The following is a 57,487-nucleotide window of genomic DNA, read 5'->3' as shown; positions in this document are numbered from 1 at the left end:
CCTTCACCTTGACAGCCGCCCTGTCAGCCAGAGGCAACCGGCATGTCTTCCAGCGCGCCCCATTCGGTCCAGGAACCGTCGTACAGTGCCACGTCCGACACACCGATACACTCCAGTGCCAAACTGATGATTGCAGCCGTGACCCCTGAACCACAGGTGGTGATCACGGCACGCTCCGACGAGACTCCCCGACTGGTCAGTATTGTCCGCAACTGTTCGTTCGGCTTCAGAAAACCGTTATCCAGCAGATCGGTGAAAGGCATGCTCACGCTGCCAGGCACATGCCCGCTACGCAAGCCCGGCCTGACCTCTTTCTCTTCTCCGAGAAAACGCGCCTCGGAACGCGCATCGAGCACCAGCGACTCGCCAGTCTGCGACGCCTTGAGCACATCCGTTGACGATGCGACAGCAAAGGCCGCCTGTCCGATCGAGAAGTGGGCAGGCTCAGGTTCCGGTACGCCAGACTCCAGCGGAAAACCCGCCTGAAGCCAGGCCGGCAAGCCACCATCGAGCACGAAAACCTGCCTGGCGCCAAAATGACGCAGCATCCACCAGAGCCTGGCCGCCGAGAACAGACCGAGTGAATCGTAGACGACGATGCAGTGAGACTCCGAGATGCCAAGCTGACTCATGACGCGGCTGAACTGCTCGGCACCGGGCATCATGTGGGGCAGCTGCGACGGACTCGAGTGCTGATCCAGATCGAAAAAGACCGCACCTGGCACATGCTGCCGTTCATGTTCCGCACGGGAATCACGCCCGCTGGCCGGCATGTGCCAGGATGTGTCGATGATTCGGACAGTTTCGTCGTGCAGATGATCATGCAGCCATCCGGCCGTGACCAGGGGTCTGTCATTCATGTGTTGTATTCTCCATCGGTTGGCAGGAATGCCACTGAACGAACGCGACGACAGAGTGATGCTGACGCGCCCTCTGCTCAGCCTGACAGAGCGACCGCGCAACGGCCTTGCCCAATCGATTCACGTCGCAAAAAAGTTACATCGCCGATACATACGAACAGATATAGTTTGCTAGTGTCTTACAGCAGAATCGGTTTTCCTGACATTCTATCCGAACATTCTCGCCCAACGAGCAACCATCGAGGAAGAAGCAGAAACATGATGAACAAGAAACTGGCACTGGCAACTGCCTGCACCTGCTGCGTACTGATTGCCTCCAGCACCTTCAGCCTTGCGGAAGATGGCCCCTACGACAATGCCATCAAGGCGCGTCAGGGCATGTTCCAGCTCTACAGCTTCAATGTCGGCATTTTGAGCGACATGGCCAAGGAAAAGATCCCCTACGACGCCGACATCGCAAGCGAAGCCGCCAACAACCTCAGCGCTGCTGCCAATCTGGGACAAAGCCAGTTCTGGCCCGCGGGGTCGGATAACGAAACCGACGGCAACATGGCCACTCGGGCCAAGCCGGAAATCTGGGAGACCTACCCTGCCATTACCGAAAAGGCCGCTGCCCTGTCGGACGCCGTGGCAGCTCTGGTGCCGGTTGCCGGTAGTGGCCTCGGTGAACTGCAAGGCGCCATCGGCGATGTGGGTGCCTCCTGCAAGGGCTGCCACGACGACTTTCGAGCCAAATCGAAGTAATTGCCGATCACAATGTTGCCAAGGCCATAAAACCGAAATCCGACGCAGACTCGCTCATGGATACCGATTATCGCAAGGTCAGGGTATGGGATATCTGGATCAGACTCTTCCACTGGAGTCTGGTCGTCAGCGTCGGATTTCTGTTGATCAGTGGCGAGACGGGCTGGCAGTTCTTCGACTGGCACCGAACGGCAGGTGAGCTGGTACTGATGCTGATCGTCTTTCGCATTCTGTGGGGTATTCTCGGCAGCAGCAATGCCCGGATTCAGGCGTTGTTTCAAAGCCCTGTCGCCGGTCTGCAGCACCTCGGCAAGCTGTTGCGCCGAGAGTCACACAGCGAGCGTGGCCATAACGCCGCCGGTAGCTGGGCGGTGCTTGCCATGCTGCTCATCCTGACGGTCCAGGCCGTTACCGGGTTCTTCATTGCCGATGAAGACGAATTCCTCGAAGGTGCCTTGTACGGTACGCTCTCGAACTCCTCGACCGCCCTGGCCTATCGGATTCATCATCTGAATGCGCAGCTGATCCAGATCGTCATTGCCGTGCATGTATTCATGGTATTTGCCTACCTGCTCTACGCGCGTACGAACCTGATCGGACCAATGATTACCGGCTGGATGCGCTGGCCTGACAGGCAAACGCTGCCTGATACACATTTTCAGAAATTCTGGCCGGGCTTGCTGCTGTTGGCAGCGTCCGCCGGTGTGATCGGCTACATCGCTGGCTGGTTCTGAGCGGCGCTTCGGCACATGACCGGCACCCGGCTTTCCGGGTGATGCCGGCAGGTTCCTGCACTCACGGTAGCGAGCTTCCCTGCACGCCGCTTCACGGCATTGGAATGGCCTGATCCGTAGTCGGTTGAGCGTAACCTCGCTGAAATCCGGGACGTTCTGCCAGTTCCAGATACCAGCGCCTGACGTGTGAGTAGTCATTCAGGTCGATGCGCTGGAATTCGAACCGTGAAGCCCACGGCCAGATGGCCATGTCCGCGATGCTGAGCTCATCACCCGCGACATAGCGGTTGGTTTCCAGTTGCCGGTCGAGCACACCATAGAGACGTTGAGCCTCCGTGAAATAGCGATTCTCCGCATACTCTGACACGCCGGCATTGAAACGCAGGAAGTGATGGGCCTGTCCCAGCATCGGTCCGAAGCCACCCATTTGCCACATCAACCATTCCAGCGTTCGCCAGTATTGCGCAGAGCCTTCCGGTCCCAGAAACCGCCCGGATTTCCTGGCCAGATACATCAGGATCGCTCCGGATTCGAACACACTGGTTTCGCCATCCCGAATGGCCGGAATCTTGTTGTTCGGACTGATCGCGAGAAACTCGGCAGCAAATTGATCATCCTTGCCGATGTTGATCGGATGAACCGCGTAGTCCAGTCCCATCTCTTCCAGTGCGATGGAGATCTTGCGCCCGTTGGGTGTACCCCATGTGTAGAGTTCGATCATGGCTTCCTGTGAATGTAGGGAGTGACGGCCTTCGGATAGCGGAGCGTACCAGGCCGAGAATCACATGCGGTCAACATGCTACCGGACCGTAGCTTAGCATTTCATCGAATCCGACAGTAACGGCATTATCATGCCGTCATTCTCGTCGATTAAATCGTAAGCATGTTAAATACTACAGTGATTCGTCCTGTTTCTGGACGAATCGTGGGCTGATTGCCCAGCAAGTATGGCGTTCGGCAAGAAAAATCACCTATGATCTTGCTGTGCTGATCCTGAATGTCGATTCAAGATACTGCATGTAGAGATAGTGAAACCAGGCGCTGACCTTGCGGCCAGTGCTCGAAGACTCTCTGCCTCGCTGTACTCTCCGGGTACCGTCACTCTGGCGAACCTACCATTCAGGGTTGAAAATTCGCATGCCAACTGCAAGTCCGTATTCCTGTTTTTCGGTCTATCACTCCGTGCTGGAGCCATGGACGCGACTCGCAGCGGGTGCTCCGGACGTCATCAATCTGCGCATGACGGCCATGCCCTGGCTGTGGCTTCTGGATCCTGCCAAGGCCATGGCCGAGTCGCAGCGCATGGTGACCGAGAAACACGATGCCTGGAATGAAACCATGCTCGCCATCTGTCACGCCCCCATGCACATCTGGTTCGAAACTCTGGGTGCGAGCTGGAGCCGTGCGCCTCATGTGGCCTTCAATGAAGCAGTGATCAACAGCAGTCGACGCGTGGCCCGGCCATCAAACAGCCGCGTACGGGCCAACCGCAGCCGCCTGTCCGGCTGAGGCAGTCGAGCGAGGGGCAACCACCCGGTTCGAATCAGCCCCGTGCAATCTGTGCTCTTGCTTCTGCAAGCTGCAGTTGGTGATGAGCAAGGCGCTCACCCAATTCACGAACGATTGCTATAGTTAGCCTTGATCATTCCATTCTCGAGGATATAGCAGCATGCCCATGGAGACACCTGCAGGTCACTTCTACCTCGGTTCCAGCGAGGCAGATGACCAGCCTCTGTTTCTCGAAGCCTCCGACCTGACTACCCATGGTGTCATCGTGGGCATGACAGGCTCGGGCAAGACTGGCCTGGGGATCGTATTGCTCGAGGAGGCCCTGCAAGGCGGTACTCCTGCGCTGATCATCGATCCCAAGGGAGATATGGGGAATCTGATGCTGGGATTCCCGAATCTGCTACCCACGGACTTCATACCCTGGATCAGCGCATCAGAGGCCGGGGACGATGTTGCCACCGCCGCCGTTGAAAAGGCCGAACTGTGGAAATCGGGGCTGCAAAAGGCGGGTCTGGAGCCTGAACGCATTCGCGCCCTGCATGACAAGGCCGAGTTCTCCATCTATACACCGGGCTCCACGGCCGGTATTCCGCTGAACGTCATCGGCTCGCTCAATGCGCCGGATGAAGGCACGGACACGGAAACCCTGCAGGACGAGATCGATGGTTTCGTGTCCTCACTGCTGGGCCTGGTCGGTATCAGCAGCGACCCCTTGAGCAGTCGCGAGCATATCCTGCTTGCCAACATCATCCACTGGAACTGGTCGCGGCAACAGGACCTGGATCTGGGCATGCTGATCGGGCTCGTGCAGCAGCCCCCCATGCGCAAGCTCGGGGTGATCGATCTGGACACATTCTTTCCCCCGGGAGATCGCGTCAAGCTTGCCATGAGACTCAATGGACTCGCGGCCTCCCCTGCCTTTGCCAGTTGGAGCGAAGGCCCGGAACTGGACATCCAACGCCTGTTGTATACCGATTCCGGAAAGCCTCGAGCGGCCATCGTCTGTCTGTCGCACCTGTCCGAGGAAGAACGCCAGTTCGTGGTGACGCTGTTGTTGTCGAAAATGGTGACCTGGATGCGCGCGCAACCCGGCACCAGCGATCTGCGTGCCCTGATCTACATGGATGAAGTATTCGGTTATGTGCCCCCTGTCGGCGCCCCGCCGTCCAAGAAGCCGATTCTGACCATACTCAAACAGGCTCGCGCCTTTGGGGTTGGCCTTGTGTTATCCACGCAGAACCCGGTGGATATCGACTACAAGGCCATATCCAATGCCGGCACCTGGATGATCGGCCGTCTGCAAACCGATCGAGACAAGCAGAGACTGCTGGATGGCATGACTGCATCCGATGGCACGGTGGATACACGGGTGATCGGAGACATCATCTCGCAACTCGACAAACGCGAATTCGTCCTGCATTCAACCCGGATCAGCCGCCCTCGGACATTCAGTACGCGCTGGGCCATGTCCTACCTTGCCGGCCCTCTGACCCGAGCACAGATCAGCCAGCTGACCAGTGATACGCAGCGCAAGGCCATGATGAATCAGGCCGAACCCGGGAACAATGACAGCGAGACAGCCCCGGACGTTGCAGTACTGGCCGACAACGAAAGCGCCATTGCACCACGCATTGCAGACACGGTCCAGGTACGTTACCTCGACCCCTCAGTCCCCTATGCCGACACCATCGGTGCCAGCGCCACCGGCAAACGCCTGCAGGCGGGCATCGCCGTCAGAGTACAGATGCTGTTCGACGACACGCGTTCGAAATTGCGGCATGAAACGCAATGGGAAGCGGTCTTTACCCCTCTGGAAGGCAGGATCAATTGTGACGAGGCGCTCCTCGTGGATTATGACGATCGGGACCTGCGACGCGACGCTCCGGAGCAGGCCATCTATGTGTTGCCGGATGCGAAGATCCAGAACAAGACCTACTTTCGCTCGGTGCAAAGTGCCATCAAGGATCATCTGTACCGCAATGAGGAAATCGAACTGTTCCACAACGCCGAACTGCGCGAATTTTCGCGTGTCGGTGAGAGTCGCGAAGCTTTCGAGAGTCGTTGTCGCAGCATCGCCGACGACAGGACGGACGAGGATGCCAATCGACTGCGGGAAGTCCTGGCGCGCAAGATCGACCGAGTCAACGACGCCATCCAGAAATCGGAAGACAAACTGCGGGAGCTGCAGTTCGATGCAGCCAGTCGCAAACAGGATCAGCGCAGCACCCAGATTCTCGATATTGCAGGTGGTCTGCTCGGCGGCCTGCTTGGTGGGCGCCGCAGCACCCGCTCCATCATTACCGGCGGGCTGCGACGCAGTCAGAGCAAGGGCCGCATGGTGGCCAAGGCCGAGGAGCGCCTGAAGACTGCGGAAAACCGCTACAACGAATTGCTGGAAGATCGCGATGAACTCGAAGAGACCCTGCATGAGGATCTTTACGAAATTCAGAGCGAATGGGCCGACAAGGCGGCATTGATCGATGCATTTCCCGTCGGCCTGGAAAAGGCAGACATCAGTATCGAGGATGTCGTTCTGGTGTGGATTCCGAGAGACTGAGCATCGCAGTCTCGACCAGCGCGTTCACGACTGCCGGGACTGGCCACTCATCCCGCTTCGTGGCAGTCGACAACGCAACCGGTCTTGATCAGCGCCGCTATGGCGGCGTCATCCATACCAGACTCGCGCAGTATCTGCACACTGTGCTGTCCCGGCATGGGAGGCTGCAAATACAAGCCCGGACGTTGCCGTTCGTCACCGAATTCCAGTGGCAAGGCAGGTAACAGAACCTGCTCGGCCACAGACTCGCGAGCACTGGCCAGCGCAACGTCTAGCAGTCCACCCGGTGCCAACAGCTGTTCGTTGCTGATCAGCTCTTCGGGCTTGCCCACCGGTGCCCAGGAAACCTCTGCAGCCTGACACCCGGCTACCAGTTCCTTGTGGGAGTAGGCTGCGAGGTGATCGACCAGAATTGGCAGCAACCACTCCCTGGCGCGGGTACGCTGCGGATTGGTGGCCAAACGCTCATCGCGGCTCAACTCCTCCAGACAGAACCGGTCGCAGAAACGCCGCCACTGCGCATCGCTGGTTACCCCGATGAAAAGCGGTTCTCCCTCTCGCGCATGAAAGACATCGTACACACCCCATGCGCCCTTGCGCGCGGTCATCGGTGGCACCTCATCACCTGTGGCAGCACCACCGGCGATATGTGATGCCATCATGAAAGCGGCCGATTCGAACAATGAACTGCCGACTCGCTGCCCTCGACCCGTTCTCTCCCGCTCACGCAGTGCCGCCAGTACGCCTGTGACTCCGAATACGGCACCGAGGATATCCACGATGGAAGCACCGGCACGCAAGGGTTGCCCGGGCGGACCTGTCATGTAGGCAAGGCCACTCTGGAACTGGACAACTTCATCAAGCGCCGGTCGCTGCTGCCAGGGCCCCTGCAGAAACCCTTTCAGGGACAGATGGACAAGGGTCGGGTTGAGAGCAGCAAGTTGCTCCCAACCACAACCGAGCCGCTCCATGGTGCCTGGGCCATAATTGTCCAGAACGATATCCGCCTTGCCAACCAGAGCATGAACGGCTGCCTGACCTTCCGGATTTTTCAGATCCACCGCCAGGCTGCGCTTGTTGCGGTTGAAGGTGGCAAAGAATCCGGAGGCAAAGCCGGGCAGCTGCCGCGTGCGATCGCCGTCCGGTACCGGTTCTATCTTGATGACATCCGCCCCGAGGTCTGCAAACAGCAAACCGGCACAGGGCCCCATGATCGTGTGGCTGAATTCCAGGACACGCAAACCTGCCAGTGGTGCCGTGCTCTGTCCGGTATCGGAATTCATCGTGGCATTCCCCCGCTATTGTATTGTTGCATGCGTGCATGATTCATGCGCTGGTGCCTCGAATTGCAGCGTTGCGGAAGCGCGCCAGGCTACCTCCACGCAAGACAGCGCCGGGCAAGCCATGGCCGATGAGTTCTTCGGCCAGGTGACCCGCGTCAATCAGGGCTTCCAGATCCACCCCGGTTTCGACACCGCACTCATGGGCCAGCAATACCAGTTCCTCGCTTGCAATATTGCCCGGCGGCATGCCCTGCCGCGCTGACGCACTCGCCGAGGCCCCGGACACCGCAAAGGGGCAGCCCCCCAGACCTCCCACGGTACTGTCGAAACGGTTCACGCCACAACACAGACCGGCGTAGGCATTGGCGATTCCCAGGCCACGGGTGTCATGCAGGTGCAGCCGAATGGCGGGATCCGGCCAACGGGATCGCACCTCACAGACCACTCGCTGTATCTGCAAAGGGTTGGCCCAGCCCATGGTGTCTGCCAGGGCAATTTCACTGATGTGTTCGCCACAGTCAACGGCAATCTGCATCCCGTCATCGACAGCCTTCAGAGCGTCATCGACTGTCAGGTCACCGGCAAAGTTGCAACCGAAAGCTGCCATGACGCTGATCTTGCTCACACGAATACCGGCGCGGCGATGAGCCGCACACTGCTGGTGCATGGCGGCCCTGTTTTCGGCCAGACTGCGTCGCAGATTGCTCTGACAGAAGGGCTCGGAAGCCACGGTGTGGATGGTGCCGATCAAGGACAACGTGTCGCGGTGCGCTATCGCCCTGTCGATTCCCTGTGCGTTGAACCATAGCGCGGTATAGCGAACGCCTGCCTCCGGGGACAAGGCCCTGACAACCTCATCGGCATCAGCCCAACCGGGCACGCGCCGCGGTGAAACAAACGAGCACACCTGAATCGTCGAGACGCCGGTCTTCGCCAGAGCCTGTATGAACCGCACCTTGTTGCCCGTACTGATCGGTCGTGGCTCTATCTGGAAACCTTCTCGTGGACCTTCCTCGGTTATCCGGATACTGGCAGGCAAATCGCTCATGACAATCCATGGCCCCTTGGTTGTGTGATCGGACAGGTTTCATTCCAGGCGGAATCAGGCAGTATAATGCCCATCGACGGACCCTGCTGCCGCGCAGGATGGGCGACTACTGCTAGAATTTCGAGAGAATGGATACCGGCTGCAGCCAACACCTGTTGAAAGACAGTATAGAGAGACTCTTTCCGACCCGGCAAGCCGGGCATCGCTCAAGACGGCTGCCATTGCAGTCGTATTCGGACAATTCACGCAAGAGAGGCAGATGGTAGACCCGGTCGACTTCACACTCAGCGTATTCGGAAAAGCCTGTTGTGAACCCGGAAATCTGAACAGCAATCTGACGCCCTCCTTCGTCGGCATCATCCTCTGGGGCGGCCTGTGCCTGCATGAAGCGTTGTCGCAACGCAAAGGCAATCTGCTGCGAAGGCAATTTCTGTTGCCGGGCAGTTTTTTCGTCTGCCTGCTGGTCGAAGTGCTGTTGTTCTCGACCAACGCCTATCTGATGGACAATACCGAGCCGACCTCCCGCTTCCAGGTCTACTGGCCGCTGCTCGAATTCATGCTGCTGACGATGTCGCGCCTGCTATTGGCAGCCGCGTTTCTCGATGTATTGTTCGATGTCTCACGTCCCTCTCGACGTTTTCTGTGGCAAGCGGGCACCGCACTGTTGCTGGTCTTCCTGATCATTGCCCTGAACTGGATCGCGCGACACGCCCCCGAGCCACAATTGCAGTTTGCAGATACCGCCGGGAGTGTGTGGCTCAAGGCCAGTGCCGTGATTCTGATCAGTGTGGCCACCTTGAGTATCAGTGCTTCCAACAATCGCAATCGCTGGCCGGTGCTCACCGGTTTCATCCTGCTATGGATCGATAGCGTCCTGACTCTCTTCGCTCCCGACGTCCTGGCATTCGACAGGAACCAGGGTTCTCCGGTTCACGGAAATCTGTCCAATCTGAGTATCATCGTCCTGGGCTATGCCTGCATGAAGCTCAGACATGCCAGTGAAAGAAAGCTGGAAAAAGGCATACAGACTTCAGAGCGACTCGAAGCACTGGGCCAGCTCTCCTCCGGCATCGCTCATGACTTCAACAATCATCTGCAAGTCATCCTCGGCTATGTCGAACTGGCAGGTACCCAGTCATCCGATCCGCATGCGCTGAGGCAATCCCTGAAACGCGTCGAGGAAGCGGCTGAAGCCGCCGGCGACCTGGTCAACCAGCTGCTGACCTTCAGCCGTGGACAGAAAACCGAGTACACGGTCCTGGATCTGAATGAAGTCATCATGTCGCTAAGCCCCATGCTGTCCAGATTGCTCGGCCCCGACACCACGCTCAGGCACGATCTGGATCTGAAGATTGCCCCCATCCGGGCTGACAAGAGGATGGTCGAGCAGGTCCTGTTCAACCTGGTCATCAACGCCCGTGATGCCATGGCCGATGGCGGCATCATCACCATCAGCAGCCATGCCCTGATCCGACAGGGAAAATCCAGACGTGGCGAAGCAGGCGACAGCTGCACTCGCATGACAGTGGCGGATACCGGTTGTGGCATGGACAAGGCCACCCTGCGCCGTGCCTTCGAACCCTTCTATACCACCAAACCGGTTGGCGAAGGTACCGGACTGGGACTGACAACGGTCTACGGCATCGTGAAGAAACATGCCGCACATATCCATATCGACAGCAGTCCCGGTGAGTGTACTCATGTACACATCGATTTTCCGGTGACGACTGAACTACTGGTGGCAGAGCCCTCGCAGTCCTTCCCCGTCATGAAAGGCAATGGAGAAACCATCCTGTTGACCGAGGACGAAGTGGCCTTGAGAGATCTTGCGCGCACCTTTTTGACAGCCTCCGGCTATCATGTCCTGATTGCCAATGACGGTCAGCACGCCATCAATATCGCGAGCACCTATCACGGAAAGATCGATCTATGCCTGTTCGACGTGATCATGCCACGGCTGAATGGTTATGAAACCTACGACCGCATCAGTGCGCTCGATAACGACATTCCCGCGCTGTTCGTTACCGGCAGTACCAGCCGTGCAGAGAAGTTGCGACAGCAATACCCACATTTGCAAAAGCCTTACACCGGCGACACACTGCTCAAGTCCGTACGAGCCACACTGAATCAGACTGCCACGGTTTGAGAGGAGTCAACCGATAAACGAGCCAACCGACAAGCGGCCCCTCATTGCCATGCTTGGTGATCAGCATGCCGGCTTTCAGCAGCCCATCGTCGCCTGCCTCAACCGTCACCTGGCGAAGGCGGGCTTCGATCTCATCTATGTCTGTGGGGGATCCCTCAAGCCTGCTGCCGACTGGGACGAGAACGAGAAAATCACACGCAACGCCATCTACCCCCTGGTTCGCAACTTCCCGGTGGCTGGCTTCGTGATTCTGACGGCCTCCATAGGCGAGCATGCCAATGCCAGGGCGTTGGCACACTTCGTTCGTCAATTCTCACATCGGCCGGTCGTCTGCTATGGCTCTTCCGTTCCTCGAATTGCCAGCGTGCAGATCGACTACTACACCATGATGGGCCGCCTGATGGAATACATGACGGCCGATCCGCGGCGCAAGCGTTTCGTCTTTCTGCGCGGTGCGCCGGAAAACCCGCGTTCCCTCACACAGGAACGTGCTTTTCGTGATGCGCTGACCCATCGTCAGTTACCGGTTGTGGAAGAGCTGTTTGTGAATGGCAACTTCCAGGCGACTGACGCCTACAAGGCCATGAAGAGACTGCTGCAACACACTTGCGAATTCGACGCGGTAATCGCAGCCAGCGATGACATGGCTCAGGCGGCCATACACGCTCTCGCCAGCCATGGGTTGCGGGTGCCGGAAGATGTCATCGTGTCGGGTTTCCACAACACGCTGGCAGCGAGTTCCTCGCTGACTCCCATCACCACGGTTCATTGTACGGAAGACAGCATGTCCGCTCTGGTCACAGCCAGTCTGCGTTCCCAGATCGTGTCCGGCGAATACATCAGCGACAACAGCAGGGTACTGCACCCGCCGGCCAGACTCATCATACGCGCCTCTACCGAATCACCCGAGGATTCCGAGCCGGTGATTGCCGCATCCCATGCCTTTGACGCAGTGAAATTTCGCGCCGCCCTGCTGCACAGCATGAGCAGCCTCAGACATCCTGCCGAGCTTCTCGCAGAGGACATCATTGACGACATCGTCTCGATGCTGGTCAACGGAACCCCCTTTACCGGCTCGCGACTGGCCCTCGCCTTGAAGGCGATGCAGCTGCAGCCCTCCGACACCTACTGGTGGCGCCACATGCACAGACAGATCACCGCCAATCTGGAGAGGCATGGCAGCGAAGGACAATCATCGGACGCACTATCCAGAGCTGCCGTGATCCTCGGCAAGATCCACGAAACCATCTGGAATGTGGAGTGTTCAGCATCGGTCAGGAAGGAACGCCACAAGGACATCTCGCAACGGTTCAAGGCCAGCCTGACCCGCGTTTCCTGCCAGCGTGGACTGGTTGCCGCACTGGACGAACTCAGTGAACATTGCAACTCCGAAGGCGCCTTTCTGTGCCTCTACGAAAACGTCGGTGAGCAGCCCGACGAATTCGCCAGAGTGATCTTCCAGCGCAAGCGTGGAACCCGCAGCGAAACGCAGAGCGACAGATTTCGCAGCGCCGATCTGCTACCCGGGGATTTCCTGCATTCCGGGTTCACCGGACCACTGTTGCTGGAACCACTGTGCATCGGCAACACCCACCTCGGCTTTCTCGTACTCGATCTGTCCGGTGACGAGTTCTGCGACCAGGCCCTTGTCACCGAATTGTCGGACTATCTGTGCTGCGCAATCTGGCGTTTGCAGCACGAGGGGCGGTCAACTCCGTCGCCGCTACCCGACATGCCATGATCATCGGCTGGAGCCGATGCGCCCGACGCATCAGCGCTTGAGCGACTTCAGTATCGCGAACTTGTCATTCGAGGCAACGACCCGACAATTGCCGAACAGCTGCCTGAGCGTTCTCGAATACCCCAGGTGCCGGTTGGCAACCACGCGCAGTTCCCCACCCTGGCGCAGACAACGCTTGCTGCCTTCGAACATGGATCTGGCCAATTGATCGCCAAGTACATGCTGCTGATGGAACGGTGGATTGCAGAGCACCAGATCCACCGATCCGGAAGCGCGTTTCTCCAGACCATCGGCAACCTGAAAATCGGCCTGCACTGCTCGACCGGCAAAGTATCGTTCGTGGTTGTCGCGGGCCGATGCAACCGCCGAATAGGATTCATCGATGAACTGCACCCGAGCATCGGGCATGATCTGCTGCAGGGCGATCCCCAGCACCCCGTTGCCACATCCCAGATCAACGACCTGGACGGACTTGGGTAGATCGGCATAATGAGACAGAAGAAAGCGAGCGCCGTGATCCAGATGTGATCGTGAAAACACATTGGCGTGATTCAGCAGCGTCATGCCGGTTTCCGTATCGGTGAATTCACTCGGATAGGGCGAGCGCCGTTCAGGCAGATTCCTGTCGATGTCCACGAACAGCAGACGTGCCTTCTTCACAGCCAACGAGGTCGTCACCTTGCCCAGGTACTGCTCCATGCAGACAAATGCCGATTTCTGCAGGTGCTTGACCATGGCGGCTGCCACAACGACCGTATCGGCATCGAGACAGGGCCGCAGACGTGCCAGCTGGTCTTCGAGCAGCGCATTGGTCTTGGGCACCCGAATCAGGACGAGATCGATCGGCCCATCCGGAGTCTGCGTGGATGCCAGTTTTCTCAATGGCGATGCGATGCCATTGCGCCGCAGATTCTCTTCTGCCGCCCGGTGCGCCAGACAGGAATCCGACCAGCTGACGGGAGACAGGGAATGCAGACTCGTGGCCAGCGCACCGTGAGCGTCATTGAGCAGCAGCACATTGGCATATCCTGCCGGTCGTTGCGCCAGCAGTTCCGAGACATGCGTCAGCAGCAGGCTATCGGCAGCATCCCAGGCCTGCAGCGACGCATCAGTCGTGATCGGCCAGCGTTGCAGCTGCCAGTCGCCCATCGCATTCTTCATGCAGAATCCGTCTGAGGCTGTCATCAGGAATACCTCTTCTGACCACCGAAGCACTGCCGAATGCCAGTGCTTCTGCACGGTTCGACAAGGCTGCACTGGCGAGCCGTGCATCGTGCGAACATGTCTGATTCGGGGGGCATGCCATGCTCTCGGGTGTGTCTGCCAGGTTCGGTGAGTCGGCGCTGCGGCGCTGGCAGGCAGGATACCAGTTCAATGAAACCATCGGCACGCCTGGCACCGCTACCCTGCCGATTCCACGGAGCCGGAAATACTGGTATGGTAGCATTCAGGTCAATCACTGGCCGTTCCTGCCCGATGTCCTGCAAGGCGGCCTTTTCTCGAATTTTCCCTATCGGGGGTATGAATGAACACCTCTGACACTGACCTCAAGCAGGTACGTCGGACCACGGCAGACGAACTGTTCGATCAGCTTCGCATCGATATCGAAAAACTGCGATTGCGGCCAGGCACCAAACTGTCGGAAGCCAATGTGGCCCAGCAATACAGCGTGTCGCGCCAGCCGGTTCGCGAGGCGCTGATTCGCCTGGACAACCTGGAGCTGGTACAGATCCGTCCACAGAAGGCAACCATTGTCCGGCGCATGTCGAAGTCGACCATTCGACAGGCCAGGTTCGTGCGCCTGTCCGTCGAACTCGAAGTTGCCCGACGTGCCTGCGCGCGCTACGACGGCGCTCTGGATGAGGCATTTCAGGAAAATCTGGACCGGCAATCTGCCTGCCTGGATTCCGGTGTGTTCAAGGATTTCAACCGCCTCGACCGGGAGTTTCATGCGCTGCTGTGCGAGGCTGCCGATTGCATGGATGCCATCGAGATCATCGATCAGTGCAAGGCCAAGGTCGACCGACTTTGCATGCTGTCCCTGACGGATCCCGGCTCGGCCCGTTCGGTACTGGACGATCATCACCAGATACTGAGCAATCTGCTGAAACGGGATACCGAGCAGTTGTGCAGACAGACAGAAAAACATCTGCAGCGACTGGACGCCACCATCGACTATGTGCAGCAGAATCACGAGGACTACTTCGACGCCTGATACCGCTGGTTCGACAAGCCGTGAACTGTCTCGCGTAATTCACATTTTCTGCACCGATCCGCTTTGTGAATTACCGTTTGCATTGCGTCAAATTGTTCACGGAGTGGACCCGTTTGCCGGATGCACGGGTATACTTGCCCCACCCTGGAAAAGCTTTCATGACTGACAAGACCAGACCATCATGGTTTGATCCCGATCAGGACCAGTGAATGAAAACCGGGACCCAATGGCAAAGTCCCGTTGACGCTCACGGGATACCCGCCGTCGAAACACTCAATGATGGAGTACCAGAAAATGAACAGACTGATCATCAGTGCAGCCGTAGCTGCAAGTCTTGCCGGTACCGCCGGTGCTGCCTCGGCAGATGAGATCAAGATCGGGGTCTTTCTCGGACTGACAGGTCCACTCGAATCACTGGTTGCCAATATGGCACCCGGCGCTGAAACGGCAATCGCCGAAGTCAGTGCTTCCGGAAAACTGCTCGAGGGCACGACCGTACAAGCCGTACGTGCCGATACCACCTGTATCGATGCGGCGGCCGCCAGCGCCGCCATTGAACGACTCATCACGGTCGAGAAAGTGTCCGGTGTCGTCGGTGGCGATTGCTCGGGTGTGACAACGGCCGCACTGACCAATGTGGCTGTGCCCAATGGCATGGTCATGATCTCGCCTTCAGCCACCTCTCCAGCGCTGTCAACCGTCGAGGACAACGGCCTGTTCTTCCGTACAGCTCCGTCTGATGCCCGTCAGGGCGTGGTGATGAGTGACATCATCATGGATCGTGGTTTCAAGGAAGTGGCACTGACCTACACCAACAACGACTACGGCAAGGGACTGGCTGATTCCTTCCAGGCAGCCTTCGAGGAAGCAGGTGGTACGGTCACCATCAACGCGTCACACGAAGATGGCAAGGCAGACTATTCCGCCGAGGTGGGTGCACTGGCAGCAGCTGGCGGCGAGATCCTGGTGGTGGCCGGTTACATCGATCAGGGTGGCAAGGGCATGATCCAGAGCTCTCTGGATACCGGAGCCTTCGACACCTTCGTACTGCCGGACGGTATGGTCGGTACAGCACTGCCCGAAGCCATCGGTCCGGATCTCAATGGCTCCTTCGGTCAGGCGCCAGGCACCGACAGTGAAGGCGCTGGCATGTTCAATGAACTGGCCGAGGGTTTCGATTCCACCTCACCCTTTGCCGCTGAAAGCTACGATGCCGCCGCATTGATCCTGCTGGCCATGCAGGCCGCCGGCTCGACCGATCCGCAACAATACAAGGACACAGTCATGGATGTTGCCAATGCACCGGGTGAAAAGATCTTCCCGGGCGAGCTGGGCAAGGGTCTGGAAATCCTGGCGGGCGGTGGTGAGATCGACTATGTCGGTGCCTCCAATGTCGAGCTCATCGGCGCCGGAGAGAGTGCCGGCAATTACCGTGAAGTCGAGATCAAGGACCAGCAACTGACTACCGTCGGTTACCGCTAGAGGCCGACCCGCCATCCCTTGTGAGGTGCTGCGGGTATGCCGCTGCCTCACGCGGCAAGGACTCCACCGGATGGCATGGCGATGCAGGGTGGCCAGTTTTCTGGCCGCCCTTTTTTGTAGTCTGTTTCCGGCGCCACTCGACTGATTCCATCGTCGGACGCCGCCGCCCCACGAACGCGAAACCATGATCAAGGTAGATAGTCTGACCAAGAGGTTCGGCGGTTTCACAGCCGTCAACAACGCATCCCTGACGATTGGCAAGGGTTCCATCACCGGCCTCATCGGCCCCAATGGTGCTGGCAAGACTACCCTGTTCAATGTCATTGCCGGTGTCCACAAACCGAGCTCCGGCACCGTCTGGCTCGACGGGGAAGACATCACCGGACTTCCGCCGCATGAGCTGTTCCACAAGGGCATGTTGCGCACGTTCCAGATCGCCCACGAGTTCTCCACACTGAGCGTTCGCGAGAACCTGATGATGGTGCCGGCCAGCCAGCCGGGGGAGTCATTGCGCGATGTCTGGTTTCACGGCAGCAAGGTGCGGGAGCAGGAACAGCGGGTCCGGGAAAAGGCCGATGAGGTCATCGATTTTCTGGAAATTTCGCACGTGGCCAACGAGCTGGCGGGCAATCTGTCAGGGGGGCAGAAGAAACTGCTGGAGCTGGGCAGAACCATGATGGTCGATGCCAAGGTTGTCTTTCTCGACGAAGTCGGGGCCGGTGTCAATCGCACGCTGCTCAATACCATCGGTGATGCCATCATCCGCCTCAACCAGGAGCGAGGTTACACATTCTGCGTGATCGAGCACGACATGGACTTCATCGACAAGCTCTGCGATCCGGTAATCGTGATGGCGGAGGGAACCGTACTGGCCGAGGGCACCCTGGCCGAAATAAAAGCCAATGAACACGTCATCGAGGCCTACCTCGGTACCGGTCTGAAGAACAAGGTGGGCTCATGAGTTTTCTGCTTGCACAAGGCATGACAGGTGGCTATGGCAGCGTGGACATCCTCCATGATTGCACCATCGCTGTCGAAGCCGGCGAAATCGCCGTCATTGTCGGCCCCAATGGCGCCGGCAAGTCCACCGCGATGAAGGCAGTATTCGGCATGCTGAACATCCATTCCGGCAGTGTCGTGCTGGACGGCGAGGACATCACCGCGCTCAGCCCGCAGGATCGTGTGGCCAAGGGCATGGCCTTCGTACCGCAGACCAGCAATGTCTTTCCCTCCATGTCGGTGGAACAGAACCTGGAAATGGGGGCCTTTCTGCGCCGCGATGACATCAGCAAGACCATGGAAGAGGTGTACGAACTCTTTCCGATCCTGCGCGAAAAGCGCCGCCAGAATGCCGGGGAGCTCTCCGGTGGTCAGCGACAGCAGGTCGCAGTCGGCCGGGCACTGATGACGCAACCCAAACTGCTCATGCTCGATGAGCCGACAGCCGGCGTGTCGCCCATCGTCATGGATGAGCTGTTCGACCTCATCATCGATATCGCCCGTACCGGTCTGCCGATACTCATGGTCGAACAGAATGCCCGACAAGCCCTCAACATTGCGGACAAGGGCTATGTCCTGGTGCAGGGACGCAACCGATTCACGGACACGGGACAGGCGCTGATGAACGACCCCGAAGTACGCAAGAGTTTTCTCGGAGGCTGATCATGGAACTACTCAACGCTTTCGCCCTGCTCTCCAACTATGTCCTGGTCCCCGCCCTTGCCTACGGCAGCCAGCTCGCGCTGGGCGCACTGGGGGTCACACTGGTATTCGGCATCCTGCGCTTCTCCAACTTTGCTCACGGCGATACCATGGCCTTCGGCACCATGGTGACCATCCTGTTCACCTGGTGGTTCCAGTCCATGGGCATTCACCTGGGGCCGCTCCCCACGGCCTTGCTGGCCATGCCCTTCGGCATCATTTTCTGTGCATTCTACGTTCTGGCAACCGATCGCCTGGTATACCGTTTCTACCGCAGCAAGCGTTCCGATCCCGTCATCTACCTGATCGCCTCCGTGGGCGTCATGTTCGTCACCAACGGGATCGTTCGCTTCATCATCGGCCCTGATGACCAGAACTTTGCCGACGGTGAACGCTTCATCATCAAGGCAGGTGAATTCAAGAAACTCACCGGCTTGTCCGAAGGGGTCTCCATCAAGTTGACGCAGGGAATCACCGTCATCACGATGATCGTCGTCGTCGCCCTGCTCTTCTGGTTCCTCAACAAGACGCGCTCTGGCAAATCGATGCGCGCCTACTCCGACAACGAGGATCTGGCATTGCTCTCCGGCATCAACCCGGATCGTGTCGTGGCCATCACCTGGATTCTGGCAGCCGCCCTGGCCACCATCGCCGGCACACTGTACGGTCTGGACAAGTCGTTCAAGCCATTCACCTACTTCCAGTTGCTGCTCCCGATATTCGCCTCGGCCATCGTCGGTGGATTGGGCAATCCACTGGGTGCCATTGCCGGTGGCTTTGTGATTGCCTTCTCCGAAATCATGGTCACCTATGCCTACAAGCGAGTCATTGCCTATCTTGTTCCCGGCGACTGGGTGCCTGATGGGTTGGTCCAGTTGTTGTCCACCGACTACAAGTTCGCGGTCAGTTTCGTGATTCTCCTGCTTGTATTACTGGTCAGGCCCAACGGAATCTTCAGGGGGACAGGAGTATGAGCTCGATGCGCAACATCGTCTATTTTCTGATCATCGGCGCACTGATCGTCCTGGTCGGACAGTTCCAGAGCTGGAACCTGGCTCTGTCCATTCTCAACCTGTGCATCATCTCCGCCATCATGGCACTGGGTGTCAATATCCAGTGGGGTTATGCCGGCCTGTTCAATGTCGGCATCATGGGCTTTGCCGCTCTCGGCGGACTGGCTGCCATGCTGATCTCCATGCCACCGGTTCGCGAAGCCTGGTCGGTCGGCGGACTGGGCGTGACAGGCGGTGTGCTGGCCATGATCCTGACCGTGGTCTGTGCCGTGTTCTCTTACCGGAAGATGCAAGGCCGGCGTTTCCGCATGTTCATCGTCATACTGATCAGCGTCGCAGGCTATTTTCTCGTGCGAAGATTCTTCGACCCCGCCAGTGATGTCATCGAGAAGGTCAATCCCGCAGCCTCCGGTTACCTGGGAGGCCTGGGATTGCCGATCCTGCTTGCGTGGCCGGTTGGTGGCATTCTGGCAGGGGCCGCCGCCTGGGTTGTCGGCAAGATCACCCTGGGCCTGCGAGCCGATTACCTGGCCATCGCTACCCTGGGCATCTCGGAAATCATCGTCGCCATGCTCAAGAACGAGGACTGGATGACCCGCGGCGTCAAGAACGTGGTCGGTCTGCCACGTCCGGTTCCCTATGAAATCAATCTCCAGCAAAGCGAGTGGTTCATCCAGTTGTCGGCTCGCCTGGAAACCGACCCGGTGACTTTCTCCAGCATCTTTGTCAAGCTGTGCTATGCGGGGCTGTTCGGTATCGTGCTGCTATTGGTGCTGTACCTGTCCGAGAAGGCGCTGCGTTCCCCCTGGGGCCGGATGATGCGTGCCATCCGTGACAACGAGATATCCGCAGAAGCCATGGGCAAGGATGTCAAGGCCAGACACCTCCAGGTCTTCGTGCTCGGCTCGGTGGTCGTGGGAATTGCCGGTGCCATGCTGACCACGCTGGACGGACAGCTGACGCCTTCCAGTTACCAGCCGCTGCGCTTTACCTTCCTGATCTGGGTCATGGTCATTGTCGGAGGCTCGGGCAACAACTGGGGGGCGATACTCGGTGGCTTCGTCATCTGGTTCTTCTGGATCGAGTCCGAACCCATGGGTATCTGGCTGATGAATACCCTGACCTCCCAAATGGACAGCGGCAGCGCCCTGCGAGCGCATCTGATCGACTCGGCCCAGCATATGCGCCTCATGACCATGGGCCTGATACTGCTGTTGACCTTGCGATTCAGTCCGCGAGGTCTGATTCCCGAAAAGAACGCTCAGCACTGACCCCCGGCACGTCAGGGGTGACAGCAACCTGAATTGGCCGGGCAGCAACGCCCGGCCGGTCACTCAGCCATCTTCGGGTTCTATCAGGTGGATATCCACCATCAGACTGTCCGACAGGGTTTGCATCCGCTCATGCAACTGTTCGGTGGTGAGGCCCTCGGGCAGACTCAGCAAGGCGTTCGCATGAAACAGCACGCCGCCAGCCATGGACGCGTCCTCCAGCCATGAATCGAACGCCTGTACGCTGACACCCGCTTCGGACAGGACACGGCTGATATCGCGCACGATTCCCGGGTGATCCTGACCCAGCAGTTCGAGTTCGAGTTCGCGACCCGCAGGGGGTACCGCGCCATCCTCGACAGCCTTGAGCGAGACCTGCAGGGCTGACGAATCCAGTGCCTGCAAGGCAGCCAGCAAGGCTTCCTGGCGAGACTCGATCACCTCGACGCGCAGGATACCGGCAAACTGCCCACCCAGGTTCGCCATGCGACTCTCGAGCCAGTTGCCATCGTGGCTGGCAACCACCTCGGACAAGGCACTGACCATGCCGGGCTTGTCCGGACCCGATAGCGTGATGAGAATGGCGGAAGTATTCATCGTGTTCAATTTATCGTGGATGCTTGTGGTGAAGGCAATTCAGGTTACCCAGAGTCTGGCGTAGGGCGATAGTTCGATGACATCATTGTAGACGTTGATCTCGCGCGCACTGAGCTTGTCATACAGCTCGACAATACCGCTCTCGTACAGAGGCTGTACGTTGAGATACTGCGTGCTTTCGGTAAAGTTGTAGACGCAGGCCAGAGTTCCCAATGGGTGTCTGTTGGCAATGGCGAACACATGCGGGTGTCCGGTATCCACGATATCCGTGTCATAGCGCGCATTGAGCTGCGAGGTCTTGCGTCGGACCCTGATGATATGACTCAGCCCGGTGTACAAACGGCCTTCGATCGTGTTCAGGTCGTGCCGCCTGTCCGCCCTGTCCCAATCCATGGCAGGTCGATGCATCCAGCGACTATCCCCGGCATGTTCGGCAATATCCACATAGCGATAATCATTGAGCAGCCCCAGCTCGTCGCCCATGTAGATCAGTGGCAAGCCACCAAAACCGCAGATCAGTGCATGCCCGAGCAGTATGCGTTCGATGGCCAGATCCACCAGTTCGGGATTGCCCCATTCAATGGCTTGCTCGAGCCCGGACAGGCTGGCAAGCGTTCCGTTGATGCGCCGATCACCATTTGCCTTGTTGAACTGGAATACCCCACCTCGGGCAAAACTGCCCTCGAATTCCCCGGAGTAGAAGCTGGACAGGAAATGCCGATGTGCCGCGCCGTTGAGTCCCACCGACTCGGCATCGTCGTCGGCGATGGCCCAGCCGATATCGTCATGACAACGCAAATATGTCCCCCAGGCAATCGAATTGGGAGTTCTCGGAAATTCGCTCAGGGCACGCGTCATGAGGCGTGTATCACGACTGGCCAGAGAGCTCCAGAACTGCACCATCAGCGAGTTGTGATAGGCGAAGTTGGATACCTTGCCATGATGACGCCCCACCCCGAAATAGCGGATCAGATCATCGGGAGCCACGATGGCTTCCGCCTTGTGAGCAACTGCTGGCGTGGTAATGCGCGAGCAGGTACGCAATGCCTGCATCAGATCGAACACCTCTTCCTGATTCTGGGAATCGGTACCCATGCGCTTCCACATGAAGGCTACCGCATCCAGTCGGAACACCTCCACCCCCTGATTCGCAAGGTCGAACATCACTTCCACGATCTCCAGAAATACCTCGGGATTCGACCAGTTCAGGTCCCACTGGAAATGATTGAAGGTTGTCCAGACCCACTTTCCGCTGTTCTCGTCCAGCGTGAAGTTGCCGGGCGCAAACTCCGGGAAGACCTCTGGCAGTGTGCGTTCGAAAGCGTCCGGCAGACTGCGATCGTCATACATGTAGAAATAGTCCTGGTAACGGGCATCGCCACCTTGCGCTGCCAGCGCCCAGGGGTGCTCCTGCGCGCAATGATTGAGCACCAGATCGATGCATACCGACATGCCACGCGCCCTGAGATCGGCACACAGGGATTCCAGATCCTCGTTGGTCCCCAGCGAGGCATCCACCGATCGGTAGTCCGTCACCGCATAGCCTCCGTCATTCTCGCCGTCGCGTGATTGCATGACCTTCATCAGGTGCACATAACTGGTGCCCATCTCCTCCAGGTAGTCCAGATGATCGCGTACCTTGCTCAGCTTTCCGGCAAACTGCTCGACATAGAACACATAGCCGAGCATGCTTTCATGCTGAAACCAGTCCGGCTCCAGATCGCGCTCCACATCGAGAACCTTGAGCTCATCGGGCCTCTGCACATAATGCCGCGCCATCAGCAGCACCAGACGTTCCATGAAGTCATCGAAATCGGCTCTCTGCCCATAAACCGGCAGCAGCCCTTCGTAGAGATTCTGGAACCAGCGTGCCAGACGCAGGCGAAACAATTGCTGATCGCGAACCTCCAGTGTCGACAGAGCTGACTCGACACCGGAATTTGCCTTCTGCAGACAAGCCAGAGCGGCTGCGCTGAGCAGATGAGCATGCCGATGCCGGAAGGCCGACACCTTGACCGACTCTTCGGCCGCCTGCTCGCTGGTAGAGAAATCCTGTTGTATCAAGCCTGACCGCTCCCGGGGTTGCGAAAGAACAAACACGTATAACCATTCTTCAGGAATGGTGCTACCCGACTGGCTGTCCACTCTTCAAGCCAATCGCCACTTCCAATGATCGACAGCGCAGAGGCCCCCGCTCGTGTAACCTAACCATACAGACAAGTCAGTGTTCTCTCACGGCCACTGACAAAAGGTTAACCTGTAGACACGTAAACAGGCTCTGCTACAGGGGCAACATTACCAGTCATCAAGGCACAGCTTCAAGTAACGTCTACTGGGCCGGTTTTACTGTTTTACTTACCAGAAGGACACGCTTCCCGGGATCAGGGTCGGTGTCGGAAGAACCAGCATCGCAGGGAGAAGCCAGGGTGAGTTCCACACTATCGGTCAGGAATGAAGACGACCCTGTTACGGATTTCAGGTCGAAGGCCACATTGGGTGTTGCTGCGGCAGCCATACTCTTCATGCTGCCGGTCGGCGTCTACGACCTGATACGCGGCGAGACGGCCATCGGTATCGGATCCATGGCCGTGGTGTTCATACTGCTGGCCAATGCCTGGATGGCCATGCGTGGCATCTGTCATCAATTCCTGACCCTGTATGGCCTGTTTCCGGCTGGCATGATGTTCATGACCAACATTTTCCGCATGGATGGCATCATTGCCAGTTTCTGGTGCTATCCGATCGTGCTGGCCGCCTATTGCATGCTGTCGGAACGTCGTGCCTGGATGGCCAATCTCACCATCCTGATCTTTGCCATGCCCATGGTGTGGATGACGCTGGACAACGACTATGCACTGCGAGTCACTGCCAGTCTTGGCGCCGTCAGCCTGTTTGCAGCCATCATGGTGAACGTGATTGACGGTCAACGTCAGCAGCTGCAACGACAACTGGTGCTGGACCCTCTGACAGGCCTGCTCAATCGCCTGACCTACAACGACTGCATGGAGCAGGCGGTCAGACTGCATGACCGCTATCGTCAGCCCGTCAGTCTGCTGGCCATCGACATCGACAATTTCAAGCTTCTCAACGATACCCGAGGCCATGCGGCAGGCGACCAAGTACTGAGCATGGTCGGCCATTTGCTGCGAGACATGCTGCGAGACGAGGATGCCATTTTCCGCATGGGTGGAGAGGAATTCACGGTGGTGCTCAAAGGTGCCAATCAATGCGCGGCGACCGAGACTGCAGAGCGCTTGCGCCAGGCGGTGGCTGCCGCCGACTTCACGGGTATGTGCCGTATCACGATCAGCATCGGTGTCGCCGAACTGGAATCGGAGGAAAGCTGGGAGAGCTGGGCGAAACGCAGTGATGACAGCCTGTACGAAGCGAAGCGCCGAGGGCGCAACCGGGTTGTCCTCAACGAGCAACGAAAGTCCGGCGAACGCGGCGAAGCCATGCTGGCCGGCATGTCCTGAGGTAACGAGCGGCAGGACGGATCAAGACAGGAGACGCTCCTCTCGGGCTCTGAGCCGGGCCGCTGCGTGTCAGTGGCGGCCCAGCTGACAACGACACTCGGTACCAGCGGGGACAGCCAGCTGACAGTGATCGCACAAACCCGCACCGGTAGGCTGCAGCTCCGGAGTCAGTTCGACACGGTCATCGAAGACGAAACAATCGCCTTCCCAGTGACGCGAACCACAGCTCTGCAGGTAGTTGAGCAGACCTCCTTCAATCTGATAAACCTCGCGAAACCCTTTCTCCAGTAACCACGGTGCAGCCTTTTCGCAGCGTATTCCGCCGGTGCAATAGGTCACCATCGGTTTGTCCCTGTCCAGCCGGCCTTCTGCCAGGGCCTTGTCGACCGCCACCTTGAAGTTGCGGAAGTGCTTGATATTCAAGTGTGTGGACGCCGGAAAGGTCCCCGATACGATCTCGTAATCGTTGCGCGTATCCAGCAAGGTCATGTCTCTGGACTCATCCAGCCACTGGCACAGCGTTTCCGGTGCCAGCGAAGGCGCAGGCGGACGCCGTGCCTGCAGCTTCTCGGAATCCTGCCCGTCGAAGGCGATGATCTCGGTGCGCCTGCGTATGCGCAGGCGACGATACGGCACATCCGCCGAATAGCTTTCCTTGAGCCACAGATCGGCAAACCGGGGGTCCTGATCGAACCATTGGCGGGCGGCCGTGACCTGTTCGCGTGTACCTGCAATCGACACATTGATGCCTTCCGAAGCGAGCATGACCGACCCCTGCAGGCCGACCTCGCTGAAAGCCTGTTTCATGGCGGACTGTATGGCCGGCAGGTCATCCAGATGCACAAAGCGGTAACCGGAAAGATTGACGATGGGCGCGTCGGACATCACTGAACTACCCGTGAAGAGAAAAGACAATGGGCCGCATTTTAACAGCCGCATCCCCCCGCAAGGGCGTTTCGCGGCCGGACGAACCGATTTCGCCTGCCAGATGGTCGACAATATAGGGACAGTCGGGCAGGATTCCTGTCTGGGTCAACAACTGGAATACGGAAAATCATGAGTTTCAAGGCATTGCTCGTAGAGCGAGACGACGAAGGCAAGACCTCGGCCAGCGTGCGGCAGTTGGAAGAAAGCCAGTTGCCCGATGGTGAGGTCCTCGTGGCCGTGGAATACTCGACGGTCAACTACAAGGACGGTTTGTGCGTCGGACCCGGAGGTGGCCTGGTCAGAAACTACCCACATGTACCCGGCATCGACTTTGCCGGCACGGTAGAAAGCTCCAGCGACCCGCGTTACAAGACAGGCGACAAGGTAGTCCTGACCGGCTGGCGCGTGGGTGAGGCCTGGTGGGGAGGCTATTCCCAGAAAGCGTCCGTCAAGGCCGACTGGCTGGTTCCACTGCCAGACGGATTGTCCACCTATCAGGCCATGGCCGTGGGTACAGCCGGCATTACCGCCATGCTGGCCGTCATGGCGCTGGAGAAACATGGTCTGACGCCGGGTCAGGGCCAGGTACTGGTCACCGGAGCTGCCGGTGGTGTGGGTTCAGTGGCAACGGCCATTCTGAGCAACCTGGGCCATGAGGTGGCAGCGGTGACCGGACGACCGGAGACCGCCGAGTATCTGAAGGAACTGGGTGCCACGACCATCGTGCCTCGAGAAGATCTTGAAGAGACGGTCAAGAAGCCACTGGAAGCCGAAACCTGGGCTGGCTGTGTAGACGCCGTGGGAGGCGCCATGCTGGCCCGCGTACTCGGTCAGCTGAAATACGGTGCCAGTGCCGCCTCCATCGGTCTGGCCGGTGGTGCAAAACTGCCGGCGACCGTCATTCCGTTTCTGCTTCGCGGGGTGAACCTGCTGGGCATCGATTCCGTCATGCAGCCCTATGACAACCGCCTGGCCGCCTGGAAGAAGCTCTCCGAATCACTGCCGATGGAGAAGCTCGAAGGCATGATCCAGACTGCCACCCTGGCCGACCTGCCCGAATTGGGAGCACAGATTCTCAAGGGTCAGATCAAGGGCCGTGTGGTCGTGGATGTGAACGCCTGAGCCGGCTCAGGCGCCATCTGCGGCCGGCATTGCGATCTCCCGGGCAGTCTGCAGCCAGCCGGGCCTCAGCCCTGCTGGGCTGCAACTGACGATTGCATCATCAGCCGCGAAAACCGAACAGACGGTTGGACTTGATCAAGGCAACCGCCTGTTCGGGAACGCATTGTTCCCACCCCTCACGGCCGTTGGACAGCATGGTCAGGACTTCACGCGAATAGATATTCAGCAGTTCGGGGTCACTGCAATCGATACCGGTAATGAAGCGGTTTTCCAGCAAATGCCTGTACAGAAAGCGTACGTGGGAGTCCACCTCGACGCTGGTGTAATCAGCCACTTCCTTGCGCGAATCCAGTTCCGGGTAGATGAACAGACGGGTATTGTCCGGAAACAGCTTGCCAAACCCCTCCAGCATGCCGCCTTCCACGCCGACATACTTGTCTTCGTCGAATATTTCCTTGACGTTTGCCATGCCCAGCACGATACCGATCTGCAGCGCCGTGAATTGCCTGAAATAGGCACGTAACGAAAAATAACGTGTGTAATCCGACACCATGACACTGTAACCCAGCGCATTGAGCAGACTGACGCGGGCCAGCAGGTCTTCCTCCGGCACCATCAGGTCCTTGCCGAAATGATCATTCAATGATATTTCCGCCAGAACGATACTGTTGTTCGCCTCGACCCCGTCCTGTTGACTGAAGGAGGCAAACCCCTGTTCGATCATGTCCACGTTCAGCCGGGTAACCGGTCGGAAGGAGCCCCGTATGGTCAGCACGTTCTTCTTGTAGAGCATTTCCGCCGGTACCACGATGCTACCGTCGGGCTCGAACATCACTGCGCGAGTCTTCCAGCTGCGAATGAGATGCAGGTTCATGGCGCGGTTGTCCAGATCCTCGAAATACGGCCCGCGAAATTCGATGGAATCGATCTCGATGGCTTCCGGATTCAGATTGTCGCTCAGCGAGTCGATGATCTTGCGCGCATCCTCGAAGTAGTAGAACGCGGCATAGATCAGATTGACCCCCAGAATGCCAAGGGTGTCCTGTTGCAGTTCGGCAGTCTTTTCGCGCATGCGCACATGCACCAGAATGTCCGATGGCTCCGCACCAGGATACATCTGGATTCGGATACCGCACCAGGAATGGCATTCATTATCCCGATTGAAGCTCTTCGCCGACACCGTTGCGGCGTAGGAAAAGAAGCGTGACGAGCGGGACCGGGATGTCCCGACCCGCTCCAGCACCAGGGAGAACTCCTTGTCCAGCATGGCCTTCACACGGGCCTTGCTGACGTATCTTCCGCCTTCCTGGGTGCCATAGATGGCATCGGAGAACTGCATGTCGTAGGCAGACATCGTCTTGGCGATGGTGCCTGCAGCAGCCCCCGCCAGGAAGAACTGCCTGGCCACTTCCTGACCGGCACCGATCTCGGCAATGGTGCCGTACTTCTTCTCATCGAGATTGAGTCGCAGAGCCTTGTTGATGGTCGTGCGGGAACTCACGGCCTTGCTGATATCGTCTGTTCTGTTCATGCTCGGTCTACAGGTTGTCTGGCTGCCGGAATGCGGCAGCAGGCGTGTTCCACTACAACAGCCTTAGCGACCACCTGGCGACAACTCTGAATTACCGGGTTATCTGCAAAAGCCGTCTCGCAGGCATTTTGGTACATGATACTAGCTGAGTGCGCGATACGGCATTCGGTCGTTCCATCAGACAGGGTTATACTGCGATCATGAATACACTCCAAATGCCCAGCTTCCGGTCTCCGGACTTCCTGCAACAGCACATCCAGTCCATACTCGACTTCTACGAACCGCATGTGCTGGCCCCGGACGGCGGCTTTCACCAGTGTTTCATGGATGACGGCACTGTGTATGATCCGGGCATGCGGCACCTGGTCAGCTCGACCCGTTTCGTATTCAACTATGCCACTGCCTACCGAATCCACGGCTCCGAACAGCATCGGCTGTGGGCAATCAGGGGACTGGACTATCTGCAGTCGATGCACCGGCAGCCCGACGGGCACTATGCCTGGGTAATCGAGAACGGGCAGGTCAGTGATGGTCGAGCCATGGCCTACGGACATGCCTTCGTGATGCTTGCAGCTGCCAGCTGTGTGCAGGCCGGCATCGTTGAAGCTGCCGAAATCATCGATGATGTCTGGCATTTCATGGAAGAACACTTCTGGGATGCTGACGGCCGAGCCTATGCCGATGAACTGGACAGCACCCTGACCGTGCTGGACCCCTATCGCGGTCAGAATGCCAACATGCACTCGTGTGAAGCGCTGCTGGCAGCATGGCAGGCCACTCGGCAGAAACGTTATCTGGACAGGGCCGAGTTGCTTGCACAACGCTTTGCGGTGGAACTGGCAGAACTCAACAACGGCATGATCTGGGAACACTACGATACGCAGTGGCAAGCCGACATGCAGTACAACATCGACAAACCCGACGATCTGTTCAAGCCCTGGGGCTTTCAACCGGGTCATCAGGTCGAGTGGACCAAACTGCTGCTGACGCTCAATCAGGAAAACCCCAATCCGCTGTGGGTGAAACGGGCTACCGAGCTGTATGACGTGGCCATGAAGCACGGCTGGGATGAAGACTACGGAGGGCTGGTCTACGGCTTTGCGCCCGACGGCAGCTTCAGCGATGCACACAAGTATTTCTGGGTGCATGCCGAAGCCTTTGCGGCTGCCTGGAGGCTGTATCGAATCACCGGCGAGACACGCTTTGCCGATGACTATGATCGACTCTGGGAGTACAGCTGGCAACACCTGATCGATCACCAGCAAGGGGCCTGGTTCCGCATCCGCAATCGCGACGGCAGCGAGTTCGACAAGCTGAAATCACCTCCGGGAAAAACCGATTACCACACCATGGGCGCCTGCTGGGACGTACTGTCCCAGCAACCCTGAGGTGTCAGGGCAGCTGCACCCATCTGGACCAGCTGCCAGTCTCCCCTCGCTGGTCGCGCAGACCGCCATGGATCAGAGTGACCCCCTCGGCCTCCACCGGGGTCAGGAACACGGAGCCCAGCAGTGATTCGCGAGCGCCGATGCCCAGGTATTCGAACACCTGAGGATCTCGCAGAATTCCGCCGCTGGACCAGTAGCTGCGCCAGCCGCGAGCCTCGGCGGCCAGCAACAGATTCTGTATGGCGGCGCCGGTGGCTGCGATATGCTCGACATTGTTGTCCGTCAGTTGCGGCTCATCACCGGTTTCAGCCGGATCAGGCAACCAGGTCGCCTGCACCAGAGCGCCACAGGCTGACAGCATGTTCTTGATCTTCGACTGCCAGGCACGCGCCCAGCGAGGATCGGCGTCACTCTCTGCCTGCATCTGCAGATGATTCAGCAAGGCAAGACAGGCTGGCTTGTCCAGTACATGAAAACGCCAGGGAACCACCGAGTCCAGCGCTCCCTGACGATGCGTTGCTTCATGGGCCCGGCGATGAAACGGAGCCCAGGCGGCACCTTCAATCATCGTACGCAGCGCCTGTTCATGCTCGGAGGTCCACACGGCCGCCGCCTCTGACAGACTGTCCGGCGACAGCATCACCTTGCGCGTATGTCGGGATCGAATGACCCGGTCGACAATCTCGGACTCGGCTTGCATCGATTCACCCTTCTCTTGATTCATGGCATTTCCCCCGATATCAGATCTTCACACGCTTGCCGCTCTTGCCAGACTTGTATATGGCATCAATGACCTTCTGATTGAGAACCGACTCCTCCAGCGTGAACACCGGTTGTTTCCGGCCTGCAACAGCCCGGCAGAAGGCTTCGACCTCCAGGCGGTACTGATTGATGCCGGTGAACCGGTAGGTACGGGTATCGTTGTGCTTCGCATTGTGTACCCGCACTTCATCCCCTTCGTACAGATTGGAATTGAATGGAGCGCTGAGCTCGATGAAGCCCTTGTCGCCATGGAACACCATGGTCTGCCGATTGGCCATCTGGGTGCTGACGTAGAAGCTCATGTCGACTCCATCGAAACTCAGTTGCACGCTGGCATAGCGGTCGGTCTTGAAATCCGGATCGAATTCGACACTGGCGTTGGCATACTGCGGCTCCATGCCAGTGGCAAAGCGTGCGCAGACGGTCGGATAGACGCCGATATCCGGCAAGGCACCGCCCCCCAGTTCAAGCTGATTGCGCATGTTGCCCGCATCCTTGTTGAAATAGGTGAAGGAGGATTCGATACGCCGCAAGGTACCGATGGTCCCCTTCTTCAACAGCTCCCTGACCTTCAGCCACTGCGGGTGATAGGTCACCATGAAGGCTTCCGAGACCACCACACCCGCCTTGTCTCTGGCACGAATCAGCTTGCTGATTTCGGATGCCTTGAGAGCCAGTGGTTTCTCGACCAGAACATGCTTGCCGGCCGTGATCGCCTTGTGCGCCCATTCGACATGCTGCGAGGTCGGCAGCGGAATGTAGATGGCATCGATATCCGGGGAGGCCAGCATTTCCTCGTAGCTGCCGAACGACTGTGGTGCATTGAAATGCTCGGCCATCTTGCGAGCACGTCCGGCATCGCGCGAGGCGATGCCTTCCAGACTGGCGCCTTCAGCCTGCTGAATCGCGGGTATCAGATGTTCCCGAGCGATCTTGGCGGTGGACAGGATTCCGAACTTCAGCATGATGATCTCCGTGTTGTGTTGTCAGGTGCAACGGTGGTGATGGATGATTGATTCGTGAAAAGGATGTGGCAACGGGTGAAGTTCCACCCTGCTGCGATCAGCTGCCGGACGAATCCGGATCGTTCTGCACTCTGGCAGCAGCCGCACGCAACTTGTCCTTCTTGCTCATGCGATGTCCCTTGATGCCTCCGTTGCCATCGACTGGACGAATGACCGGACGCAGACTGTTTGTCGGCTCGAAGCCTTCGACGCGCTCACGCGGAATGCTCAGAGACAGTCGTTTTTCCATCAGCGTCAGATGCGCTTCGGCATTGATGTCGACCAGGCTGATGGCCTCGCCGGTCTTGCCCGCCCGCGCCGTTCTTCCCATGCGATGGGTATAGAGCTCCACGGAACGGGGTAGATCGTAGCTGACCACCAGTGGCAGACTGGGCACATCGATGCCGCGTGCTGCCAGATCCGTGGCCACCAGTGCCTGCAATCTGCCTTCCTGCAGCCGCCGCAGAACCGATGCCCGCTGCGCCATCGACAGCTTGCCATGCAGAGCCGCGCTGTCGATCGAGGCCTTGCACAACCGGTCCGACAGCTTTTCTGCCCCCTTGCGGTCTGCCGTGAAGATCAGCAAAGGGGTGGACAGTCGTCCCTCGCTCAGCAGTCTGATCAACAGATCGCCACGCTGCTGCTCGTCCACCTGGATCGCCCGATGCCGGATCACCGGCGCATCCTGCGCCAGATCGACAATGACCGGTTTCTTCAGCAGCCAACCGGCCTTGGCTCGTACCTTGCGCGTGTAGGTGGCAGATACCATGAGACGTTGTCGCGGCTTGAACAACGCCACCAGTTCATCCAGCTGCTCCTGAAAGCCATCGCCGAGCAGACGGTCGGCTTCATCGAGTACCAGTATATCGACAGCCGCAACATCCAGCCCGTTGTGAGCAATGACATCCAGCAGCCGACCCGGGGTCGCCAGCAGAAAGTCGGCACCACCGCGCAGCGACATCAGCTGCGTGTTGATGGAGCTACCGCCACAGACACGAACCACCTTGCACGGCTCCAGCACAGCCTTGAAATCACTCAGCACTGCGGCGAGCTGGTGCACCAGCTCGCGAGTCGGGACAATGATCAGCGTACAGGGCTGCGACTGATCCTGTGATTGCAGCCGGCGATTGAGTAGCGGCAGCAGATAGCCCAGCGTCTTGCCGGACCCCGTGCTGGCAGCGACCAGAACATCCCGACCTTCACTCAATGGTGCAAACAGCGCCGCCTGAACGGGAGTTGGCTCGACCAGACCCAGCTCTGTGAGACGTGTTGTCAGCTTTGGTACAAGTTCTGGTGCGTTGAATGACATGAAGCGTAGAATGACGTTACCGAACGGTAGTGTACCTTGTGACCCGGAACGAATGCAGCAATGGCGCAATCGAGCCGTGTCGAACAGGCAGCACCGCAGGAGCGACGTGAACCGTCACCGGCACAATGCGTAGAATCGAAACGAACAGCCCTTGATCCATCCCCATCAGGAGACTTCCTTGAGCCATATGTCGAACTATTCCAGCCAATCGGTCAAGGCCTTTGCCAAGGCCGTCCTCCGAGGCTTCGGCTGCAATGACGGAGAGGCAGAGATAGTGGCCAGCCATCTTGTCGATGCCAATCTGACGGGGCATGACTCGCACGGCATCGGCATGCTGCCGCTCTACGGCGAGCAGATTCTCGACGGCAATCTGATACCCAACCAGCAGCCAGTGCTGCATGAGCCAGTCGGCGCCATCAGCATCGTGGACGCCAGACGAGGGTTCGGCCATCGCATGGCGCTGGAAGCGCTGGATCACGCCATGCAGTGCGTGCCCGAACACAAGGTTGCCATACTGGCCTTGCGCGATTCCGGCCACGTCTCACGTCTGGGCGCCTATTCCGAATACTGCGCAGCGAAGGGCTATGTCTCCCTGCACATGGTCAATGTGGTGGGTCATGCGCCTATCGTGGCCCCCTTCGGTGCGCGAGAAAGTGGTTTTTCCACCAACCCCATCAGCATGGCCATGCCGGTCGGTGGCAAGGCCAGACCGCTGCTGGACATCGCAACCAGCACCGTGGCCTTCGGCAAGGTACGCGTCGCCAGCAACAAGGGAGAACAGATGCCTGCAGGTTGCCTGGTCGATGAACAGGGACTGGAAACACGGGATCCTGACCCCATGGCCAAGTCGCGCATTGGCGCACTGTCAGCCTTTGGCGCACACAAGGGTTCGGGCTTGGGAATCTTCGTCGAGCTGCTGGCCGGCGCCCTGGCAAGTACTGACACGGTGGCCACCATGGAACATCTGCCTCACGGTGTGATCAACAACATGTTCTCTGTCATCATCGATCCGACGGCCTTCGACAGCCAGGAGGCGGTCGAGAAACGCACCATGGAGTTCTACGACTTCATCAAGGCGAGGCAACCGGCGGTCGGAACCGATTCCGTGCAGCTTCCCGGTGAACCCGAGCAGCACAATCGGCAGCAGAGAACCGACAATGGCATACCGGTCGACGACGAGACCGTGCGGCAGATCGTGGACATTGCAACCCGGTTCGACCTGTCCGGTGACGATACGGCCGGTCTGCTGAACCCGGTCGGCAACTGATCATCACGGTTGCTGATTACTCAGGCAAATCGCCTTCCGGCATCGATGGTCAGCCCCAGACCAACGCTGCCGAAGGCATCTCCCTGCACGTGTTCAGCCTCGGCAAACAGCTTGCGAAATTCCTGTTGCAACATTGGCACCGCCGAGCTGCCCCCCGTGTAGAACACCCGAGTGATGTCTGACGCCTGCAGCTGCGAGTCCTGCAAGGCCCCGGCCACGCAGCGCAGTAACCGTTGCACAACCGGATCGATGGCGTCTTCGAAGCCCTGGCGATCGATCTGCGTTCGCAGTTGGGCGGACAGACCATCGAGCCCACAGTCAGTGGTTGCGTCTGCCGACAGACTGATCTTGGCCTGCTCCACCTCTCTGGCCAGCGCATGGCCGCGTCGGTGTTCGACAACTTCCCGCAACAATTGCACCTTTTCCGGTTCCGCGGCATCGAGCTGAATCTGCCGGATTCGCTGGGCAGTGACATTGTTGTACAACAGTGGAATGCGGTGCCAGGTTGCCAGATCGAAATAGGTCGATTGCGGCAATGCTCGGCTCGTTCCCTTGACCAGCGAGCCCATGCCCAGCAGGGGCATCATTGCCTGCAGGCTCAACAGTCGATCGAAATCGGTACCACCGATGTGAATCCCCACCGTCGACAGGATATCGGAGGCGCGATCAATCCGGGTGTGTCGAGTCGGCGACAGCCTGATGATGCTGAAGTCGGCCGTACCACCACCGATATCCACCACCAGCGCCAGTTGCTCATCCTGCAGCCTGCTCTCATATGCCAGGGCCGCCGCCACCGGTTCGAACTGAAACTCAACGTGCCGGAATCCGGCGTTGCGGGCGATGTCCCTCAGCTGCTGCTCGGCAAGGCGATCCATTTCCGGGTCATCATCGACAAAATGCACGGGACGCCCCAGTACGACCTGTGTCAGCCCGGCCTGACCCTGCTCGGCCAGTGTGCTTCGCAGGTAGCCGAAAAAATCCTGGATGATTTCGCTGAACGGTACACGCCGATTGCGTATCGCCGTCTTCTCCCCCATCAGCGAGGAGCCCAGGATGGACTTCAGTGAACGCAACAGCCGTCCTTCCACTTCTTCGGTGTATTGCGCAACGGCCTGCTTGCCGAAGAAGGTCTCCGGGGTCTCGGAGGAGTAGAAAATGGCGCTGGGTACGGAAAAACCATCTGCCCCGAATGCCAGCAGGGTAGGCTCACCCTCGCTCATGTAGCCGACGCTGGAATTGGATGTGCCGAAATCGATGCCACCTGCATTCATGAGAGTCGGTTCAATCTGCCTGTAACGAGGAACCCGCAAGTGTAAACCACAGGCATTCCCCTGTGCGGCCGACTAACAGGTTTACGCTCCCCTGCCGACCGCAGCTGCGATTCACGGCACTTTTTTCCCGCTTTCCAGTCGGAAACGACTTGAACCACTGCCCTGCAACCCAACAATCAACCCAACCCCATACGGACAAGCGATACCATCATGAGCGATTTGCCTGATTACACTCCACCCAAGGTCTGGAAATGGGACGCCGAAAGCGGCGGCCAGTGGGCCAGCATCAATCGACCGATTGCCGGACCGACTCATGACAAGGTGCTGCCGATCGGGAAACATCCGTTGCAACTCTATTCACTGGCAACACCCAATGGGGTGAAAATCACCATCATGCTCGAAGAGCTGCTGGCAAAAGGCATTGCGGGCGCTGAATATGATGCGCACCTGATCAAGATCGGCGACGGTGATCAGTTCGGCAGCGGCTTTGTCGAGGTCAATCCGAATTCGAAGATTCCGGCGCTGATGGATCACAGCACCACACCACCCACTCGCCTCTTCGAATCAGGGTCGATTCTGCTGTACCTGGCCGAGAAATTCGGGGAATTTCTGCCCGAGGATCCGGCGGCCCGCACCGAATGCATGAACTGGCTGTTCTGGCTGATGGGGAGTGCGCCTTATCTGGGGGGCGGTTTTGGTCATTTCTACGTCTATGCCCCGGTGAAGATCGAATACTGCATCGACAGATTCACCATGGAGGCCAAACGCCAGCTGGATGTGCTCGATCGACATCTGGCAGACAACACCTACATGGCCGGCGACGAATACAGTATCGCAGACATGGCCATCTGGCCCTGGTATGGACAGGTGGTGCTCGATATCGTCTACGAAGCCTCGGAATTTCTGGATACTCCCTCCTATCGAAACGTTGTGCGCTGGGCCGAGCAGATCGCCGAACGTGAAGCCGTCAAACGAGGTCGAATGGTCAACTGCACCTGGGGAGACCCTGCCATGCAGCTGCATGAGCGTCACGATGCCAGTGATTTCGATACGATGACGCAGGACAAGATTGCAAAGCAGGCCTGATATCAGCACCGCTGCCCGGTTCCAGGCATCGTGACCGGGCAGCTGCCGAGCACTACGCAGGAGCGCCTGCCTGCCGGATCATCGTATTCACGCAGCCGACCTTCTCTCAAACTCTGTGCGGCTGTGCGACTGCCACTCTACAGGATGGTCGAAAAGCGCGACCTTGACTGATGCTGTTGCAGGTAGCGATCGAACTGGCTGCCAACCATGCGCAAAGCCTTGCGTCTGCCAAGGGCTGTGACCCGCACGCAGCGCTCTTCCAGCTGCACGTATCCCGATTCGACCAGCGGTTGCAAGGCCTGCAGTTCCTCTTCGAAATACTGGTCGAAATCGATCAGATAGCCGATCTCGAAGGTCGACTTGTCGATTTCACCCTGACACATGATGGCCATGATGACTGCGCGCCGCAGAATGTCATCACGTGACAGTTCCACGCCGCGTTGTGTGGGCAGGATATTCTGCGACACCCGGTCACCGTACTCATTGAGGCCCTTGAGATTCTGACTGTAGCAACTACCGATCCGGCTGATGGAGCTGGCACCGATAGCGACCAGATCGCAATCCGGTTGCGTGGAATACCCCTGAAAGTTGCGATGCAGACGACCGGTGCGACGTGCGTTGGCAAGACCGTCTTCCGGCAGGGCAAAATGATCCATGCCGATGTAGTCGTACCCGGCGGAATCCAGCAGATCGTTGGCCAGACAAAAGATATCCTGCTTGAGTTCGGGCGATGGCATGTCCTGCGGGTTGATCAGACGTTGCGCCTTGAAACGACTGGGCAGATGAGCGTAGTTGTACAGGGCAATGCGATCCGGACGCATGGCAATGACCTCTTCGACGGTTCGCGCAAAGCCTGCCAGGGTCTGCCTTGGCAAACCATGGATCAGATCGAAGTTCGTGGATTCGAAGCCCAGTTGACGACCCGTATCCAGTACCGATGCAACCAGGCTGGCCGGCTGCACGCGGTTGATGGCTGCCTGCACATCGACATCGAAATCCTGCACCCCCAGGCTCAGACGGTTGAACCCCGCTTCCCTGAGCACGTTCATCTTTTCTTCATCGACGGTTCTGGGGTCAATCTCCATCGAATACTCACCTGCCGAGGTCAGACTGAATCGTTCGGTAATGGCATTCATCAACCGCTGCAGATCCACACTCTTCAGATAGGTGGGTGTGCCGCCTCCGAAATGCAGCTGCAACAGGCGGCGATCCCCGCTGAGCAGTGAATCCACCATCGACAGTTCGCTGATCAGGTGCTCGATGTAACGTTCGGCCTTGGCGTAATCCTGAGTGATCTTCTTGTTGCAGGCGCAGTAGTAACACAAGGCACTGCAGAAGGGAATGTGCACATACAGGGACAATGGAACAGCTGGCTGCAGAGCTCGCGCCGCAAGATATCGCGCATGATCCTCGGGACCAAAGGCCTCCACGAAGCGGTCAGCAGTCGGATAGCTGGTATACCGCGGTGCACGCATGTCCAGACGTTCGACACAGTCGCAGGCAGTCTGCCCGACAGGCCCGGAGCCCGAATCATCTCCATGCCATTGCACCGGATAGGACACGGTGGAACGGCGCGAAGCGTCACGGGTGCAAAGCTCACGCCGACGATTGTGCGGCTTGACAGTTTTCATGGTGCTACTATTACGCAGGCACATGGAACTGTTGTTGACTATTGTCAACGATTTACAGGCGGTAAAACCCGCAGTTCGTCCAGCGTAGCAGCCAATCATGGAAAACCTAATGGCATCGACTTCCCACTCAGGAAAATTGCTCTCAGGCGGCTCACTCGCTGCGGCCTGTTCAACTTGCAGTTTGCGGGAACTGTGCGTGCCGGGCGGTATTCCGGTTGCCGAGCTGGAAAAACTCGACGCACTGGTGGCCATGCGCCGTCGTGTCAAGCGCGGCGACCCCCTGTTCATCGTCGGCGATGAATTTCGTGCTCTGTATGCTGTGCGCTCGGGCTTCTTCAAGACGCGCATTACCTCCAGCGATGGACGCGATCAGATAACCGGCTTTCAGATACCCGGAGAACTACTGGGCTTTGAAGGCGTTGCCACCGAACAGCATGGCGTTGATGCCATCGCACTGGAAGACAGCGAAGTGTGCATACTGCCCTATGGCGAGCTGGAACGCATTGCGCGAGATTTCCAGCCATTGCAGCATCAACTGCACAAGGTCATGAGCCGTGAAATCATGCGCGAACACAATGTCATGCTGTTGCTTGGCACCATGAAAGCCGAAGAACGTGTCGCCGCTTTCCTGTTGAACCTGTCGGAGCGATACCGCCACCTGGGTTATGCCGCCAACGAATTCATCCTGCGCATGACCCGCCAGGAGATCGGCAGTTACCTTGGATTGAAGCTGGAAACCGTGTCCCGTGCCTTTTCGAAGTTTCAGGAGCAAGGCGTCATCGAGGCCCAGGGCAAGAAAATCAGCTTGCTGGACATTCCTCAATTACGCAAACTGGTCAGTAGCCACAAGGGTTGAGCGCCGCACCGCATTGTTGATGCAAGTCAACGGCCCCTGTCCATACCAGCGCTAGACTCTCTGCATGGCCGTAGTCCGCAGACTACCAAAGGCAACACGAGGATAGCTGACCATGAACTTCAAGACTCTACTCGTCAATCTGAACAACGAGGCTGAAACCGAGCGACTGATGCCCACAGCCATCATGCTCGCGCGTCAGTTCGATGCGCATCTCATCGGACTTTACGCACTCCAGAACATGGAAGTGTATGCCAGTGTCTCCATGCAGTTGACCGGCGCTGCTCTGGAACAACTGCGAGAAAGTCAGGAGGCACAGGCAGCGCGTGTCAAGGCGGCCTTCGAGAAACAGACGGCAGCGGAAGACTTTGTCGCCGAATGGCGTCAGATAGAAACCTCGGTGGCCGCAACGGGTGAACAGGTAGCCGAACAGGCGCGCTGTGTCGACCTTGTCATCCTGTCACAGACAGATGCCGATCTTGACTCCCCCGCACTGGCATCGGCTCAGCGCAGAATCATCGAGCATTCGGGTCGGCCCGTGCTGGTCATTCCCCGGGTGGGAGAGATCCATTCCATCGGCAAACGTACGCTGATCGGCTGGAGCGGCACCGGTGAATCCGCTCGTGCCGCCCATGACGCCATACCCTTCATGCAACAGGGCGACGAAACCCGTATTTTCTGGATAACCGGTACCGGCGCAACCGCCGAGAGTGCCATGAAGGAGTCCGGTCACGATCTGGCATGCAACCTCGACCGGCATGGTATCAGGACCGTCGTATCGCACCGCCCCAAGAGTCAGATCGCGATTGGCGACGAGCTACTCAACGAGGCTGCCGATACCGGAGCCGACCTGATCGTCACCGGAGCATTCGGACATTCCCGGTTGTACGATTTCGTCATCGGTGCCACAACCTCTCACCTGTTGGCACACATGACCTCACCGGTCCTGTTCTCCCGTTGAACGAGCACTTGGCAAGACGCTGATCTGACTGTCAGGCGGTTGCGTCAAGTGCCGGTTTACCGGCCGGATCCTTCTTGCGGCGTGTGGTCATCCACACGCCGATGGCAGCGACGACCATTCCCAGCCAGGCCAGTGGCGTCATCTGTTCTCCCAGCACCAGCCAGGCAATGAAGGCGGAGACCGGCGGCACCAGAAAGAACAGTGCAGACACCCGAGTGGCTTCACCCCGGCGTATCATCATCAGCAGCAGACTGATGGCCAGCAGGGAGTTGCCCAGCACCAGATAGGCCAGTGCGAAGAGAAACGGCACGGTAACGCTGACATGCATGGGTTCGAACAACATTGCCAGTGGCAGCGTACCTGCCAGCCCTACCGCGTATTGCAGCAGATTCGATGTCAGCGGGTGGTGGCCGACACCGAATCGCTTTTCCCAGATCGTCGCCAGCGTGAAGGTGATCAGGGCAGCCACGGCAAACAGCAGCACTGTCAGACTGATCACGCCGATACCGGAATTGCCGGCGAGTACCATCGTTGTCCCGCTCAAACCGAGCAACAGCCCCACCCAACGCTTGATGGACACCGTTTCCTGAGACAGTGCCGGCATGATCAGCGCCACGAGTATCGGCTGCAGAGATGTGATCAATGCCACCGTACCCGCAGAACCCCCATGGGAAAATGCCATCCATGCAGTACCGAAATAGACCACCTGGATGAGAAAACCGACGAAGCAGAGATGAAACCATTGCGCGCGCGTACTCGGCAAGGCAGGCCTGACAACCAGAAAGAAAGGCAACAGAATGACCAGTACACAGGCATAGCGCAATGCCAGCAGAGTCAGCGGGTCGGCATCGCTGATGCCCAGCTTGGCCACCGTGAATCCCCCCGACCACAGCAGCAGGAAAATGGCCGGTGCACTTGCAATCAACAGTTTCATCAGTTTTCATCGCGACCGCGAGTGCGGCATTGTCCGATCAGCGCAGCTGGCTATCCTTGCTGCCGCGCCGGTTCAGGCTGCCAGACGCCTCGGCCCTGGCGTCAGAGGCCTCCTGGCAGGCCACGCACAGACTGACACCCTGGATTGCCTGCCGACGTGCCTCCGGAATCGGCTGTTCACACTCTTCGCATGTCAGTCTGCTTTCACCGCTCGGCAATCGTTGTCGCGCCCGCGACACGGCCTCATCGACACTGGCATCGATCTGATCCTGCACGGCACCGTCTCTTGACCATCCACCTGCCATAAGTCCTCCGAACCATTCATGCAACACCAGCCAGCATGCCGACTGGCTCAGCCATCAGCTGGCTGCGAATCAGGACGAAGATGACTTCGCCCACAGATTGATATCCTCTTCACTGGCACTGGCATCGATGGCATCCAGCTCCGCCTGAGTGAATTCCAGGTTGTCGACCGCACCGACACACTGAGACACCTGCTCGGGTCTGGACGCACCGATCAGTGCGGTGGTGATTCCTTCGTTACGCAACACCCAGGCAATGGCCATCTGCGCCAGACTCTGTCCCCGTGCGGCGGCTATCTCGTTCAGCGCCCGGATACTGTCGATTGCCTTGTCGGAGATGAAGGAACGCTTCAGGGATTTTCCCTGTGTTGCACGACTGCCTTCAGGAATGCCGTTGAGGTACTTGTCAGTCAACATGCCTTGAGCCAGTGGCGTGTAGGCGATGGAACCGACGCCCAGCTCGCGCAGGGTGTCCTTCAGTCCATCCTTCTCCACCCAGCGGTTGATCATGTTGTAGCTGGGCTGATGGATCAGACAGGGCGTGCCCAGATCCTTCAGGATGGCAACGGCTTCTCGTGTGCGTACCGAGTTGTAGGAAGAGATGCCGACATACAGCGCCCTGCCCGAGCGTACGATATGATCCAGAGCGCCCATGGTCTCTTCCAGCGGCGTGTTCGGATCGAAGCGGTGAGAATAGAAGATGTCGACGTAATCGACGCCCAGGCGTTTCAGGCTCTGATCGCAGGAAGCAATCAGGTACTTGCGACTGCCGAAATCACCGTAGGGTCCCGGCCACATGTTGTATCCCGCCTTGGAAGAGATGATGAGTTCATCGCGGTAGGGCTTGAAATCAGTGCTCAGCAGTTTGCCGAATGCCGTTTCCGCCGAACCCGGCGGAGGCCCGTAGTTGTTGGCCAGATCGAAATGCGTGATACCGGCATCAAAGGCCGTGTGGCAGATCGCCTTTTGCGTCTGATAGGCCACATCGTGGCCGAAGTTGTGCCACAAGCCGAGCGAAATGGCCGGCAGCAGGAGTCCGGAATTGCCACATCGTCGATAGGGCATGTGACTGTAGCGTTCTTCCGCAGCGTGGTAAGTCATGCAAGTTCCATCCGAAACGAATAAACAAGGGTCGGCCCATCATACGGACTTATCGTGCCTGGTACCCGGAATCGTCAGAACCATCGAGATTCCGGCAGGCATGTCCGGGTATGCGGCGTCGGGTCGATCGAACGTTCCGACGCTCCGGGCAAGGCGGTGCAAATCCGGTTGCACGCAAGGCCTCAAGGCAAGGGCACATGCAACACGAAACGAAACAGGGCGTAGAAGCCAACCATGATCATGAGGCTTGAAAGCAGAAAGACGATCGCCGCCCGCGCCGACCAGCGTTCGTGCATCGAGGCAAACAGGCTGCCGCCGAAAGCGATGAAGCCGGCAGGCAGAAACCCCACCAACGGCATTGCCAGACAGGCTGCCAGCATGGACAGCACCAGCAGTATTCGTCGCCACCAGGCTCCTTGCCCGAACCCCGGCTCACTGACCGGTCGCAGCAGATTGCCGACGATGCTCAACATGGCGCAGACAATCAGCACGATGGCTGCCGCACGAGGAAAGACCTTGGAGTCCATGTCGCTGTAGGAAAGCGTGTCATACAGGGTAACGACACCGGCAATCACGAAAAAGGCAGAGACGATCAGACTGCCCAGACGCCCCGTGGCCTCCTTGCCGACATCCCTGCTCATGAGTCGCCCTCCACGTCGGCAGCTAGCCGTTTCCTGCGCCGCGCGGCGAACACCGGGTACAGCAATGACAATGCGGTAAATGCCACGATGGCCTGCGAGATGGGCCTGCCGAAGAACATGCCGGCCAGATCGTCGGTAGCCGATCCGATGATCCATGTCTGCACGAAGCCCTGCTCTGCTATGGGCCCCAGAATGAGCCCGAGGACGATCGGGGATGCCGCAAAGCCGAAGCGACCGACAAGCCAGCCGAAGACGCCGAGACAGATCATGATGATGACGTCCGACACACTGTTGCGGATGGCAAAGGTGCCGATCAGCGTCATGAAACCGACCGAGGGTACCAGCATGGCCTTCGGGATGGCGATGATGGACTTGTAGGCGTACCGTCCGATCAGCAAGCCGACCGGCAACATCAGCAGCGTCGCTATGATCAGGCCATAGATGAAGGTGTAGGCGATCGAGCCCCCGCCGGACTGGAACAGATCCGGCCCGGTACGGACGCCCTGTACCAGCAAGGCTCCCAGAATCACGGCATCGGGGGGCGTTCCGGGAATACCCAGAACCAGTGTCGGAATGAAACCGCCTCCTACCGTGGCATTGTTGGCCGCTTCCGTGGCGATGATGCCATCAGGCTCACCTTCGCCGAAACGCTGATCCGGCCTGGCACTGCGCCTGGCTTCCGAATAGGCCACCAGCCCGGCCACCGAGCCGCCCGCTCCCGGCAGAATACCCACCAGTGTGCCGATGACGGAGGAGCGTAGCAGGTTGAACTTGGAACGCATGGTCACTTTTGCCGCATCTCTTACCCGCACCGACTGCACCCCGGTCTCCATGGACAGGTGCCTGTCGGGCGTCGCTGCCAGATCGATCAGCACGGGTATGCAATACAGACCGATCAGGGCTCCGACCACACCGAAGCCGCCGATCATGGTCTGCGAACCGAATGTGAGGCGAATATCGGCCGATATCTCGGCGACCCCCACGGTCGACAGGATAAGTCCGAATGCCCCACCGGCCAGCCCTTTCAGCAGATTGCCGCTGGACAGGGAAGCAATCAGCGACAGACCGAATATGGCCAGCCAAAAGTATTCCACTGGCCCGAAAGCCAGGGCGACCTGCGACAATGGCGGGGCCAGAAACAGCAATGCCAGAGCACCGACCAGACCGCCGAAAACCGATGCAAAGCAGGCCAGCGCTACCGCCAGATCGCCCTGCCCGCGCCGCGCCATGGGATAACCGTCAAAGGTGGTGGCTATGGCCGAGGGGGTACCCGGCGTATTGAGCAGAATGGCCGCATAGGCACCACCATAGATGGCACCGGTATAGATGGCGCCCAGCAGAATCAGCGCCGAGGCCGGCTCCATGCTGAAGGTGATCGGCACCAGCACCGCAACGGCCATCGTCGCCGTCAACCCCGGGATCGAACCGATGACCGTACCGGCCACCACACCGAAGAAGGCAAAGGCGACGTTCAGCGGCGTCAGCGCTGACAGAATACTACCTGCATCCATGATCATTCATGCCATGTGTCGAGTCGATTCGCCCGCATGCGGGCGAATCGACTCGGAAAATCCATGCAACATGCAGGAATCTATTCGATCAATCCGGCTTCGCGGGCATCACTCAGGTACTCCTCGGTGAGTCGCTGCATGAAGTCGTCCATGCCCGCCTTGTCGACGTCCAGCATGGCGAAGCCACCGTCCAGCATCTTCTGCCTGAATGCCGGATCGGCATTGATCTCGCTGATCATGTCGGACCACATCCGTGTGGTTTCCTCACTGGCCGAATCCGGCAGCGCAATACCTCGATAGGCCCCGCCCACCATGTCGAAACCCAATTCCCTGAAGGTGGGTACTTCGGGGAACAGAGGGTGTCTTTCTTCCATGGCAACTGCCAGCAATCGCACGGCCTCGCCCTGTTGGGCCCCCACCGTGGTGTATCCCCATTCAGCCTTGACCTGATTGCCCAGCAGGGCCGTTACCGCGGCGCCGGTCCCCTTGAACGGCACATAGGTTGTCTTCACGTCGGCCATCTTGTCGAACTTGATCTGTGCCAGGTGATTGGCGGAGGCCTTGCCCGAACCGGACATGGTGACCTTGCCGGGATTGTCACGCGCATCATCGATCAGGTCCTGCAGTGACTGATAGGGACTGTCGGCATTGACGACGATGGCATCCGGCGTGTAATGGAACATGTGGAAGGTATTGAGCCCTTGCGTGGTGAACCCGACATCCTTCTGAGCAGGCTTGATGATGATATGCGGCAGATTCACGCCCATGATGGTCTGCCCGTCACCGTTCAGCCCATTCAACGAAGCCCAGCCCACGGCACCACCACCGCCGGGCTGGTAGGAAATGACGAGATCCTCGCCGAATTTTTCCTTGAAGAATGGCTGCTGCAGCCGCGCCGAGATGTCCGACTCCCCACCGGGCCCAAACGGTATGATGTAGTTCACCGAACCATCGAGCTCGGCGCTTGCCGCGCTGGCCAGGCTGATGATGGCGCCCGCCAGCAGGCTCTTCAACAGAATGCGTTTCAACATGGTACTCCTCCGGTTCGTGATCATGCCGCTGTGCCGGATGTCCTGTCCGCCCGCACGGGCACATTCTCATTAATACATCTCTGTCACGGACCGAGGCTGGTGAATCCCCGGCTTGGTGGCAAAGCGCTGCGAAAGCATGCCCAACTGTACGCCGGAACAATCCACCGGTGCAAGTCCGCCTGTCATTCACCGCTCTTGCTGGTATTGTCGATATCTGCCGATCATCTTCCGCGTCTGAACGCGGCGACCACCCCATCAGTGCCTTGACTCGCCCATGACAACATCACTTCATCATGCCACTCTGGCAACGTTTCATCAGAGCCTGTCCAGCCAGATCGAAGGCGAGTGCGATTTCAGCTCCGCAGGGGTCGCCCTCTATACCAGCGATGCGTCCAATTATCGGCAGATCCCGCTGGGTGTTGTCTACCCGAAGCACAGCGACGATATCCGAACAACCGTTGCACTGTGCCGTGAATATGATCTGCCGGTGCTGATGCGCGGAGGAGGCACTTCGCAAAACGGCCAATGCGTCAATGAGGCGGTTGTACTGGATTGCTCCCGCCACATGAACCGCGTGCTGGAAATCGATGTCGCCAGGCGAACAGCACTGGTCGAGCCTGGCATCATCTGCGACTCGCTCAAGGCCGCTGCGGAAGTCCATGGTCTGACCTTCGGGCCTGATCCCGCGACCCACAGCCGCTGCACGCTGGGCGGCATGATCGGCAACAATTCCTGCGGGCCGCGCTCCATGCTCGCCGGCAAGACGGTGGAGAATGTCCTGGAACTGGAAGTGCTGACCCGTGACGGTGAGCAGATGTGGGTAGGACCAAGCAGTGAGGAAGAACTGGAGAGCATCATTGCAGGCAATGACGCCCGGGCCAGAATCCATGCCCAACTCAAACGTCTGCGCGACGAGTATGCCGATGAGATTCGTGCCCGCTACCCGGACATCAAGCGCCGTGTCTCCGGTTACAACCTGGATCAGCTGCTGCCGGAGAATGGTTTCAATGTCGCTCGTGCACTGGTTGGCTCGGAAGGCACATGTGTCAGCATACTGCAAGCCCGTGTCAGCCTGATCGAAAACCCCGCCTGTCGGCGCCTGCTGGTGCTCGGTTTTGACGATATCTTCACAGCCGGTGACAGTGTTCCGGAGATCATGCCGTTCAGACCCATTGCCATGGAAGGCCTGGACTGGAACATCATCGGTGGGCTGCAAGCCCGGCAGCTGAAGGCAGCTGAGATTTCCCTGCTGCCCGATGGCCGTGCCTGGCTGCTGATCGAGCTGGCAGCCGAGAACAACACTGTGCTTGACGAGCGTTGCCTGGCCTTCGAAACCGCCATGCAGGCATCTGCTCGGGTGAAATCCGTCAGACAGGTGCCGGACCCTGCAGAGACCGCTGCCCTGTGGAGCATTCGCGAACAGGGTGCCTCGGCCACCTCGATGAGCCTGGATCCGCATGCTCCGGATCCCGTCGTCGGTTGGGAAGATACAGCCGTGGACCCCTTGCAGTTGGGAGATTATCTGCGCGAATTCCAGGCTCTGGTCGATCGCTATGGCTACACCACCAGCCTGTATGGTCATTTCGGCGACGGTTGCATCCACGCGCGCATCACCTTCGATACACGCACCAGCCACGGGGTGGAACAATGGCGGGCCTTCAGTGATGAAATCGCACATCTGGTGGTGCGTTTCGGCGGCTCGCTCTCGGGGGAACATGGCGATGGCCAGGCCAAGGCCGAGTTCCTGCCCATCATGTTCGGCGAAAGACTCATGGAAGCCTTCCGGCAGTTCAAGGCCATCTGGGACCCACAATCGGGAATGAATCCGGGCAAGTTGATCGATGCCTACCGGATGGATGAGAACCTGCGCTTCGGCCCCGATTATCAGCGCCCCGCGGTGCAGACCACCCTGCAATTCGTCGAAGACATCGGCGGTTTTTCACGCTCATCAGAGCGCTGTATCGGCATGGGCAAATGTCGGTCCCTGTCCGGTGCCATGTGCCCGAGCTATCAGGCCAGCGGCGAGGAGCGATACTCCACACGTGGTCGTGCCCACCTGCTGCATGAACTGGTACGCGGTGAAGTGATCCGGGATGGCTGGCGCAATCCGGACATTGCCGAATCCCTGGAACACTGCCTGTCCTGCAAGGCCTGCAAGCACGAGTGTCCGACACAGGTGGATATTGCCGCCTACAAGGCAGAATTCATGTCGGCTCATTACCAGGGTCGCAAGCGCCCCTTGCATCACTACGCCTTCGGTCAGATCACGAGCCGGCTGCCATGGCTGGCCAGGACCCCTCGCCTCGTCAACTGGCTGCAAAGAGGCCCGGCCGGTACCCTTGCCAGACGCAGCCTGGGCATCAGCTCCGACAAGGCACTGCCGGCACTGAGCAGCCCGTCATTCCGGCGCTGGACTCGCCTCAATGCCGACAGGCAGGATGAGTTCTTCAGCTGGTTCGGAGACAGCTCCCTGCCGGTCACCGTTCTCTGGGCAGATTCCGTCAACGCCCATTACCATGCTCCGGTACTGATCAGTGCTGTCAATGTGCTGCGCAAGGCAGGCTTTCAGGTAGCCGTGGCACAGGCGCATTTCTGTTGCGGCCGCCCCCTGTACGAATACGGCTTTCTTGCACAGGCACGCCGGCAACTCACGCAGATGCTCGACGAATTTCATCCTCGGCTGCCCGAACAGGCTGCCGTTGTGGTACTGGAACCGTCCTGTCTGTCGGTATTTCGCGACGAGATGATGCGCCTGTTTCCTGCCAACAACCGGGCCGTCGACCTGAACGCACGAGCCATGACACTCACCGCCCTGTTGTCACAGCGCGGTGCGCAGCTGCAGCGCACCCTGCCATCAGGCATCCTGCACCTGCACTGTCATGACAAGTCATCGGGCCTGCCTCACGAGCGGGAATGGATGCAACGCTGCTTCGAGTCACTGGACGAGCCGGAGAGCAGTTGCTGCGGCATGGCAGGAACCTTCGGCATGCGCAAGCAAACCCGGTCGCTGGCGCAGACCCTGTTCGCACGCAAACTGAAACCCGCTCTGGATGAGCGCGCCGCCGATACGATCGTGGTCACCAACGGCTTCAGTTGCCATGAACAGATTCACGACCATACGCTGGAGCGTGTCCTGCACCCGGTTCAGGTGCTGGAAAAATGCCTGTAAGCCTGCGAGAGGTGCATCTGACATACCGGCAAGGATTCCGGTGTCCTCGAGTGCCTTTTCGCCGAGGGCTCAACTTTTTCCGTGACTGATCCGATTTCGTGGAAAACAGCCGAAGGCAGATCTCAAGGTCGCCCGTCAATCGGCCGCTATTTCCTGCAGGTATTCCATTGCAAGCATGGCTTGCATATCACTGCAGACGATGACGACAGACTCACCCCTGACCGTTGCAGGCTTCCTCGAGTCTCAGGTATTGCGCACGGACTATCTGCTGATCGACGAGCAGAGTCCCGACAGAACCCGCTTTCCCCACGAACTCAAACTGGAAATGCTGCATGCCCTGTGTATCCGGAACGGCTATCGCCAGGCAGCGGACTGCGAGCGGATCCGGCGTTCCCTGTATACCCAGGAACAGGATGCGTCCTGCCCAGCCGCCCTGTTGCTGGCACAGGCGTACTTGCCGGACAACGTGGTCTGCCGGCACGAACCGGTAGACAGACAGGAGGAAATGCGGGCGATTGCCACACTGCGACTCGCCCAGGCAACAGGCGGACAAGCGCGATATCACAGACTCAGTTCCCTGCAATGGTCTGCTCACCGTTGCTGGTTGAACCTGCCCGATGACATCCATTCGCTACTCATCGAACGCGACTGTGCCTTGCTCGCGGCATGAGCGTCCGCTGCATCACTGAACGCAACGGACCCGCACACACCAATATCGGCTGACGCACCCGGCAATGGCGCCGAGCTGGCAATGTTCGGCTGACATGCCCCATGTGCCGCTGGACAGGCATAATCAGACCATGGACCGATTCGACAAAGAACTGCTTCTGCACCTGCAAAGTGATGCCTCGCTCAGCAATGCAACCATCGGTGACCGCATCGGCCTGTCGGCCTCGCAGGTTTCCCGTCGCCGCACACGGTTGGAAACCCAGGGGGTCATCAGTCGCTATCGCGCCGAACTCAATCCGGCGTCCGTCGGGCTGGCCCTCAACGCCTTCGTCAAGGTCCGGCTGCATTCTCACAGCAAGGCATCGTCGGTCAATTTCCGGGAGCTTGTCAGCGCCCTGAATGAGGTACGACTGGCCTGCGCCATCACCGGCGATGCAGACTATCTGTTGCATGTCAGGGTGAAGGACCTGCAATCGCTGGCCGGCTTCATCAATGATCGCCTGCTCGCTCACCCGGATGTCAATGAGGTCCGCTCGGATGTCGTGCTCGAACTGATCAAGGATGACGCCACGATTCAGATTGACTGACAGTCGACCGCCCGGCAAGGCGCGCCGCGCCCCCCCGGCCTGCTGGCTCAGCCCGCCGGCTCCATTGCCCCCGATGCATTCAGACCACCCTGATGAACGTGTTGCAAGTGCAAAATTCGACAGGACCAAGTCTGGTTGATGCATCACACAGTGAGAAAGAAACAGGTTTTGACCAAATCAATTATCTTTTAATTCAGATATTTATCAAAAATTATTCGTTTCAGGAAATATCCTTCCGCAATCATACTGCAAGCATTGTCCGTATCCCGTATATTGCAATGCAAAATACAGATCGTATTTCAAGCTAGTCGCGAAAGCGAAGGACAGTAGATTCATGAGCAAGAACATCGTGCTGATTACCGGGGGTACGGGCGCCATCGGAGCAGCCTTGTGCAAACAGTTCGACGCCGACGGCCACAAGGTCGTTGCCAACTGCCATCCCACCGATGTCGAACGCAGCACAACTGTCGTCGAGGAACTCGCCACTTCGGGAGTGGATGTCGAGCTGGTGGCATTCGATGTGACCGACCCTGCCGCGTGTGAGTCAGCCATCGCCGATATCGAGAGCCGCATCGGGCCGATTACCGTGGTTGTCAATGCTGCCGGTATCACTCGGGATGCCAAACTGACCAATCTGGAGCCAGCCGAATGGTCTGCTGTCCTGCGCACCAATCTGGACGGCGTATACAACGTCAGCAGACCGGTCATCGCGCCGATGACTCAACGCAAATTCGGTCGCATCATCAACATCTCCTCGGTCAATGGACAACGAGGTCAGATAGGCCAGACGAACTATTCCGCAGCCAAGGCCGGCATGACCGGATTTACCAAGGCGCTGGCCCGTGAAGTGGCTCGTGATGGCATCACGGTCAACAGCGTGTCTCCCGGATATGTACAATCCCCGATGATTCAGGCGGTTCCCGAGGCGGTCAGGGACAAGATCGTCAGACAGATCCCTGTGGGACGCTTTGCCGAACCCGAAGAAATTGCCCGCGCAGTCAGCTTTCTGGCCAACCAGAACAGTGGTTACATCACCGGAACCGACCTGTCGGTCAACGGTGGTTACCACATCGGCTGATGCCCGTCAGCCGGCGTGTCGTCAGCCGACACGCCGGCAGAACGACACTTCCCGGGCCGCTTGACAATCCACGGAATCAGGAGGCCAGCTTGCCTCCTTTTTTGCGCCTGCTACAAGCTGTTTTCCGGCCAGCGGATATCAGGAACGCCGTCACCGGAGGAATGCGCCCTTGTGAGACAAGGTCGGGAGTCACGACAATGGATGTCCGTGAGGTGACCGTACGCCACAGACCTGACTGGCGGCGGCAGTCTGGCACGCACCGCAGACCACAACAGCCATGAGCAGACAATCCTTGCTCGATGGCCGAGCAGCCCTTCAGCAGGCTTTGTCAGCTAACCGGTTCCCGTCATTCATGAATCCTGTGAACAACGCAAGTCATTGTTTTTATTGACTCTTGAAAATCTTCGGTAAATTTCCTGAAAAACGCACCGCTACTTGTTGCAATGCAAAATCATCGTCTTTATACTGCACTGCAACAAGACAGATAACTGTCCCTTACCTGCACCAGCAAACGGAGATTGAAACCATGATCAACATGACAGACACCATGAACGAACAAGTAAAGCAAATGATGGACATGCAAGCCCGCAGTCTCGAGCCCATGCGCGCCTTCGCAAGCGTTGCGGTAGAAGCTGCAGAGAAAGTGGCTCGTCAGAACTACGCCGTGGTCGGCGACGTTCTGGAATTTTCAACCAAGCAGGTCAACCTGCCACTGACTACTGATAACCTCAGCGATGTTGCTTCTGCGCAAATGGCGGAAAACAATGCCTTCATCGAACTGATGAATGGTCGTGCCACTGAATATGCCGATATGGCTCAGCAACTCAGCACCAAGATGCGTGAAGCTGCTGAAAGCGTTTCAGCGTCATTCAGCAAGTAATAATGGTCGAGGTGCGCTGGTTTTCGCCAACGCTCCAGGCAATGCGCATCAGCACTTCGCTCATGCGCCTCCGGGCCACTCCGCGCAAGCGGGTGGCCCGGTTCAACACTTACGAATCTGTGTATTTGTGGAGTCTCTGATGAAAACTGTAAACGAACAATTCGCTGAAATGCAAAAGAAAACGCTTGAAAACCTCGAGCCCGTGCAGAACATGAACACCCTGGCCGCTCAAGCGTTCGAACGCATTGCTCGCAAGAACTACGACCTGATGGGCGATCTTGTCGACTATGCCGTTTCCCAGGTGAAAGTACCTGCCAACCCGAACAACCTGCAGGAAGTCTACGAGCAGAAAGTTGCCGAAACCAAGGCTTTCGCTGAGAAGGTCAACGAGCGTGCCAAGGAATATGTGGCTCTGGCCGGCGAACTGGGAGAAATGGCTCAGTCAAAGGCTGCCGAATCAGCCAAGGCGGCTCCTGCTGCCAAGTCTGCACCAGCCAGCAAGCCTGCGGCCGATGCCCCCGAGAAGGCGGCTGCCAGCAAACCTGCGACTGCCGCGCCTGCCAAGAGCGCAGCGGCCAGCAAGCCTGCGGCAAAGAAGACTGCTGCCAGCAAACCTGCTGCGGCCAAGGAAGCTGCCCCAGCGGTCGCCAAGAAGAAGCCTGCGGCAAAGAAAACGGCTGCCAAGGCCAAGTAATACATGGTACTGCCGGTTCTCTATACGGCGCAGCGGTGTAGAGAACCGGGTTCTTCAGGGCAGTTGACGAATACTGCCCGGCACGACAGTGTAGAATGCAGGTTCGAACAGAGGCTTGGAAAGCAGTCGTGAAGAAACCCAGAATAATAAAAAAGTACGCCAACCGACGACTGTACGACACGGAAGCCAGCAAGCACGTCACTCTGAGCAATATTCGCGAGATGATTGTCAACGGGGATGACATTCAGATCATCGAAGACACGTCAGGCGATGACATCACTCGCCCACTGCTGCTGCAGATCATTGTCGAGCAGGAACAGTCTGGCGGCCAGCCTATCCTCACCGAACTGCTACTGGCTCAACTGATCAGATTCTACGGCAATCCCATGCAGGGAATGATGGCGGAGTATCTGCAGAAGAGCGTGAGCACCTTCGTCAGCCAGCAACGCAGCGTCCAGACGCAAATGCAGGATATGTTATCCAATACGCCGCTGGATACCATGAAAGAGCTGGTTTCACAGAACATGAAAACCTGGGGAACCATGTTCACCCCACCCAAGGATGAAGGCTCGTCGGACGCCGGGAACAAGAAAGAGTAAACGATTCATGTTGTAATTCGGAACACGCGTTCCTGTCACAGAATTGCAAGACAATGGCTCATCGTGTTCATCCAGTGCCAGCAAGATGCAACGACACAGAGAAATACAGTGACCGATAAAGACAGCGCCATGCAAAGCCACATGGAGGAAATGAGTCGCTCATTTGCCGACATCTGGCAGAAGAACACGGCAATGATGACTGAGATGCTCAATCAGTCTCATGAAATGGTGACAAAGAACATGGACCCGCTGAATGTCGGGCCCTCGTTCGCCAACGCTGCGAAAGTGATGGCGAACGACCCCATGAAGCTGATGCAGGCCAACTACGAGCTCTGGAAAGAGCATATGGAGTTGATGCAACAAGCGGCAATGGCCCTCATGAAGATGAGCACGGATGGTGAAACCGGAGCCTTCGACCGCCGCTTTCGGCACGAGGACTGGATCTCCAACCCCATTTTCGACTACATACGCAAGTCCTATCTGATCACCTCCCGCTGGATGGTCAATACCATGACGGCCATCGAAGGACTGAGTGAAAACGACAAGAAGAAGATCGTCTTTCATTCGCAGCTTCTGGCCGACGCCTTCGCGCCATCCAACTTCCTGCTGACCAACCCTGAAGCCATCCGCACCATGATCGACACGGGCGGACAGAGCATCATGAAGGGCTTGCAGAACCTGCAGCGTGATCTCGACCCCAAGACCAGTCAGCTCACCATCATGATGTCTGACCCCAATGCGTTCACGCTGGGCGAGAACATTGCAACCACGCCAGGCAAGATCATCTACCAGAACGACCTGGTGCAACTCATTCAGTACGAACCCACCACGGCCAGGGTCCATCAGCGACCGCTCGTCATTGCTCCTCCCTGGATCAACAAATACTACATTCTCGATCTGCAGCCCAAGAACTCCTTCATCGCCTGGGCGGTCGAGCAGGGTTATACCGTTTTCGTCATCTCATGGGTCAATCCGGATGCCAGTCTGGGCGACAAGACATTCGAAGACTACATGCAGGAAGGCATTCTTGATGTCCTGGATGCGGTGGAAGAAGCCACGGGCGAGCGTGAAGTGTCCATGATCGGCTATTGCATCGGTGGCACGCTGCTCAGTGCAACACTGGCGTACATGGCGGCAACCGGTGATGATCGTGTCAAGGCTGCCACCTTCTTCGCCTCACAGGCAGATTTTTCCGAAGCGGGCGATCTCAAGATCTTTACCGACGAGGCTCAGGTCAACAACCTTGAACGCATGATGGATGAAAAGGGTTACCTGGACGGAAGCTCCATGGCGACGACGTTCAACATGCTGCGCGCCAACGACCTGATCTGGTCCTTCTATATCGACAACTACCTGCTGGGCAAGGATCCGCTGAAGTTCGACCTGCTCTACTGGAATGCCGATTCCACGCGCATGCCGAGAAAGACGCATCTTTTCTACCTGCGCGAAATGTATATCAACAACAATCTGTCGAAACCGGGCGGTATAACCCTGAAAGGCGTGCCGATCGATCTGTCCAGAATCACCATTCCCATCTACCTGCAGGCCGCCAGGGAAGACCATATCGCGCCCTACCCCTCGGTATTCAAATCCACCAGCCTCTACTCTGGCCCGGTACGCTTCATGTTGGCAGGCTCTGGTCATATTGCGGGTGTCATCAATCCGCCTTCTGCTGAAAAATACAATCACTGGATCAACGAGGAGCAGCCGAAAGACCTCGAGAAGTGGCTGGACGGTGCACAGGAGTTCAAGGGATCCTGGTGGACCGACTGGAATGAATGGCTGGCCCCATTGTCCGGCAAGAAGGTAACGAAACGCATTCCCGGATCCGGCAATCTGGACGTGATCGAGGAAGCACCCGGCAGTTTTGTATCCGTGAAGAGCTAGCGCCTGTCGATCAAGGCAACTACGCATGGTCATTGACCCCATGGATTCCGATTCGGCTACAAGCAGACTGGGCGGTGATGGCCCGCCAGTCGTCCTCATACATGGTTATGGTGCCGATCGCTTCACCTGGCTGACGACCACTCCGGCCTTGCTCAACCGGGCCAGTGTCTGGCTGCTGGATCTGCCTGGCCACGGCAAGGGTGATCCTGACTGCGGTGATGGCTCGTTGTCGGCAATGGTCGAGCGCGTCGGCAACTGCCTGCAAGACGCGGGACTCGACCAGATCCACCTGATCGGCCACAGTCTCGGTGGCCGAATCGCGATGGAGCTGGCTACTCGAGACGCGCTGCAAATCCACTCACTGTTCCTGATTTCACCGGCTGGCGTTGGCGGCAGTATCAACATGGACTTCCTGACGCGCTTTCATGAGGCCGGCGATGAACAGCAGGTGCTGGAATTGCTGCGCATGCTGGTTCACGATCCTCGCATGATCAGCAGGAGCCTGGGCGGAAGAGTTCTGCAATACCTGGAACAGGCAGCTACGCGCAGCAATCTCCAGCGTATTGCCGCCGGTCTGGCTTCGGCACAAGCGGAACTGCCTGAAACCCTGCGCACACTGAGCGAGCTGGGCATTCCCTGCAACAGCGCCTGGGGTCTGGAGGATCGGATCAACCCTCCAAACCAGGATTACATCAGGGAATTACCCGGCGATGTGCATCTACTGGAAGCCTGTGGGCACCTTCCACACCTGGAGCACAGCGCTTCCGTCAACAGATTACTGCGTGATTTCCACAGTAACGTCCTGACATCGGAATAACCCGGATTCAGCCCGGCAACGGCGCATCAGCCCGAATCAATCCGGCCTCTTGCAGATCGCTCCACAGACTCGCGGGAATATCCATGCTGAACCATTGCAGGATCTGTTGCATGTCGCGCCGGGTTCTGGGACCCGGTATGACACTGGAAACCTGAGAGGAACCCAGGGGAAACTGCAGTGCAGCAGCCGGCAATGGCACAGCATGTGATTCGCAGATCTCACGAATCTTCCGAACCTTCTCCATCACCTGCGCTGGCGCTCTGGCATAGTTCCAGGTATCTCCGCCGGCGAGAATGCCCGAATTGAATGGCCCGCCCAGAATGATGGAGGTGCCAGCTGCGGCACATGCCGGCAACAGATCATCCAGTGGATCCTGTTCCAGCAGGGTATACCGCCCCGCCAGAAGAAACGCATCCCAGTGACCGTGATTCAAGGCTTCCAGGCACACCTCCCGCTCATTGACTCCCAGACCAATCGCCTTGATATCGCCATTGGAACGAAGCTCGTCCAGGGCCTTGTAACCGCCACTCATGGCGTCGGCAAGATAGGCGCGATTGGCTTGCTCACCGTGCTGCATGACACCGATATCATGCAATAGCAGGATGTCTATCCGGTCCAGGCCCATGCGTTGCAGACTGTCTTCATGGGAGCGCATCACCCCATCGTAGGAATAGTCGTAAACCTGATGAAAAGGAAAGCTGCCGGGCCATTCTGCGGCGAATGAATCGGTTGGCAGACCGGGCGCCAGCAATCGTCCTGCCTTTGTCGACAGAACATGATCATCGCGATGCCTGAGCGCATTACCGACAAAGTGTTCAGATCGGCCATATCCGTAGAATGGTGCGGTATCCAGATATCTGACCTGATTCTGCAGTGCTTCGTCGATGGCCGCGACGATATTGTCATCACTGTTTGGCGTATGGTTACCCGCCATGGCTGCACACCCGAGACCCAGTTCGGTCACTTGCAACGAGGTATTACCGATACCTCGTGTCGCCAGATCTGTCATCGTGCACCTCGAGTTTTCCCTGCATGGCCGTGGAGTATATCAAGTGCGGCCTTCAACGAAACCTCACGGTACCAAAGCCTGCCTGCTCGTCCAGCGCCTCCAGTGTCGTGATGTGATCCAGCCTGATGGACACGGTTTCATCACCCAGGTCGAGCAGCAGAAACTCGCCTTCCCCTTTCACCGTTCTCGTGGAGCGGGCGTAGCCGATGAGTTCGAGCGAAGCTGGCGTACTGGCGTCGACAGCCCTGTCGAGTGACACTCTCACATGAGAGTGATGCAGGCAGGCCAGTTCGATGTAATCGTACAAGCCGCAAGCCAGCGCCTGATAGTCACCAGTAACAGTCATGCCCGAAAAACCTCTCGCCCTGATTCGCTATTGCCTCATGCCAGAGTCTACACGCTCAGCGTTTACCACCTTCGCCCTTGCTGACAATGGATTCCAGCGTTTCGCTGTCCCCTTCTCCGTCAGCTCCCATGGAACCGAGGATAGGCAGAGGGTCGACAAATCTCCATGCCGGGAGCGAACTCAGCATGCTGCTGACAATGGCACCGCCCCGAATCAGATAGATCAGATAGCCCACCGAGAAACCGGAGGTGATCGTGATGGACGATCCGACAAGGGCCTTGCTCAGTCTGTTCTGCGATTCGAACTCTTCTTGCTGGGTCTCGAACTTGCTGGCCAACAGAGATAGCGTCTGAACATCCTTCTTGTCGACGACGGCGAACAGCTCGGCCAGGTTGACGGAAGGACTGAACAGGTCCGAGCTGTCGTTCTTCTGTGATTCAAGGCGTTTGCCCTTGAAGGACTCACCGATCTGTTCCGATATGACGCGCGCCTCGGAGATCGTTCTGATTCTTTCCGACAACTCGGCAGCGGACAGCCTTTCAACACCCTCGACCTCCGGAATCTGCTCCGATTCGGAAAGCGTGCTTTCGTCATCAACGACAGTCCGGGAGTCATTACTGATATCCATCTGAGCCAGGTTGTTGCTGCTGGACAGGTTGGCTTCCGAAGGCAGGCCTTCCAGCAGGGAACTGGTGTCCACACTGCGTTCGGGCTCAAGCTCGGGTTCGGGTTCGGGTTCGGGTT

Annotated in this window: 54 protein-coding genes (1 of these 54 running past the window's edge); 31 read left to right on the top strand and 23 right to left on the bottom strand. The window is 58.2% G+C overall.

The features are described from left to right. Positions 1 to 12, top strand: partial view of a tripartite tricarboxylate transporter permease gene (locus ACUNV4_RS07820; protein ID WP_430877951.1) — the end only. Its footprint begins 1,506 nt before the window's first position; 12 of the gene's 1,518 nt are visible here — the last part of the coding sequence; its start codon lies off the left edge, out of view; the stop codon is at positions 10 to 12. Between the two features lie 11 nt (positions 13 to 23). Here the strand turns inward: ACUNV4_RS07820 and sseA are convergent, their stop codons facing one another. Next, positions 24 to 860: a 3-mercaptopyruvate sulfurtransferase gene (gene sseA, locus ACUNV4_RS07815; RefSeq protein WP_430877950.1), complete on the bottom strand. Its 837-nt coding sequence runs from the start codon at positions 858 to 860 to the stop codon at positions 24 to 26. 258 nt (positions 861 to 1,118) lie between these two features. Here sseA and ACUNV4_RS07810 point away from each other — a divergent pair, with 258 nt between their 5' ends. Next, the gene (locus ACUNV4_RS07810) at positions 1,119 to 1,604 is read left to right on the top strand and encodes a c-type cytochrome (protein WP_430877949.1); all 486 of its coding nucleotides are present in this window, start codon (positions 1,119 to 1,121) and stop codon (positions 1,602 to 1,604) included. Positions 1,605 to 1,660: 56 nt separating this feature from the next. Then, complete coding sequence (locus ACUNV4_RS07805; protein ID WP_430877948.1) at positions 1,661 to 2,338, top strand: cytochrome b/b6 domain-containing protein; 678 nt, start codon at positions 1,661 to 1,663, stop codon at positions 2,336 to 2,338. A gap of 91 nt (positions 2,339 to 2,429) precedes the next feature. Here ACUNV4_RS07805 and ACUNV4_RS07800 read toward each other — a convergent pair whose 3' ends face one another. Beyond that, positions 2,430 to 3,059: a glutathione S-transferase N-terminal domain-containing protein gene (locus ACUNV4_RS07800; protein ID WP_430877947.1), complete on the bottom strand. Its 630-nt coding sequence runs from the start codon at positions 3,057 to 3,059 to the stop codon at positions 2,430 to 2,432. A gap of 416 nt (positions 3,060 to 3,475) precedes the next feature. On the opposite strand from ACUNV4_RS07800, the gene ACUNV4_RS07795 reads away from it, so the two are divergent. After that, a complete protein-coding gene (locus ACUNV4_RS07795) occupies positions 3,476 to 3,847 on the top strand; it encodes a hypothetical protein (protein ID WP_430877946.1) in 372 nt (123 codons plus the stop codon). 160 nt (positions 3,848 to 4,007) lie between these two features. Next, on the top strand, positions 4,008 to 6,404 hold the full coding sequence (locus ACUNV4_RS07790) for an ATP-binding protein (protein ID WP_430877945.1): 2,397 nt from the start codon (positions 4,008 to 4,010) through the stop codon (positions 6,402 to 6,404). Between the two features lie 47 nt (positions 6,405 to 6,451). Here ACUNV4_RS07790 and ACUNV4_RS07785 read toward each other — a convergent pair whose 3' ends face one another. Both ACUNV4_RS07785 and ACUNV4_RS07780 read right to left on the bottom strand, forming a co-directional pair. Further along, positions 6,452 to 7,687 carry a CaiB/BaiF CoA transferase family protein gene (locus tag ACUNV4_RS07785; RefSeq protein ID WP_430877944.1) on the bottom strand — a complete coding sequence of 412 codons (1,236 nt, stop codon included), beginning with the start codon at positions 7,685 to 7,687 and terminating at the stop codon, positions 6,452 to 6,454. A 43-nt stretch (positions 7,688 to 7,730) separates the two neighbouring features. Then, on the bottom strand, positions 7,731 to 8,735 hold the full coding sequence (locus tag ACUNV4_RS07780) for a hydroxymethylglutaryl-CoA lyase (RefSeq protein WP_430877943.1): 1,005 nt from the start codon (positions 8,733 to 8,735) through the stop codon (positions 7,731 to 7,733). Positions 8,736 to 8,994: 259 nt separating this feature from the next. Between ACUNV4_RS07780 and ACUNV4_RS07775 the strand changes: the two genes are divergently transcribed. Together ACUNV4_RS07775 and ACUNV4_RS07770 are read left to right on the top strand one after the other, a co-directional pair. Next, on the top strand, positions 8,995 to 10,881 hold the full coding sequence (locus tag ACUNV4_RS07775) for an ATP-binding protein (RefSeq protein ID WP_430877942.1): 1,887 nt from the start codon (positions 8,995 to 8,997) through the stop codon (positions 10,879 to 10,881). 49 nt (positions 10,882 to 10,930) lie between these two features. Further along, entirely contained in the window at positions 10,931 to 12,622 is a 1,692-nt protein-coding gene (locus ACUNV4_RS07770) for a LacI family DNA-binding transcriptional regulator (RefSeq protein WP_430877941.1), read from the top strand. Positions 12,623 to 12,652: 30 nt separating this feature from the next. Here the strand turns inward: ACUNV4_RS07770 and ACUNV4_RS07765 are convergent, their stop codons facing one another. Beyond that, positions 12,653 to 13,807 (bottom strand): methyltransferase, encoded by a 1,155-nt coding sequence (locus ACUNV4_RS07765; RefSeq protein WP_430877940.1) that lies wholly within the window; start codon positions 13,805 to 13,807, stop codon positions 12,653 to 12,655. 119 nt (positions 13,808 to 13,926) lie between these two features. Between ACUNV4_RS07765 and ACUNV4_RS07760 the strand changes: the two genes are divergently transcribed. The 7 genes from ACUNV4_RS07760 to ACUNV4_RS07730 all read left to right on the top strand — a co-directional run bounded on the left by ACUNV4_RS07760 (position 13,927) and on the right by ACUNV4_RS07730 (position 20,304). Next, positions 13,927 to 14,151 carry a hypothetical protein gene (locus ACUNV4_RS07760; protein WP_430877939.1) on the top strand — a complete coding sequence of 75 codons (225 nt, stop codon included), beginning with the start codon at positions 13,927 to 13,929 and terminating at the stop codon, positions 14,149 to 14,151. After that, on the top strand, positions 14,148 to 14,837 hold the full coding sequence (locus tag ACUNV4_RS07755; RefSeq protein ID WP_430877938.1) for a GntR family transcriptional regulator: 690 nt from the start codon (positions 14,148 to 14,150) through the stop codon (positions 14,835 to 14,837). Before ACUNV4_RS07760 ends, ACUNV4_RS07755 begins: the two co-directional genes overlap by 4 nt. Positions 14,838 to 15,131: 294 nt before the next feature. Continuing rightward, positions 15,132 to 16,319, top strand: coding sequence for an ABC transporter substrate-binding protein (locus ACUNV4_RS07750; protein WP_430877937.1), 1,188 nt, complete (start codon positions 15,132 to 15,134; stop codon positions 16,317 to 16,319). Between the two features lie 184 nt (positions 16,320 to 16,503). Beyond that, positions 16,504 to 17,280 (top strand): ABC transporter ATP-binding protein, encoded by a 777-nt coding sequence (locus tag ACUNV4_RS07745; RefSeq protein ID WP_430877936.1) that lies wholly within the window; start codon positions 16,504 to 16,506, stop codon positions 17,278 to 17,280. Beyond that, positions 17,277 to 17,981 (top strand): ABC transporter ATP-binding protein, encoded by a 705-nt coding sequence (locus ACUNV4_RS07740; RefSeq protein WP_430877935.1) that lies wholly within the window; start codon positions 17,277 to 17,279, stop codon positions 17,979 to 17,981. The genes ACUNV4_RS07745 and ACUNV4_RS07740 overlap by 4 nt, the downstream gene beginning before the upstream one ends. Before the next feature lie 2 nt (positions 17,982 to 17,983). Continuing rightward, positions 17,984 to 18,994 carry a branched-chain amino acid ABC transporter permease gene (locus ACUNV4_RS07735; RefSeq protein WP_430877934.1) on the top strand — a complete coding sequence of 337 codons (1,011 nt, stop codon included), beginning with the start codon at positions 17,984 to 17,986 and terminating at the stop codon, positions 18,992 to 18,994. Continuing rightward, positions 18,991 to 20,304 carry a branched-chain amino acid ABC transporter permease gene (locus tag ACUNV4_RS07730; RefSeq protein WP_430877933.1) on the top strand — a complete coding sequence of 438 codons (1,314 nt, stop codon included), beginning with the start codon at positions 18,991 to 18,993 and terminating at the stop codon, positions 20,302 to 20,304. Before ACUNV4_RS07735 ends, ACUNV4_RS07730 begins: the two co-directional genes overlap by 4 nt. Before the next feature lie 63 nt (positions 20,305 to 20,367). Here the strand turns inward: ACUNV4_RS07730 and ACUNV4_RS07725 are convergent, their stop codons facing one another. Continuing rightward, complete coding sequence (locus ACUNV4_RS07725; RefSeq protein WP_430877932.1) at positions 20,368 to 20,901, bottom strand: glycine cleavage system protein R; 534 nt, start codon at positions 20,899 to 20,901, stop codon at positions 20,368 to 20,370. 39 nt (positions 20,902 to 20,940) lie between these two features. Further along, positions 20,941 to 22,965, bottom strand: coding sequence for an alpha-amylase family protein (locus ACUNV4_RS07720; RefSeq protein WP_430877931.1), 2,025 nt, complete (start codon positions 22,963 to 22,965; stop codon positions 20,941 to 20,943). A gap of 362 nt (positions 22,966 to 23,327) precedes the next feature. Between ACUNV4_RS07720 and ACUNV4_RS07715 the strand changes: the two genes are divergently transcribed. Next, positions 23,328 to 24,377 carry a GGDEF domain-containing protein gene (locus ACUNV4_RS07715; protein ID WP_430877930.1) on the top strand — a complete coding sequence of 350 codons (1,050 nt, stop codon included), beginning with the start codon at positions 23,328 to 23,330 and terminating at the stop codon, positions 24,375 to 24,377. A 69-nt stretch (positions 24,378 to 24,446) separates the two neighbouring features. On the opposite strand, the gene trhO is transcribed toward ACUNV4_RS07715, so the two are convergent. After that, positions 24,447 to 25,262 carry an oxygen-dependent tRNA uridine(34) hydroxylase TrhO gene (trhO, locus tag ACUNV4_RS07710; RefSeq protein WP_430877929.1) on the bottom strand — a complete coding sequence of 272 codons (816 nt, stop codon included), beginning with the start codon at positions 25,260 to 25,262 and terminating at the stop codon, positions 24,447 to 24,449. A 13-nt stretch (positions 25,263 to 25,275) separates the two neighbouring features. Between trhO and ACUNV4_RS07705 the strand changes: the two genes are divergently transcribed. Beyond that, positions 25,276 to 25,437, top strand: coding sequence for a hypothetical protein (locus ACUNV4_RS07705; RefSeq protein ID WP_430877928.1), 162 nt, complete (start codon positions 25,276 to 25,278; stop codon positions 25,435 to 25,437). Further along, the gene (locus tag ACUNV4_RS07700; RefSeq protein ID WP_430877927.1) at positions 25,434 to 26,426 is read left to right on the top strand and encodes an MDR family oxidoreductase; all 993 of its coding nucleotides are present in this window, start codon (positions 25,434 to 25,436) and stop codon (positions 26,424 to 26,426) included. The genes ACUNV4_RS07705 and ACUNV4_RS07700 overlap by 4 nt, the downstream gene beginning before the upstream one ends. 100 nt (positions 26,427 to 26,526) lie before the next feature. On the opposite strand, the gene ACUNV4_RS07695 is transcribed toward ACUNV4_RS07700, so the two are convergent. After that, positions 26,527 to 27,957, bottom strand: a complete 1,431-nt coding sequence (locus ACUNV4_RS07695; RefSeq protein ID WP_430877926.1) for a hypothetical protein — start codon at positions 27,955 to 27,957, stop codon at positions 26,527 to 26,529. Between the two features lie 200 nt (positions 27,958 to 28,157). Here ACUNV4_RS07695 and ACUNV4_RS07690 point away from each other — a divergent pair, with 200 nt between their 5' ends. Next, the gene (locus ACUNV4_RS07690; RefSeq protein WP_430877925.1) at positions 28,158 to 29,345 is read left to right on the top strand and encodes an AGE family epimerase/isomerase; all 1,188 of its coding nucleotides are present in this window, start codon (positions 28,158 to 28,160) and stop codon (positions 29,343 to 29,345) included. A 4-nt stretch (positions 29,346 to 29,349) separates the two neighbouring features. Here ACUNV4_RS07690 and ACUNV4_RS07685 read toward each other — a convergent pair whose 3' ends face one another. The 3 genes from ACUNV4_RS07685 to ACUNV4_RS07675 form a co-directional block, all read right to left on the bottom strand. Continuing rightward, positions 29,350 to 30,069 (bottom strand): nitroreductase family protein, encoded by a 720-nt coding sequence (locus tag ACUNV4_RS07685; RefSeq protein WP_430877924.1) that lies wholly within the window; start codon positions 30,067 to 30,069, stop codon positions 29,350 to 29,352. A 16-nt stretch (positions 30,070 to 30,085) separates the two neighbouring features. Beyond that, complete coding sequence (locus ACUNV4_RS07680) at positions 30,086 to 31,072, bottom strand: Gfo/Idh/MocA family protein (protein ID WP_430877923.1); 987 nt, start codon at positions 31,070 to 31,072, stop codon at positions 30,086 to 30,088. A gap of 97 nt (positions 31,073 to 31,169) precedes the next feature. Continuing rightward, positions 31,170 to 32,420, bottom strand: coding sequence for a DEAD/DEAH box helicase (locus ACUNV4_RS07675; protein WP_430877922.1), 1,251 nt, complete (start codon positions 32,418 to 32,420; stop codon positions 31,170 to 31,172). 187 nt (positions 32,421 to 32,607) lie between these two features. On the opposite strand from ACUNV4_RS07675, the gene ACUNV4_RS07670 reads away from it, so the two are divergent. Then, the gene (locus ACUNV4_RS07670) at positions 32,608 to 33,687 is read left to right on the top strand and encodes a malate/lactate/ureidoglycolate dehydrogenase (RefSeq protein ID WP_430878297.1); all 1,080 of its coding nucleotides are present in this window, start codon (positions 32,608 to 32,610) and stop codon (positions 33,685 to 33,687) included. A 20-nt stretch (positions 33,688 to 33,707) separates the two neighbouring features. Here ACUNV4_RS07670 and ACUNV4_RS07665 read toward each other — a convergent pair whose 3' ends face one another. Further along, the gene (locus ACUNV4_RS07665) at positions 33,708 to 34,958 is read right to left on the bottom strand and encodes an Hsp70 family protein (protein ID WP_430877921.1); all 1,251 of its coding nucleotides are present in this window, start codon (positions 34,956 to 34,958) and stop codon (positions 33,708 to 33,710) included. 210 nt (positions 34,959 to 35,168) lie between these two features. On the opposite strand from ACUNV4_RS07665, the gene yghU reads away from it, so the two are divergent. Next, positions 35,169 to 36,044 (top strand): glutathione-dependent disulfide-bond oxidoreductase, encoded by an 876-nt coding sequence (gene yghU, locus ACUNV4_RS07660; protein WP_430877920.1) that lies wholly within the window; start codon positions 35,169 to 35,171, stop codon positions 36,042 to 36,044. A 137-nt stretch (positions 36,045 to 36,181) separates the two neighbouring features. On the opposite strand, the gene hemN is transcribed toward yghU, so the two are convergent. Continuing rightward, positions 36,182 to 37,675: an oxygen-independent coproporphyrinogen III oxidase gene (gene hemN / locus ACUNV4_RS07655; protein ID WP_430877919.1), complete on the bottom strand. Its 1,494-nt coding sequence runs from the start codon at positions 37,673 to 37,675 to the stop codon at positions 36,182 to 36,184. Positions 37,676 to 37,772: 97 nt separating this feature from the next. Between hemN and fnr the strand changes: the two genes are divergently transcribed. Both fnr and ACUNV4_RS07645 read left to right on the top strand, forming a co-directional pair. Then, the gene (gene fnr / locus ACUNV4_RS07650) at positions 37,773 to 38,531 is read left to right on the top strand and encodes a fumarate/nitrate reduction transcriptional regulator Fnr (RefSeq protein WP_430877918.1); all 759 of its coding nucleotides are present in this window, start codon (positions 37,773 to 37,775) and stop codon (positions 38,529 to 38,531) included. Positions 38,532 to 38,643: 112 nt separating this feature from the next. Next, the gene (locus tag ACUNV4_RS07645) at positions 38,644 to 39,489 is read left to right on the top strand and encodes a universal stress protein (RefSeq protein ID WP_430877917.1); all 846 of its coding nucleotides are present in this window, start codon (positions 38,644 to 38,646) and stop codon (positions 39,487 to 39,489) included. Positions 39,490 to 39,520: 31 nt separating this feature from the next. On the opposite strand, the gene ACUNV4_RS07640 is transcribed toward ACUNV4_RS07645, so the two are convergent. The 6 genes from ACUNV4_RS07640 to ACUNV4_RS07615 form a co-directional block, all read right to left on the bottom strand. Then, positions 39,521 to 40,423, bottom strand: a complete 903-nt coding sequence (locus ACUNV4_RS07640) for a DMT family transporter (protein WP_430877916.1) — start codon at positions 40,421 to 40,423, stop codon at positions 39,521 to 39,523. Positions 40,424 to 40,460: 37 nt separating this feature from the next. Next, complete coding sequence (locus ACUNV4_RS07635) at positions 40,461 to 40,727, bottom strand: DksA/TraR family C4-type zinc finger protein (protein WP_430877915.1); 267 nt, start codon at positions 40,725 to 40,727, stop codon at positions 40,461 to 40,463. Between the two features lie 69 nt (positions 40,728 to 40,796). Then, positions 40,797 to 41,825 (bottom strand): L-glyceraldehyde 3-phosphate reductase, encoded by a 1,029-nt coding sequence (mgrA, locus tag ACUNV4_RS07630; protein WP_430877914.1) that lies wholly within the window; start codon positions 41,823 to 41,825, stop codon positions 40,797 to 40,799. Between the two features lie 182 nt (positions 41,826 to 42,007). Next, positions 42,008 to 42,466 carry a tripartite tricarboxylate transporter TctB family protein gene (locus ACUNV4_RS07625; protein WP_430877913.1) on the bottom strand — a complete coding sequence of 153 codons (459 nt, stop codon included), beginning with the start codon at positions 42,464 to 42,466 and terminating at the stop codon, positions 42,008 to 42,010. Continuing rightward, positions 42,463 to 43,977, bottom strand: coding sequence for a tripartite tricarboxylate transporter permease (locus tag ACUNV4_RS07620; RefSeq protein ID WP_430877912.1), 1,515 nt, complete (start codon positions 43,975 to 43,977; stop codon positions 42,463 to 42,465). The genes ACUNV4_RS07625 and ACUNV4_RS07620 overlap by 4 nt, the downstream gene beginning before the upstream one ends. A gap of 80 nt (positions 43,978 to 44,057) precedes the next feature. Next, positions 44,058 to 45,008: a tripartite tricarboxylate transporter substrate binding protein gene (locus ACUNV4_RS07615; protein ID WP_430877911.1), complete on the bottom strand. Its 951-nt coding sequence runs from the start codon at positions 45,006 to 45,008 to the stop codon at positions 44,058 to 44,060. 274 nt (positions 45,009 to 45,282) lie between these two features. Here ACUNV4_RS07615 and ACUNV4_RS07610 point away from each other — a divergent pair, with 274 nt between their 5' ends. The 9 genes from ACUNV4_RS07610 (at position 45,283) to ACUNV4_RS07570 (ending at position 55,388) form a co-directional block, all read left to right on the top strand. Next, complete coding sequence (locus ACUNV4_RS07610; RefSeq protein ID WP_430877910.1) at positions 45,283 to 48,177, top strand: FAD-binding and (Fe-S)-binding domain-containing protein; 2,895 nt, start codon at positions 45,283 to 45,285, stop codon at positions 48,175 to 48,177. A 199-nt stretch (positions 48,178 to 48,376) separates the two neighbouring features. Then, positions 48,377 to 48,847, top strand: a complete 471-nt coding sequence (locus tag ACUNV4_RS07605) for a hypothetical protein (protein WP_430877909.1) — start codon at positions 48,377 to 48,379, stop codon at positions 48,845 to 48,847. A 130-nt stretch (positions 48,848 to 48,977) separates the two neighbouring features. Beyond that, positions 48,978 to 49,433 carry an Lrp/AsnC family transcriptional regulator gene (locus tag ACUNV4_RS07600; protein ID WP_430877908.1) on the top strand — a complete coding sequence of 152 codons (456 nt, stop codon included), beginning with the start codon at positions 48,978 to 48,980 and terminating at the stop codon, positions 49,431 to 49,433. A 334-nt stretch (positions 49,434 to 49,767) separates the two neighbouring features. Next, complete coding sequence (gene phbB, locus ACUNV4_RS07595; protein ID WP_430877907.1) at positions 49,768 to 50,511, top strand: acetoacetyl-CoA reductase; 744 nt, start codon at positions 49,768 to 49,770, stop codon at positions 50,509 to 50,511. A gap of 394 nt (positions 50,512 to 50,905) precedes the next feature. Next, entirely contained in the window at positions 50,906 to 51,391 is a 486-nt protein-coding gene (locus tag ACUNV4_RS07590; protein ID WP_430877906.1) for a phasin family protein, read from the top strand. Positions 51,392 to 51,530: 139 nt separating this feature from the next. Continuing rightward, on the top strand, positions 51,531 to 52,085 hold the full coding sequence (locus tag ACUNV4_RS07585) for a phasin family protein (protein WP_430877905.1): 555 nt from the start codon (positions 51,531 to 51,533) through the stop codon (positions 52,083 to 52,085). A gap of 128 nt (positions 52,086 to 52,213) precedes the next feature. Continuing rightward, positions 52,214 to 52,684 (top strand): polyhydroxyalkanoate synthesis repressor PhaR, encoded by a 471-nt coding sequence (gene phaR, locus ACUNV4_RS07580; RefSeq protein WP_430877904.1) that lies wholly within the window; start codon positions 52,214 to 52,216, stop codon positions 52,682 to 52,684. 108 nt (positions 52,685 to 52,792) lie between these two features. Beyond that, on the top strand, positions 52,793 to 54,571 hold the full coding sequence (locus tag ACUNV4_RS07575) for a PHA/PHB synthase family protein (protein ID WP_430877903.1): 1,779 nt from the start codon (positions 52,793 to 52,795) through the stop codon (positions 54,569 to 54,571). 25 nt (positions 54,572 to 54,596) lie between these two features. Beyond that, entirely contained in the window at positions 54,597 to 55,388 is a 792-nt protein-coding gene (locus ACUNV4_RS07570) for an alpha/beta fold hydrolase (RefSeq protein WP_430877902.1), read from the top strand. A gap of 7 nt (positions 55,389 to 55,395) precedes the next feature. Here ACUNV4_RS07570 and ACUNV4_RS07565 read toward each other — a convergent pair whose 3' ends face one another. The 3 genes from ACUNV4_RS07565 to ACUNV4_RS07555 all read right to left on the bottom strand — a co-directional run. After that, positions 55,396 to 56,397 (bottom strand): aldo/keto reductase, encoded by a 1,002-nt coding sequence (locus tag ACUNV4_RS07565; RefSeq protein WP_430877901.1) that lies wholly within the window; start codon positions 56,395 to 56,397, stop codon positions 55,396 to 55,398. Between the two features lie 52 nt (positions 56,398 to 56,449). Next, a complete protein-coding gene (locus ACUNV4_RS07560) occupies positions 56,450 to 56,743 on the bottom strand; it encodes a Rho-binding antiterminator (protein ID WP_430877900.1) in 294 nt (97 codons plus the stop codon). A gap of 55 nt (positions 56,744 to 56,798) precedes the next feature. Beyond that, a partial coding sequence (locus tag ACUNV4_RS07555; protein WP_430877899.1) for a hypothetical protein occupies positions 56,799 to 57,487 on the bottom strand: 689 nt, incomplete at its 5' end.

The sequence above is a fragment of the Granulosicoccus sp. 3-233 genome (assembly GCF_052681095.1).
Note: the sequence above shows the minus strand (reverse complement) of the source record. Positions and strands in the feature narration are given on the sequence as shown.

Coding starts and splice junctions, on each gene's coding strand:
- sseA (WP_430877950.1), bottom strand. CDS start 860: ATGAATGACAGACCCCTGGTCACGGCCGGATGGCTGCATGATCATCTG.
- ACUNV4_RS07810 (WP_430877949.1), top strand. CDS start 1,119: ATGATGAACAAGAAACTGGCACTGGCAACTGCCTGCACCTGCTGCGTA.
- ACUNV4_RS07805 (WP_430877948.1), top strand. CDS start 1,661: ATGGATACCGATTATCGCAAGGTCAGGGTATGGGATATCTGGATCAGA.
- ACUNV4_RS07800 (WP_430877947.1), bottom strand. CDS start 3,059: ATGATCGAACTCTACACATGGGGTACACCCAACGGGCGCAAGATCTCC.
- ACUNV4_RS07795 (WP_430877946.1), top strand. CDS start 3,476: ATGCCAACTGCAAGTCCGTATTCCTGTTTTTCGGTCTATCACTCCGTG.
- ACUNV4_RS07790 (WP_430877945.1), top strand. CDS start 4,008: ATGCCCATGGAGACACCTGCAGGTCACTTCTACCTCGGTTCCAGCGAG.
- ACUNV4_RS07785 (WP_430877944.1), bottom strand. CDS start 7,687: ATGAATTCCGATACCGGACAGAGCACGGCACCACTGGCAGGTTTGCGT.
- ACUNV4_RS07780 (WP_430877943.1), bottom strand. CDS start 8,735: ATGAGCGATTTGCCTGCCAGTATCCGGATAACCGAGGAAGGTCCACGA.
- ACUNV4_RS07775 (WP_430877942.1), top strand. CDS start 8,995: ATGGTAGACCCGGTCGACTTCACACTCAGCGTATTCGGAAAAGCCTGT.
- ACUNV4_RS07770 (WP_430877941.1), top strand. CDS start 10,931: ATGCTTGGTGATCAGCATGCCGGCTTTCAGCAGCCCATCGTCGCCTGC.
- ACUNV4_RS07765 (WP_430877940.1), bottom strand. CDS start 13,807: ATGACAGCCTCAGACGGATTCTGCATGAAGAATGCGATGGGCGACTGG.
- ACUNV4_RS07760 (WP_430877939.1), top strand. CDS start 13,927: ATGCTCTCGGGTGTGTCTGCCAGGTTCGGTGAGTCGGCGCTGCGGCGC.
- ACUNV4_RS07755 (WP_430877938.1), top strand. CDS start 14,148: ATGAACACCTCTGACACTGACCTCAAGCAGGTACGTCGGACCACGGCA.
- ACUNV4_RS07750 (WP_430877937.1), top strand. CDS start 15,132: ATGAACAGACTGATCATCAGTGCAGCCGTAGCTGCAAGTCTTGCCGGT.
- ACUNV4_RS07745 (WP_430877936.1), top strand. CDS start 16,504: ATGATCAAGGTAGATAGTCTGACCAAGAGGTTCGGCGGTTTCACAGCC.
- ACUNV4_RS07740 (WP_430877935.1), top strand. CDS start 17,277: ATGAGTTTTCTGCTTGCACAAGGCATGACAGGTGGCTATGGCAGCGTG.
- ACUNV4_RS07735 (WP_430877934.1), top strand. CDS start 17,984: ATGGAACTACTCAACGCTTTCGCCCTGCTCTCCAACTATGTCCTGGTC.
- ACUNV4_RS07730 (WP_430877933.1), top strand. CDS start 18,991: ATGAGCTCGATGCGCAACATCGTCTATTTTCTGATCATCGGCGCACTG.
- ACUNV4_RS07725 (WP_430877932.1), bottom strand. CDS start 20,901: ATGAATACTTCCGCCATTCTCATCACGCTATCGGGTCCGGACAAGCCC.
- trhO (WP_430877929.1), bottom strand. CDS start 25,262: ATGTCCGACGCGCCCATCGTCAATCTTTCCGGTTACCGCTTTGTGCAT.
- ACUNV4_RS07700 (WP_430877927.1), top strand. CDS start 25,434: ATGAGTTTCAAGGCATTGCTCGTAGAGCGAGACGACGAAGGCAAGACC.
- ACUNV4_RS07695 (WP_430877926.1), bottom strand. CDS start 27,957: ATGAACAGAACAGACGATATCAGCAAGGCCGTGAGTTCCCGCACGACC.
- ACUNV4_RS07690 (WP_430877925.1), top strand. CDS start 28,158: ATGAATACACTCCAAATGCCCAGCTTCCGGTCTCCGGACTTCCTGCAA.
- ACUNV4_RS07685 (WP_430877924.1), bottom strand. CDS start 30,069: ATGAATCAAGAGAAGGGTGAATCGATGCAAGCCGAGTCCGAGATTGTC.
- ACUNV4_RS07680 (WP_430877923.1), bottom strand. CDS start 31,072: ATGCTGAAGTTCGGAATCCTGTCCACCGCCAAGATCGCTCGGGAACAT.
- ACUNV4_RS07675 (WP_430877922.1), bottom strand. CDS start 32,420: ATGTCATTCAACGCACCAGAACTTGTACCAAAGCTGACAACACGTCTC.
- ACUNV4_RS07670 (WP_430878297.1), top strand. CDS start 32,608: ATGTCGAACTATTCCAGCCAATCGGTCAAGGCCTTTGCCAAGGCCGTC.
- ACUNV4_RS07665 (WP_430877921.1), bottom strand. CDS start 34,958: ATGAATGCAGGTGGCATCGATTTCGGCACATCCAATTCCAGCGTCGGC.
- yghU (WP_430877920.1), top strand. CDS start 35,169: ATGAGCGATTTGCCTGATTACACTCCACCCAAGGTCTGGAAATGGGAC.
- hemN (WP_430877919.1), bottom strand. CDS start 37,675: ATGAAAACTGTCAAGCCGCACAATCGTCGGCGTGAGCTTTGCACCCGT.
- fnr (WP_430877918.1), top strand. CDS start 37,773: ATGGAAAACCTAATGGCATCGACTTCCCACTCAGGAAAATTGCTCTCA.
- ACUNV4_RS07645 (WP_430877917.1), top strand. CDS start 38,644: ATGAACTTCAAGACTCTACTCGTCAATCTGAACAACGAGGCTGAAACC.
- ACUNV4_RS07640 (WP_430877916.1), bottom strand. CDS start 40,423: ATGAAACTGTTGATTGCAAGTGCACCGGCCATTTTCCTGCTGCTGTGG.
- ACUNV4_RS07635 (WP_430877915.1), bottom strand. CDS start 40,727: ATGGCAGGTGGATGGTCAAGAGACGGTGCCGTGCAGGATCAGATCGAT.
- mgrA (WP_430877914.1), bottom strand. CDS start 41,825: ATGACTTACCACGCTGCGGAAGAACGCTACAGTCACATGCCCTATCGA.
- ACUNV4_RS07625 (WP_430877913.1), bottom strand. CDS start 42,466: ATGAGCAGGGATGTCGGCAAGGAGGCCACGGGGCGTCTGGGCAGTCTG.
- ACUNV4_RS07620 (WP_430877912.1), bottom strand. CDS start 43,977: ATGGATGCAGGTAGTATTCTGTCAGCGCTGACGCCGCTGAACGTCGCC.
- ACUNV4_RS07615 (WP_430877911.1), bottom strand. CDS start 45,008: ATGTTGAAACGCATTCTGTTGAAGAGCCTGCTGGCGGGCGCCATCATC.
- ACUNV4_RS07610 (WP_430877910.1), top strand. CDS start 45,283: ATGACAACATCACTTCATCATGCCACTCTGGCAACGTTTCATCAGAGC.
- ACUNV4_RS07605 (WP_430877909.1), top strand. CDS start 48,377: ATGACGACAGACTCACCCCTGACCGTTGCAGGCTTCCTCGAGTCTCAG.
- ACUNV4_RS07600 (WP_430877908.1), top strand. CDS start 48,978: ATGGACCGATTCGACAAAGAACTGCTTCTGCACCTGCAAAGTGATGCC.
- phbB (WP_430877907.1), top strand. CDS start 49,768: ATGAGCAAGAACATCGTGCTGATTACCGGGGGTACGGGCGCCATCGGA.
- ACUNV4_RS07585 (WP_430877905.1), top strand. CDS start 51,531: ATGAAAACTGTAAACGAACAATTCGCTGAAATGCAAAAGAAAACGCTT.
- ACUNV4_RS07570 (WP_430877902.1), top strand. CDS start 54,597: ATGGTCATTGACCCCATGGATTCCGATTCGGCTACAAGCAGACTGGGC.
- ACUNV4_RS07565 (WP_430877901.1), bottom strand. CDS start 56,397: ATGACAGATCTGGCGACACGAGGTATCGGTAATACCTCGTTGCAAGTG.
- ACUNV4_RS07560 (WP_430877900.1), bottom strand. CDS start 56,743: ATGACTGTTACTGGTGACTATCAGGCGCTGGCTTGCGGCTTGTACGAT.